Annotated in this window: 56 protein-coding genes (2 of these 56 only partly in view); 30 read left to right on the top strand and 26 right to left on the bottom strand. The window is 62.2% G+C overall.

Features of this window, described 5'->3' with window-relative positions; all coding sequences use genetic code 11:
* The 7 genes from M0D68_RS16235 to M0D68_RS16205 all read left to right on the top strand — a co-directional run.
* Positions 1-1,046, top strand: partial view of an efflux transporter outer membrane subunit gene (locus M0D68_RS16235; RefSeq protein WP_200618266.1) — the 3' portion only. The gene continues 586 nt to the left of window position 1, outside the view; the window shows 1,046 of its 1,632 coding nt (coding positions 587-1,632); the start codon falls outside the window, past its left edge; its stop codon occupies positions 1,044-1,046.
* 390 nt (positions 1,047-1,436) lie between these two features.
* On the top strand, positions 1,437-2,276 hold the full coding sequence (locus M0D68_RS16230) for a MetQ/NlpA family ABC transporter substrate-binding protein (protein ID WP_200618267.1): 840 nt from the start codon (positions 1,437-1,439) through the stop codon (positions 2,274-2,276).
* Positions 2,277-2,318: 42 nt separating this feature from the next.
* Positions 2,319-3,725, top strand: coding sequence for an LLM class flavin-dependent oxidoreductase (locus M0D68_RS16225; protein WP_266224839.1), 1,407 nt, complete (start codon positions 2,319-2,321; stop codon positions 3,723-3,725).
* Positions 3,726-3,738: 13 nt separating this feature from the next.
* Positions 3,739-4,896, top strand: a complete 1,158-nt coding sequence (locus M0D68_RS16220; protein ID WP_266224837.1) for a methionine ABC transporter ATP-binding protein — start codon at positions 3,739-3,741, stop codon at positions 4,894-4,896.
* The gene (locus M0D68_RS16215; RefSeq protein ID WP_093634711.1) at positions 4,889-5,545 is read left to right on the top strand and encodes a methionine ABC transporter permease; all 657 of its coding nucleotides are present in this window, start codon (positions 4,889-4,891) and stop codon (positions 5,543-5,545) included. Before M0D68_RS16220 ends, M0D68_RS16215 begins: the two co-directional genes overlap by 8 nt.
* A 144-nt stretch (positions 5,546-5,689) precedes the next feature.
* Positions 5,690-6,892, top strand: coding sequence for an acyl-CoA dehydrogenase family protein (locus tag M0D68_RS16210; protein WP_200618269.1), 1,203 nt, complete (start codon positions 5,690-5,692; stop codon positions 6,890-6,892).
* Between the two features lie 60 nt (positions 6,893-6,952).
* On the top strand, positions 6,953-8,281 hold the full coding sequence (locus M0D68_RS16205) for an Nramp family divalent metal transporter (RefSeq protein ID WP_266224835.1): 1,329 nt from the start codon (positions 6,953-6,955) through the stop codon (positions 8,279-8,281).
* 173 nt (positions 8,282-8,454) lie between these two features.
* Here M0D68_RS16205 and flhC read toward each other — a convergent pair whose 3' ends face one another.
* From flhC to M0D68_RS16170, 7 genes are all read right to left on the bottom strand, one after another.
* Positions 8,455-9,024, bottom strand: coding sequence for a flagellar transcriptional regulator FlhC (gene flhC, locus M0D68_RS16200; RefSeq protein WP_054039111.1), 570 nt, complete (start codon positions 9,022-9,024; stop codon positions 8,455-8,457).
* A 14-nt stretch (positions 9,025-9,038) separates the two neighbouring features.
* Complete coding sequence (flhD, locus tag M0D68_RS16195) at positions 9,039-9,359, bottom strand: flagellar transcriptional regulator FlhD (RefSeq protein WP_028194930.1); 321 nt, start codon at positions 9,357-9,359, stop codon at positions 9,039-9,041.
* Between the two features lie 520 nt (positions 9,360-9,879).
* Positions 9,880-11,103, bottom strand: a complete 1,224-nt coding sequence (locus M0D68_RS16190) for a YeeE/YedE family protein (protein ID WP_200618271.1) — start codon at positions 11,101-11,103, stop codon at positions 9,880-9,882.
* A gap of 134 nt (positions 11,104-11,237) precedes the next feature.
* On the bottom strand, positions 11,238-11,768 hold the full coding sequence (locus M0D68_RS16185) for a GNAT family N-acetyltransferase (RefSeq protein ID WP_200618272.1): 531 nt from the start codon (positions 11,766-11,768) through the stop codon (positions 11,238-11,240).
* An 85-nt stretch (positions 11,769-11,853) separates the two neighbouring features.
* On the bottom strand, positions 11,854-12,732 hold the full coding sequence (locus tag M0D68_RS16180) for a helix-turn-helix domain-containing protein (protein WP_266224832.1): 879 nt from the start codon (positions 12,730-12,732) through the stop codon (positions 11,854-11,856).
* A 177-nt stretch (positions 12,733-12,909) separates the two neighbouring features.
* On the bottom strand, positions 12,910-13,212 hold the full coding sequence (locus M0D68_RS16175; protein ID WP_054039070.1) for an addiction module antidote protein: 303 nt from the start codon (positions 13,210-13,212) through the stop codon (positions 12,910-12,912).
* Positions 13,209-13,580 (bottom strand): type II toxin-antitoxin system RelE/ParE family toxin, encoded by a 372-nt coding sequence (locus tag M0D68_RS16170; protein ID WP_266224848.1) that lies wholly within the window; start codon positions 13,578-13,580, stop codon positions 13,209-13,211. The genes M0D68_RS16175 and M0D68_RS16170 overlap by 4 nt, the downstream gene beginning before the upstream one ends.
* Before the next feature lie 293 nt (positions 13,581-13,873).
* On the opposite strand from M0D68_RS16170, the gene M0D68_RS16165 reads away from it, so the two are divergent.
* From M0D68_RS16165 to M0D68_RS16140, 6 genes are all read left to right on the top strand, one after another.
* Positions 13,874-14,242, top strand: coding sequence for a nuclear transport factor 2 family protein (locus tag M0D68_RS16165; RefSeq protein ID WP_200618275.1), 369 nt, complete (start codon positions 13,874-13,876; stop codon positions 14,240-14,242).
* Positions 14,243-14,272: 30 nt separating this feature from the next.
* Positions 14,273-14,533, top strand: coding sequence for a hypothetical protein (locus M0D68_RS16160; protein ID WP_266224831.1), 261 nt, complete (start codon positions 14,273-14,275; stop codon positions 14,531-14,533).
* Positions 14,534-14,654: 121 nt separating this feature from the next.
* Entirely contained in the window at positions 14,655-15,119 is a 465-nt protein-coding gene (locus M0D68_RS16155; protein ID WP_054039064.1) for an RbsD/FucU family protein, read from the top strand.
* A gap of 34 nt (positions 15,120-15,153) precedes the next feature.
* Positions 15,154-15,561, top strand: a complete 408-nt coding sequence (locus tag M0D68_RS16150; RefSeq protein ID WP_093634705.1) for a VOC family protein — start codon at positions 15,154-15,156, stop codon at positions 15,559-15,561.
* Positions 15,562-15,771: 210 nt separating this feature from the next.
* On the top strand, positions 15,772-16,203 hold the full coding sequence (locus M0D68_RS16145; RefSeq protein WP_054039062.1) for a DoxX family protein: 432 nt from the start codon (positions 15,772-15,774) through the stop codon (positions 16,201-16,203).
* Between the two features lie 64 nt (positions 16,204-16,267).
* Complete coding sequence (locus tag M0D68_RS16140) at positions 16,268-16,540, top strand: hypothetical protein (RefSeq protein ID WP_093634704.1); 273 nt, start codon at positions 16,268-16,270, stop codon at positions 16,538-16,540.
* A gap of 126 nt (positions 16,541-16,666) precedes the next feature.
* Here M0D68_RS16140 and M0D68_RS16135 read toward each other — a convergent pair whose 3' ends face one another.
* A complete protein-coding gene (locus M0D68_RS16135) occupies positions 16,667-18,148 on the bottom strand; it encodes an MFS transporter (protein ID WP_266224829.1) in 1,482 nt (493 codons plus the stop codon).
* 134 nt (positions 18,149-18,282) lie between these two features.
* Positions 18,283-19,584 (bottom strand): MFS transporter, encoded by a 1,302-nt coding sequence (locus M0D68_RS16130; RefSeq protein ID WP_200651449.1) that lies wholly within the window; start codon positions 19,582-19,584, stop codon positions 18,283-18,285.
* Between the two features lie 408 nt (positions 19,585-19,992).
* Between M0D68_RS16130 and M0D68_RS16125 the strand changes: the two genes are divergently transcribed.
* A complete protein-coding gene (locus M0D68_RS16125; RefSeq protein WP_093645309.1) occupies positions 19,993-20,712 on the top strand; it encodes a response regulator transcription factor in 720 nt (239 codons plus the stop codon).
* 79 nt (positions 20,713-20,791) lie between these two features.
* On the opposite strand, the gene M0D68_RS16120 is transcribed toward M0D68_RS16125, so the two are convergent.
* A complete protein-coding gene (locus tag M0D68_RS16120) occupies positions 20,792-21,697 on the bottom strand; it encodes a dihydrodipicolinate synthase family protein (protein WP_054039054.1) in 906 nt (301 codons plus the stop codon).
* 347 nt (positions 21,698-22,044) lie between these two features.
* Between M0D68_RS16120 and M0D68_RS16115 the strand changes: the two genes are divergently transcribed.
* The 6 genes from M0D68_RS16115 to M0D68_RS16090 all read left to right on the top strand — a co-directional run bounded on the left by M0D68_RS16115 (position 22,045) and on the right by M0D68_RS16090 (position 26,960).
* Complete coding sequence (locus M0D68_RS16115) at positions 22,045-23,001, top strand: 4-hydroxyproline epimerase (protein ID WP_266224846.1); 957 nt, start codon at positions 22,045-22,047, stop codon at positions 22,999-23,001.
* Entirely contained in the window at positions 22,998-24,125 is a 1,128-nt protein-coding gene (locus tag M0D68_RS16110) for an FAD-binding oxidoreductase (protein WP_266224844.1), read from the top strand. The genes M0D68_RS16115 and M0D68_RS16110 overlap by 4 nt, the downstream gene beginning before the upstream one ends.
* Positions 24,118-24,432, top strand: a complete 315-nt coding sequence (locus tag M0D68_RS16105) for a 2Fe-2S iron-sulfur cluster-binding protein (protein WP_093645313.1) — start codon at positions 24,118-24,120, stop codon at positions 24,430-24,432. The genes M0D68_RS16110 and M0D68_RS16105 overlap by 8 nt, the downstream gene beginning before the upstream one ends.
* Complete coding sequence (locus tag M0D68_RS16100; RefSeq protein WP_266224826.1) at positions 24,429-25,709, top strand: FAD-dependent oxidoreductase; 1,281 nt, start codon at positions 24,429-24,431, stop codon at positions 25,707-25,709. The genes M0D68_RS16105 and M0D68_RS16100 overlap by 4 nt, the downstream gene beginning before the upstream one ends.
* A 141-nt stretch (positions 25,710-25,850) precedes the next feature.
* Complete coding sequence (locus M0D68_RS16095) at positions 25,851-26,618, top strand: AraC family transcriptional regulator (protein WP_093645317.1); 768 nt, start codon at positions 25,851-25,853, stop codon at positions 26,616-26,618.
* 12 nt (positions 26,619-26,630) lie between these two features.
* Complete coding sequence (locus tag M0D68_RS16090) at positions 26,631-26,960, top strand: hypothetical protein (RefSeq protein WP_093645319.1); 330 nt, start codon at positions 26,631-26,633, stop codon at positions 26,958-26,960.
* Between the two features lie 19 nt (positions 26,961-26,979).
* Here the strand turns inward: M0D68_RS16090 and M0D68_RS16085 are convergent, their stop codons facing one another.
* The 3 genes from M0D68_RS16085 to M0D68_RS16075 form a co-directional block, all read right to left on the bottom strand.
* Entirely contained in the window at positions 26,980-27,240 is a 261-nt protein-coding gene (locus M0D68_RS16085; RefSeq protein WP_093645322.1) for a hypothetical protein, read from the bottom strand.
* A gap of 156 nt (positions 27,241-27,396) precedes the next feature.
* Positions 27,397-27,729 carry a hypothetical protein gene (locus M0D68_RS16080; RefSeq protein ID WP_093645324.1) on the bottom strand — a complete coding sequence of 111 codons (333 nt, stop codon included), beginning with the start codon at positions 27,727-27,729 and terminating at the stop codon, positions 27,397-27,399.
* A gap of 214 nt (positions 27,730-27,943) precedes the next feature.
* Complete coding sequence (locus M0D68_RS16075; protein ID WP_266224824.1) at positions 27,944-29,827, bottom strand: bifunctional sugar phosphate isomerase/epimerase/4-hydroxyphenylpyruvate dioxygenase family protein; 1,884 nt, start codon at positions 29,825-29,827, stop codon at positions 27,944-27,946.
* A gap of 320 nt (positions 29,828-30,147) precedes the next feature.
* Between M0D68_RS16075 and aroQ the strand changes: the two genes are divergently transcribed.
* From aroQ to M0D68_RS16060, 3 genes are read left to right on the top strand one after another with little or no spacing between them, the layout of a single operon-like run.
* On the top strand, positions 30,148-30,603 hold the full coding sequence (aroQ, locus tag M0D68_RS16070; RefSeq protein ID WP_093645328.1) for a type II 3-dehydroquinate dehydratase: 456 nt from the start codon (positions 30,148-30,150) through the stop codon (positions 30,601-30,603).
* The gene (locus M0D68_RS16065; protein ID WP_211700478.1) at positions 30,600-31,505 is read left to right on the top strand and encodes a shikimate dehydrogenase; all 906 of its coding nucleotides are present in this window, start codon (positions 30,600-30,602) and stop codon (positions 31,503-31,505) included. Before aroQ ends, M0D68_RS16065 begins: the two co-directional genes overlap by 4 nt.
* 46 nt (positions 31,506-31,551) lie before the next feature.
* Complete coding sequence (locus M0D68_RS16060; protein WP_093645333.1) at positions 31,552-32,922, top strand: MFS transporter; 1,371 nt, start codon at positions 31,552-31,554, stop codon at positions 32,920-32,922.
* A 90-nt stretch (positions 32,923-33,012) separates the two neighbouring features.
* On the opposite strand, the gene M0D68_RS16055 is transcribed toward M0D68_RS16060, so the two are convergent.
* The 5 genes from M0D68_RS16055 to M0D68_RS16035 form a co-directional block, all read right to left on the bottom strand.
* Complete coding sequence (locus M0D68_RS16055) at positions 33,013-33,693, bottom strand: TetR family transcriptional regulator (protein ID WP_093645335.1); 681 nt, start codon at positions 33,691-33,693, stop codon at positions 33,013-33,015.
* Between the two features lie 118 nt (positions 33,694-33,811).
* Positions 33,812-35,113 carry an FAD-binding oxidoreductase gene (locus tag M0D68_RS16050; RefSeq protein WP_266224821.1) on the bottom strand — a complete coding sequence of 434 codons (1,302 nt, stop codon included), beginning with the start codon at positions 35,111-35,113 and terminating at the stop codon, positions 33,812-33,814.
* Positions 35,114-35,128: 15 nt separating this feature from the next.
* Positions 35,129-35,923, bottom strand: a complete 795-nt coding sequence (locus M0D68_RS16045; RefSeq protein WP_266224819.1) for an anti-sigma factor — start codon at positions 35,921-35,923, stop codon at positions 35,129-35,131.
* On the bottom strand, positions 35,923-36,492 hold the full coding sequence (locus M0D68_RS16040) for an RNA polymerase sigma factor (RefSeq protein WP_211700481.1): 570 nt from the start codon (positions 36,490-36,492) through the stop codon (positions 35,923-35,925). The genes M0D68_RS16045 and M0D68_RS16040 overlap by 1 nt, the downstream gene beginning before the upstream one ends.
* 194 nt (positions 36,493-36,686) lie before the next feature.
* On the bottom strand, positions 36,687-37,619 hold the full coding sequence (locus M0D68_RS16035) for a dihydrodipicolinate synthase family protein (protein WP_093645343.1): 933 nt from the start codon (positions 37,617-37,619) through the stop codon (positions 36,687-36,689).
* Between the two features lie 172 nt (positions 37,620-37,791).
* Between M0D68_RS16035 and M0D68_RS16030 the strand changes: the two genes are divergently transcribed.
* Positions 37,792-38,763 carry a LysR family transcriptional regulator gene (locus M0D68_RS16030; protein WP_200618288.1) on the top strand — a complete coding sequence of 324 codons (972 nt, stop codon included), beginning with the start codon at positions 37,792-37,794 and terminating at the stop codon, positions 38,761-38,763.
* A 195-nt stretch (positions 38,764-38,958) separates the two neighbouring features.
* Positions 38,959-42,039, top strand: a complete 3,081-nt coding sequence (locus M0D68_RS16025; protein WP_266224817.1) for a transglycosylase domain-containing protein — start codon at positions 38,959-38,961, stop codon at positions 42,037-42,039.
* Positions 42,040-42,049: 10 nt separating this feature from the next.
* Here the strand turns inward: M0D68_RS16025 and M0D68_RS16020 are convergent, their stop codons facing one another.
* The 6 genes from M0D68_RS16020 to M0D68_RS15995 all read right to left on the bottom strand — a co-directional run bounded on the left by M0D68_RS16020 (position 42,050) and on the right by M0D68_RS15995 (position 48,797).
* Positions 42,050-43,276 (bottom strand): ROK family transcriptional regulator, encoded by a 1,227-nt coding sequence (locus M0D68_RS16020; RefSeq protein ID WP_093645348.1) that lies wholly within the window; start codon positions 43,274-43,276, stop codon positions 42,050-42,052.
* Between the two features lie 30 nt (positions 43,277-43,306).
* A complete protein-coding gene (locus M0D68_RS16015; protein WP_093645350.1) occupies positions 43,307-44,104 on the bottom strand; it encodes an ATP-binding cassette domain-containing protein in 798 nt (265 codons plus the stop codon).
* A gap of 19 nt (positions 44,105-44,123) precedes the next feature.
* Positions 44,124-45,110 carry an ABC transporter permease gene (locus M0D68_RS16010; protein WP_093645352.1) on the bottom strand — a complete coding sequence of 329 codons (987 nt, stop codon included), beginning with the start codon at positions 45,108-45,110 and terminating at the stop codon, positions 44,124-44,126.
* A gap of 161 nt (positions 45,111-45,271) precedes the next feature.
* Positions 45,272-46,276, bottom strand: a complete 1,005-nt coding sequence (locus tag M0D68_RS16005; protein WP_054039031.1) for a sugar ABC transporter substrate-binding protein — start codon at positions 46,274-46,276, stop codon at positions 45,272-45,274.
* Positions 46,277-46,746: 470 nt separating this feature from the next.
* On the bottom strand, positions 46,747-47,511 hold the full coding sequence (locus M0D68_RS16000; RefSeq protein ID WP_266224815.1) for a flagellar brake protein: 765 nt from the start codon (positions 47,509-47,511) through the stop codon (positions 46,747-46,749).
* Between the two features lie 251 nt (positions 47,512-47,762).
* Positions 47,763-48,797 carry a LacI family DNA-binding transcriptional regulator gene (locus M0D68_RS15995; protein WP_093645358.1) on the bottom strand — a complete coding sequence of 345 codons (1,035 nt, stop codon included), beginning with the start codon at positions 48,795-48,797 and terminating at the stop codon, positions 47,763-47,765.
* 196 nt (positions 48,798-48,993) lie between these two features.
* On the opposite strand from M0D68_RS15995, the gene M0D68_RS15990 reads away from it, so the two are divergent.
* From M0D68_RS15990 to M0D68_RS15970, 5 genes are all read left to right on the top strand, one after another.
* On the top strand, positions 48,994-50,151 hold the full coding sequence (locus tag M0D68_RS15990) for an ABC transporter ATP-binding protein (protein ID WP_266224813.1): 1,158 nt from the start codon (positions 48,994-48,996) through the stop codon (positions 50,149-50,151).
* Positions 50,152-50,162: 11 nt separating this feature from the next.
* Entirely contained in the window at positions 50,163-52,151 is a 1,989-nt protein-coding gene (locus M0D68_RS15985; RefSeq protein ID WP_266224811.1) for a beta-galactosidase, read from the top strand.
* Positions 52,152-52,225: 74 nt separating this feature from the next.
* Complete coding sequence (locus M0D68_RS15980; RefSeq protein ID WP_093645364.1) at positions 52,226-53,479, top strand: ABC transporter substrate-binding protein; 1,254 nt, start codon at positions 52,226-52,228, stop codon at positions 53,477-53,479.
* Between the two features lie 224 nt (positions 53,480-53,703).
* Positions 53,704-54,696 carry a carbohydrate ABC transporter permease gene (locus M0D68_RS15975; RefSeq protein WP_208620745.1) on the top strand — a complete coding sequence of 331 codons (993 nt, stop codon included), beginning with the start codon at positions 53,704-53,706 and terminating at the stop codon, positions 54,694-54,696.
* Between the two features lie 10 nt (positions 54,697-54,706).
* Complete coding sequence (locus M0D68_RS15970; protein ID WP_054039020.1) at positions 54,707-55,558, top strand: carbohydrate ABC transporter permease; 852 nt, start codon at positions 54,707-54,709, stop codon at positions 55,556-55,558.
* 41 nt (positions 55,559-55,599) lie between these two features.
* Here the strand turns inward: M0D68_RS15970 and M0D68_RS15965 are convergent, their stop codons facing one another.
* Entirely contained in the window at positions 55,600-56,244 is a 645-nt protein-coding gene (locus M0D68_RS15965; protein WP_266224810.1) for an energy transducer TonB, read from the bottom strand.
* Positions 56,245-56,320: 76 nt separating this feature from the next.
* On the bottom strand, positions 56,321-56,501 hold the final stretch of the coding sequence (locus tag M0D68_RS15960) for a biopolymer transporter ExbD (RefSeq protein WP_200618296.1). 218 nt of this gene lie beyond the right edge of the window; the window shows 181 of its 399 coding nt (coding positions 219-399); the start codon falls outside the window, past its right edge; it ends in the stop codon at positions 56,321-56,323.

The following is a 56,501-nucleotide window of genomic DNA, read 5'->3' as shown; positions in this document are numbered from 1 at the left end:
AAGCGTTGTTCCGGTCTGTGCAGTTGTCGCTGCAGGCTGATGTTGCGCAGAACTACTTTCAATTGCGCGAGCTGGACACGGATCAGGATCTGTATCGCCGTACCGTGGCGTTGCGCGAGGACACGCTGAAGCTGGTCGAACGCCGTTTCAAGGAAGGCGATATCGGCGAGCTGGATGTTTCGCGCTCTCGCAACGAACTGGCGAGTGCGCGTGCCGATGCAGTTGGTGTGGCACGTCAGCGCGCGGCCTCCGAGCACAGCCTGGCGATTCTGCTCGGCAAGCCGCCGGCGGATTTCTCGTTCGCGGAGGCACCGCTCGTGCCGGTGACGGTGCGTGTGCCGCCAGGTTTGCCTTCGGCGCTGCTCGAACGTCGGCCGGACATTTCGGCGGCGGAGCGGGCGATGATGGCGGCGAATGCGCGGGTCGGTCTGGCGAAGTCGGCGTTCTTCCCGAAGCTCGATATCACGGGTGCGGCTGGTTTTGAATCGGCGACGCTGGGCGATCTGTTCAAGTGGTCGAGCCGCGCGTTTATTCTCGGGCCATTCGCCGGTACCGCGCTGACGTTGCCTTTGTTCGACGGTGGCCGCCGCAAGGCAAACCTCGCGCAAGCTCGCTCGAAGTACGACGAAGATGTCGCGCAGTATCGTCAACAGGTGCTGGTGGCGTTCCGTGAGGCCGAGGACAACCTTGCCGATCTGCGTTTGCTCGACGATCAGATTCGCGAGCAGAACGATGCAGTCGTGGCCTCGCAACGCGCGGCGCATCTGTCGCGCACACAGTACACGGAAGGCGCGGTCAGCTATCTGGATGTGATCGACGGCGAGCGGCAGGTGCTGACATCGCAACTGCAGGCGAGCCATCTGTCGGGTACGCAGGCGGTGGCGACGGTCAATCTGATTCGCGCGCTGGGCGGCGGCTGGGGTGATGTGAAGCCTGCGGGCGATGAGGCGGTGGGGGCGGTTGCGCCGGCTTCGGGTGCGGTTGGTGCGTCTGCTTCTACGTCTACGTCTGCTTCTGCGTCGGTGGAACAGGTGGCGAAGCGCTAAGGTTTAGGTTTAGTTTTAGTTTGTTGGCTGGTGAAGAACGCCGGGTTGCGCGAAAGCGCGGCCCGGCGTTTTTTCTTTGGTGACGTGGTGTGCCTGCTCCATGGGGCAAGCCCCAAATCATTTTTCCGGCTTTCCTTCCAAAAATCCGTTCGTAGACCGCCGGTTTCCCGCCGTCTATGATGAATCGCACCTCATCTGGAGAGAGGCGATGACCTGTCCGACCTGCCGCTGTCCGCGCTGATCCGCCCGCGCGTTCTATCGCTGCCGCACGCCGGTTAAACCGCGCGCTGCAGATTTCTGTTGTCCGACCGATTTCGGCGCGCCTGCCCGCATGCCGCGGGACCGGCTCGCCTCGAAACACACCACGCCCCCCATCCTAACGAGTTCACCATGCGCATTTCTCTGACCACTGTACGGCGTTTTTTCAAGGCGCGGACGCTGACGTTCCTCGGCGCGTTCGGCCTCGCGCTAACGTTGTCCGCAACGCCCGCGATCGCGGCGGACACGCCCACGCTGAAAATCGGCACTGCCACCAGCCCGCAAATCGAGGCGCTCAAAGTCGCCGCGCGCGAAGCGAAGGAGCAAGGGCTGGACGTGAAGATCATCGAGTTCACTGACTGGAATACGCCGAACGCGGCGCTTGCCAACAAGGATATCGACGTCAACTATTTCCAGCACATCCCGTTTCTCGAGAACGCAAAGAAGCAGGGCGGTTATAACTTCGTCGCAATTGCACCGGGCACGATCATGAAGATCGGCCTGTATTCGAAAAAGATCAAACGCTTCGATGAATTGAAAGACGGCGCCACCGTCGCCATCGCTAACGATCCGGTCAACGGTGGTCGTGGTCTGTTGTTGCTGCAACGCGCCGGTCTCATCAAGCTGACGCCAGGCATCGACTATCGCGCTACGACGCTCGACATCATCGACAACCCGAAGCACCTGAAGATCGTTCAGCTCGAGGCCTCGCAATTGGCCCGCTCGCTCGACGACGTCGATCTCGCCCAAGGCTACCCGAGCTTCATCAAGCTCGCGGGCACCACCGACCCGAATAGCGCATTGTTGTTCGACGGTCTGGAAAACAAGAACTACGCGATCCAGTGGGTCGTGCGTCCGGAAAGCGCAAATGATCCGCGTATCCGCAAGTTCATCTCGATCTATCAGCATTCGCCCGCTGTGCGCGCGGCGCTCGACAAAGCCTTCGGCAGCCTCTACGCCGTCGCCTGGTAAGGCGCGCCGCTAGCAACGTTGCAACCAGCAAGGAGCCGCACGATGGCGAAGAAAAAGATCCTGCTGAACGCGTTCAATATGAATGCGGTCGGTCACATCAATCATGGTCTGTGGACGCATCCGCGCGACCGTTCGGCGCATTACACCGACCTCGACTACTGGACGAGCCTCGCGCAAACGCTCGAGCGCGGCAAGTTCGACGGGATCTTTCTCGCGGATATCGTCGGCGTATACGACGTTTATCAGGGCGGCCCGGAAACCTCGTTGCGTGAATCGGTGCAGATTCCGATCAACGATCCCTCGCTGATCGTGCCTGCCATGGCACACGTGACGAAGCATATCGGCTTCGGCGTCACGTCGAATCTGACTTACGAGCCGCCGTACCTGTTCGCGCGTCGCATGTCGACGCTGGATCACCTGACGAAGGGCCGGGTGGGCTGGAACATCGTCACCGGCTATCTGGACAGCGCCGCGCGCGGCATGGGTCTCGCGCAACAGATCAGCCACGACGACCGCTACGACCGCGCCGACGATTACATGGACGTGGTCTACAAGCTATGGGAGCAAAGCTGGGAAGACGACGCGGTGGTGCGCGATCGCGAGGCGCGTATCTTCTCGCGCCCTGACAAGGTGCATCGTGTGAAACACGACGGTCCGTACTATTCGATCGACGCCATTCATCTGAGCGAGCCGTCGCCGCAACGCACGCCGGTGTTGTATCAGGCGGGTTCGTCGAGCCGGGGCGTTGATTTCGCGGCGCGTCACGCGGAATGCGTATTTGTCGGTGGCCAGAACAAGCAGCTCACGCGTTCCATTGTCGACGACATTCGCGCACGGGCCGTCAGCTTCGGCCGCGCGCCGGACGATATCAAGATCTTTGCAGGCATCACCGTTGTAGTCGGCGAAACAGAACGCGCCGCGCAGGAGAAATTCGAAGAGTACCGGCGCTATGCGAGCGCCGAGGGCGGCATTGCGCATTTCTCCAGTTCGACCGGCATCGACTTCTCGCAGTACGAGCTGGATGAGCCGATTTCGTATGTGAAGACCGAATCGATGCAATCGGCTGTTGAAGCGATTTCGAAGAAGAGCGTGAGCGGCGTATGGACCAAACGCAAGGTGCTCGAACAGATGACGCTCGGCGGCCGCGCGAAGCCCGTAGTCGGGTCGCCGCAGCAGATCGCGGACGAGCTGGTGTCGTGGATAGAAGAGGCCGGCGTCGACGGATTCAATCTGACGCGCACTGTCATGCCCGAATCGTTCGAAGACTTCGTCGATCTGGTAGTGCCGGAATTGCAGAATCGCGGCGTCTACAAGGAAGACTACGATCCGGCGCCGACGCTGCGCGAAAAACTTTTCGGCGGCGGCCGCGCGCGACTGCCTGAGGTGCATGCCGGCGCGCAGCATCGGCGTCGCGTGCAAAGCGGCGCGCGATCCGCTGTGGACGCTTGAGAGGAACGAAGCCATGGCTCATCTTTTCGACACGCCGCAATTCATTGAAGACGCACCGTCTCTCGCCTTGAATCGTGATGCGGCCGATGCCGCGCAAGAAGCCGTGGTATTCGACGACGTGGGCAAGGTGTTCGCTAACACTCGCGGTGTGTCGACTGCGGCCCTGGCGAACATCACGCTGAAGGTGGCGCGAGGTGAAGTGTTCGGCATTATCGGCCGAAGCGGCGCAGGCAAATCGACCCTGCTGCGGCTCGTCAATGGTCTGGAAAAACCGAGTTCCGGCGCCGTGCGTGTGAATGGCGTGAGTGTCGGCGAGCTCGACGAACGCGGGCTGGTCACGCTGCGGCGGCGCATCGGCATGGTGTTCCAGCACTTCAATTTACTTTCCGCGAAGACGGTGCGCGAGAACATTGCGTTGCCGCTAAAAATCGCCGGCGCGCCTAAAGCTGCGATCGACAAAAAGGTCGACGCCTTGCTCGAACTGGTCGGCCTGTCGACCAAGCGCGATGCCTATCCGGCGAGTTTGTCCGGCGGGCAGAAACAGCGCGTTGGAATTGCGCGCGCCCTTGTGACCGACCCGGACATTCTTCTGTGCGACGAGGCGACCTCCGCACTCGATCCTGAAACGACGCAAGCCATTCTCGCGTTGCTGCGCGATATCAATCAGCGGCTCAACCTGACCATCGTGCTGATTACGCACGAAATGCAGGTCATTCGCGAGGTCTGCGATACGGTGGCCGTGATCGAACGCGGTGAGGTGGTGGAGACGGGGCCGGTGTGGCGCGTATTCGGCGACCCACAGCATGATGCGACGCGCGCGTTGCTGCGGACCCTTGTGCATGATCTGCCTGCGGATCTCGCCGCGCGCGTCAAACCGTTGCACGAGATCGAACAAGCGGATGCGCAGATTCTGCTCGACGTGCGCTTCACCGGCAACGATGCGCGTGAGCCTGACCTGGGCGGGTTGACGTCCGCATTGAGCATTGAAGGTGGCCGCGTGAGTTTCGTGCATGGCGGCATCGACCGGATTCAGGGGCATGCGCAGGGGCGTCTGGTAGTGTCGGCGGAGGTGCGCGCGGACGCGGAAGGCACGGTGCAAAAGCAGATCGCGACGCTGCTCGAGCGTGCGCGTCACTATGCCAATCACGTCGAGGTGCTCGGTTATGTCTGATCTCTGGCTCTCGGAACTCGCAGATGCCATTCGCGACACCATCGTCATGGTCGGGGTATCGGCCTTCGTTGCGGCGCTGATCGGCATTCCCCTTGCACTGGTGCTGGTTACCACCACACGCGGCGGCATCTTTGAAAAGCGTGTGGTGAACAGCACACTCGGCGCGCTCGTCAATGCGTTCCGCTCCACGCCGTTCATCATTTTGCTGGTCGCGCTGTTGCCGCTCACGCGTTTGCTGATCGGCACGACGATCGGCGTATGGGCCGCCATCGTGCCGCTCAGCATCGCAGCGATTCCTTTTTTTGCGCGCGTGGCCGAAGTGAGCTTGCGCGAAGTGGACCGCGGTTTGATCGAAGCCGCGCAGGCAATGGGCGCGCAGCGCCGGCATATCATCCGGCATGTGCTGCTGCCTGAAGCGCTGCCGGGCATTCTCGGCGGCTTCACGATCACGGTGGTGGCGATGATCGGTTCCTCGGCCATGGCGGGCGCGGTGGGCGCCGGTGGTCTCGGCGATCTGGCGATCCGCTACGGCTATCAACGTTTCGATACGACCGTGATGGTGACGGTGATCGCATTGCTGATCGTGATTGTGACGGCGGTGCAGTTCGTCGGCGATCGCTTCGTGCGACGGCTTGCGCAACGCGCATGATCTTCGCCTTTCGCCCGCTATTTGCATGACGAATACGCGCTTGCGGCCCACGTTTTCAGCGCTGACGCCACGGTCTATCATCCTATTTGCGACGCTGGGCGCAGCGAGACTCCCGCTCGCCAAACTTCTCCACGTGGACATTGCATGAACGAACCTCGACATCCCGAGGCGCTGCAACCGCTGCAAACCGGCGCTGCGCCTGTGGTGCGCGATCTGACCGGCTTGCTCGATGCGTTGCGCGCCAGCGCGGCTCAGCGCGATCGCGACGGCGGTCACGCCGCGCAGGAAAAACAATGGATCGCCGACGCAGGGCTGCTTACGCTCGCCGTGCCGCGTGAATTCGGCGGTTCCGGCACGCGCTGGCCCGAGATCTACGAGACGATCCGCCAGATCGCGCGAGTCGACAGTGCGCTCGCGCATCTGCTTGGCTTCACGTGCCTGCAGGTGGTCAGCGTCAATGTATGGGGCAACCCGGAACAACGTGCCCGCTATCTGGGCGGCACCGTGGAAGAGCGCTGGTGGTGGGGCAATGCGGTCAATCCGCTCGACACGCGACTCGTTGCAAGCGCAACCGCCGACGGTGGCTATCTTTTAGATGGGCAGAAAGGATTTTGTTCGGGTACGCGCGGCTCGCACATGATGACGGTTTCCGGGCACGATCCGGTCGCCGGCAAAGCGGTGTTCGCGGTGGTGCCAACCGCGCGTGAAGGCATTACCGTTCACGAAGACTGGAATCCGATCGGTCAGCGGCAAACCGATAGCGGCAGCGTCTCCTTTGTGCAAGTCAAGGTTGAACCGCACGAGGTGCTGGAGCGGGCCGACACCTCATACGCGAGCCTCCGCACGCTGATCTCGCAGCAGGTGCTGATCAATCTGTTCGTCGGCATCGCGCAGGGCGCGCTCGAAGAAGCACGCGCCTATGTCACGCAGTACGGCAAGCCGTGGATATCTTCGGGCGTCGAAAAAGCCACCGACGATCCTTACCTGATCCAGCGCTTTGGCGAGATGCGTCTGCAGGCGGTGAGTGCGGAAGCGCTGGCAGTGCGTGCCGCCTACGCGCTCGAAGACGCATGGCAACAAGGCCCGACGCTGGACGCCGAAACCCGTGCACAGGTGGCGCTCGCCACCTCGGAGGCGAAAATCGTCGCGCACCGCGCCGCGCTCGACGTCAGCGAAAAACTGTTCGATGCCTGCGGCGCGCGCGCCACCCACGCGCCACTCGCGCTCGACCGCTTCTGGCGCAACGCTCGCGTGCATACGCTGCACGATCCACTCGACTATCGCGTACGCGACGTCGGCCGTTATGCGTTAAGCGGGACATTGCCGGAAGTTTCTTTGTACACTTGAGGCGGTTCGCGGCGGCCTGCATGAGGCGTCGCGGTTTATCCCCTTCAAGAGACCACCGGCTTGCAGTTCAAATTACCGACCACCGCAACGGCGCCGTTTTGCCCATCCGAGGTGCAAGGCACGGTCGCCGTTACGCAAGGCGCGCCGTTCTGGAAAAAAATCCTGCAATTCGCGGGGCCAGGCCTGCTGATTTCGATCGGCTACATGGACCCCGGCAACTGGGCCACCGATATCGAAGCGGGCTCACGTTACGGCTACAGCCTGCTGTTCGTCGTCATCCTGTCGAGTCTTGCGGCGATGGCGCTGCAATGTCTGAGCATGCGGCTCGGCATCGCCACCGGGCGGGACCTCGCGGAATTGTCGAGACTGCGTTACTCACCAGGTGTCGCGCGCTTTCAGTGGCTGCTTGCCGAACTGTCGATCGTGGCCTGCGATCTGGCCGAAGTGCTCGGCGGCGCGCTGGCTTTCCACCTGCTCTTCAAATGTTCGCTGACCACCGGCGTGTTGCTGACCGCGTTCGATACGCTGATCGTGCTCGGCCTGAAGGGCAAGAATTTTCGCGACCTTGAAGCGATCATGCTTGGGTTGATCGCAACGATCGGCGTCGGTTACATCATCGAGCTGGCGCTGGTGAAGCCGCATTGGCCGTCCGTCGCGCAAGGGCTGATTCCTTCGTGGCAGGCACTCAGCAGCCGCGAGCCGATGTATCTGGCGATCGGTATTCTCGGTGCGACCGTGATGCCCCACAACCTCTATCTGCATTCGTCGATCGTGCAGACCCGCGCGGTTAAACGCGACTCGGCCAGCATCCGCTCGGCGATCGGCATGTCGCGCATCGATACGATCGTCTCGCTGATCATTGCGCTGCTGATCAACATGGCGATCCTGATTCTCGCGGCGGCCGCGTTCCACGCGACCGGCCACAACCAGGTTACCGAAATCGAAGACGCGTACAAGCTGCTGGCGCCGATCGTCGGCACCGGTTTCGCGGCGGTGCTGTTCGCGATCACGCTGCTGGCGTCGGGGCAAAGTTCGACCTTCACCGGCACGGTGGCGGGGCAGGTCATCATGGAAGGCTTCCTGAAACTGAAAATTCCGTGCTGGCAGCGGCGCTTCATCACGCGGGCGCTCGCCTTGATTCCGGCGCTGATCGGCGTGCAGATGATGGGCAACGGCGCAGTCGGCAAACTGTTGGTCGCAAGCCAGGTTGTGTTGAGCCTGCAACTGCCGTTCGCGCTTTATCCGCTGATCCGCATGACCAACGATCGTTCTCTGATGGGCGAATTTGCCAACAGGCTGCCGACGCGGCTCGTCGCCTGGTCGCTGTTCGTGGTGATCAGTGCGGCGAATCTGTGGCTGGTGGTGCAGACGGTGGGACTGGTCGGCTGATGCGGCAAAGGGGGTAGCGGGGTAGCGCCTGGTGCCTGGCGTCGGTTGCTAGATGTGAGGTGTCCTTGTCAGGGCGAGAACCACACAAAAAAAAAGTCCGCGGGATGGCGGACTTTTTCCAAGGTGCTTCGGTTCGAATCAGGCTGGACCGGCCCTCATCGATTCCACTTAACTCAGGCGGCTTGCGCGATCTGCGCTGCTTCGAGCGCTTCCTGACGAGCGGCGGCCGCCTTTTTGGTCTTGCCGGCGCGCGATGGCGGTTGGCATGCGCCACACACCACGTTGTGTTGGAGGTCGTGCTTGTGCGCGACGAACTTGCCGGTGCAACGGCAGCATTTGGTCAGCTGCAGGATGTCGGCGTCGAAGAAACGCACCAGCGTCCATGCCCGCGTGAGATCCAGCACCGGTTCGGAGTCGCTGTGCTGGCAATGTTCCAGATACAGCCGATACCCCTTGGTCAGCGCATCCAGGTGCGAGCAGCGCGCTTCGTTCTTCAGGAACAGGTATGTGTTGTAGAACAACGACGCGTGGATGTTCGCCAGCCACGTCATGTACCAGTCCGCCGAGAAAGGCAGCATGCCCTTGGGCGGCGACACACCTTTGACCTCGCGGTACAGGCGGATCATGCGGTCGCGCGAAAGCGTCAACTCGCTTTCGAGCACCTGCATGCGCGCGCCGAGTTCAATCAGCGCGATGGCACGGAATACTTCTTGTGCGTCTTCCGTCAGGCTACGCTTGAGCATCGCGGTCACCTCGATTAAGCAAACTGCTCAGCAGGCTGGCCTGCAAGCAGGATTGCCGCGTGAGTCGGTGCAACTGCTGCGTGCTTCGTCGTTTGCGTCAACGCCGACAACATCGAGTGGTCGTTGAAGCGGAAGAAGCATAAAAGCTGATCGGAAGCGGCCAGCTTGACGATCTGCGCGAGCGACAGCCCGGCTAGCAAATCAGCCAGTTCCGACGACAGTCCCAGTCGAAACATGCCGACCGGTTTGTCCTCACGCAACATACGTTGCGCGAGCATGATGTAAGACAAGTTGATCTCGCGGATTGAATCCAGCGTCTCGCTGCTACGGTCCATTTTCTGTTTTCCGAAGCCCCGAATTACTAAGTCGGCTTTTTTTGCCGTTATGTCTTTTATGCCTCGCCGGAAACGTTGTCCTCCGGCTACATGTCACCACCTGATACAGATGGCGACTTTTTGATACATCGCGTTACATTTCGTAACAGCTTGGGACGAATTGTATGAAGGGCAAAACAAGAAATCAATCCCTTCTCAAAAAAATATCTCAAAAAGATACATCAAATTTCGGTAAGTCTTTCACGGTCCTGTAATAGACGATGCTTAGCGGGTTTTTTGCGGCCTCGGAATTTCGTCTGATCCATGAAAACCCTTGTGTGGTGGGCTTTACAGTTATTCATCTGAGCAATGCCGTGCAACCGGTCGAGAACCGGAAAATCAGGACGGAATCAGAAAGGAAATAGAAAGCGAGCCCAATTGAAAGTAATAAATACCGTTCATTGGAACTGCAATGGGGACGAATCAGACGTGTAACATGTTGATGCGGCCCCAGTTACAAACGAGGCCGCATTTGTAACTTCTAGCAACCGTTTGCGCGGATCCGTTCGACTTCGAGGCCGAACAGCGGGCGCAGGCGGGTGCCGAGCACGTTGCCGGCGAAGGCGGCGACCAGCCACAGCCAACCGTGCAAGCTGCCTGACACGATGCCGCTGAAATAGGCGCCGATGTTACAACCGTAGGCCAGACGGGCTCCGTAGCCGAGCATCAGGCCGCCGACCACCGCCGCGATCAGCGAGCGGGCCGGCACCTTCCAGACCGGTGCGTAACGGCCGGCCAGTGCGGCGGCCGTCATGGCGCCGAGGATGATGCCAATGTCCATCACCGTGGTGACGTCATGTGTAACAGGAGCGGCCAGTGCGCCGGCGTTGGCGTGAGCGGCCCAATACGGCCAATTGGCCACATCGATGCCCAGTGCGGCAAATATCTTGGCGCCCCACAGCGCAAACGCGGACGTCACACCCCATGGGCGACCGGACAGCGCCAGCGTCGCGAAGTTGAGCAGGACCAGCGCGATTGCACCGACGAACAACGGCCACGGACCGTGCAGCCATGGCGACGCGTGCGGCGGACGCTGCGGCTCGTCGATCAGCTGGCCATGGCGGCGCCGTTCGACCCATACGGTGAGCGCCGCGATCGCAGCGAACATGAGCAGATTCAGCGCGATCGCCCAGCCGAGACCGAGCGTGGTCACCATCGAAAGCGGTTTGAGAGACGGCAGTGCGGTCCAGAACGGCATATGAGCGGTCGCGACAACCGAACCGATGACGAACGCCGCCAGCGTGACGATCATGCGCGTGCTGCCGCCGCCTACGGTGTAGAGCGTGCCGGACGCGCAGCCGCCGCCCAGCTGCATGCCGATGCCGAACATGAAGGCTCCGACCAGCACGGACGTGCCGGCCGGTGCGACGAGGCCGACCACCGGCCGGCCGAACAGCGTACCCGCGGCGAGCGCCGGGAAGAACAGCAACACGCCGAGCGCCAGCATTAGCATCTGGGCGCGCAGACCCGCGCCGCGGCCGTCGGCGATAAAGACTCGCCACGCGGAGGTAAAACCGAACGCCGCGTGATAGAGCGACAAGCCCAGCAAGGTGCCGACGATGTAGAGCGCTGCCTGACGACCGCTAACGGTCTGTGCCAGATAGACGGCGCCCAGCGCGATAAGAAGGAGTGCGGCACCTAGCGGTTTCGGATTGATGTCGAAACGGCGTGGTACACGCGGAAGGGAAGTGGCAAGGTCGGACATGGTGTTTGACTGGCGAGCGGCAAATCGAAGATAGCCCGAGGGCGGCGGATAAGCCGCTTCGGGGTTGGTGCAGCGGAAAGGTGATTGAAAAAGATAGCACGTATCGCGCGTTGAAGCAGGGCACCCGAAAGCCGTTACATGAAGCGCGCCATTAGATCAGCATCGTGAAACACGCCGCCGACGTTCAATGCTTCCACCTCGCAACCGTATTTGCGAAAGCCAAGCGACTCATAGAGTTTGCGTGCCGCTTCGTTGCGGCTACCCACCATCAGCTGGATTTGCCGTAGACCTTCTATCTGCGCCGCTCGCGCCAGCAACTCATTCAGCAAGGCGCGCCCGACTCCGCGGCCCGCCGCTTCCGGCGCGACATACATACCGACGACGGAAGCCTTGTGCCTTTCCTTGTCGCTCTGGTTACGAAGCAATCCCACTACACCGATCAATGGCGTATTAGCCGATTCATAAGCACCGAGCAAAAAATCACCTTCGGCTGCGCGTGTGCCTTCCAACATCGCATCGTGCCGCGCGGCGCCCTTGGCCACCGCGTCCTCGTAGCTTTGACCGAACGACTCCGGATGCGCCTTCAGCCCGCGCAGGCGAAGCTGAAAGTAGGCGTCGCGGTCGGCGAGACCGAGTTGGCGGACCAGTAGGGCGTTGTTGATCAAGTGTGTCTCTCCGTGTGGTTTGAACGATGCTGCAAGCGGGAACAATTCAGCTTTCGATATTGCGCTCCAGGTTTCTGTGGTGCTGCTATGACTTCACAGCTTCAGCCCCTTGGCCTTCGGCGCGCTGGCTCGCGGCAAACTCACGCAGCGCGGCCGCGGTTTCCTGATCGGCGGGAAAGAACGCTTCAATAGCAAGCTCCGACAGTGTGACATCTACCGGTGTGCCGAACACCGTGGTCGTGCTGAAGAACGACAGTACGCCGATCGGCGTGCGCAACCGCAGCGGCACGGCGATCTGACTACCTGCCGTGTCGTCGTGGTCGGCCGCTTCCGCGCCGGGTGGAGCGGGATATGCAGCGAGTTCGTCGCGCAGTGCGCTCAACGTGTCGTCACCGCTCACGTCGATTTGTCGCTGAAGCCGGGACAGCGCATGCGCCCGCCAGGCATGCCAGTTGACGATCGATGCTGCGATGCCTTCCGGATGCAAGCTCAATCGCATCGCATTGACCGGCGGTTTCATAAGCTCAGGGCTTGCGCCTGCAAGCAGCGGCGCAAGCGCATTGTTCGCGGCAACGATGGTCCAGTGACGGTCGATCGCGAGAGCCGGATACGGCTCGTGACCTTTGAGCACCAACTCAACTGCCTCGCGTGCGGCGGCTAACTGCGGGTCCGTCAACGGGCGTTCGCGGAACAGCGGCGCATAACCCGCCGCAATCAGCAGTGCATTGCGCGCGCGCAGTGGCACGTCGAGCCGCTCAGCGAGGTGCATCACCATTTCCCGGCTAGGCACCGCACGGCCTGATTCGACGAAGCTCAGATGCCGCGTTGAAATATCGGCTTCAGCGGCGAGCAGCAACTGACTCATTCTTCGCCGCTGCCGCCATTCGCGCAGCAGATCGCCGACCGTGCGGCTTGCTGTCGGCCCGTTCGACGGGATGGTTTGCGCAAGAGAGAGTGTGTTCATGTTGCCGATGATAGCCAAAGCGCGTTAGCGATCCATTACCTGACAGGTAATGGAATACCCCGGGAATACCCGGGAATGCTAGGCAATACCGTGGAATGTCCGAGAAAGCGTAGGAGCACCCACGAATACGCAGCTCATTCAGGGCGTCACCCCAGGCGGCAACACGCCAGGCGCGAATCAGGCGGGCGCTACGCCTTCCGGCACGGCGTTAAGTTTGACGCCCAGCGCGCGCAGCAATTTGAACACCGTGTCCATGCGCGGTTTGGAGCCGGGCGCGAGGGTTTTATAGAGGCTTTCGCGCCCGAGTCCGGCGTCCGCCGCAACCTTCGCAATGCCGCGTGCTTTTGCGATGTCGGCGATCGCGGCGAGGAGCAGGTCGGCGTCGCCTTCTTCCAGCGCTGCGTTGAGATACTCGGCGATCATCTCTTCGCTATCGAGGTAATGCGATGCGTCGAACCGTGCGGTTTTGACTTTGCTCATGACAGTTCCTTTCTGATGTCTGCCCACATTGATTTGGCATGCCTGATGTCGGCTGGCTGCGTGGATTTATCGCCACCGCAGAGCAGCAGGAACACCATGCGCCCTTCGCGCGCGAAGTAGACCCGATAGCCGGGACCGCAATCGATGCGCATCTCGGACACACCGTCTTCCAGCAGCTTGACGTCGCCGAAATGACCTCGCTCAGCACGCCGGACCCGCACCAGGATTTTGGCTCTCGCCCTCAAGTTTGCGAGGCCGGCAAGCCAGTGGTCGAATTCCTCGGTGCGCTTGACCGTGTACACAGGCGGTGAACCGATTTGTTGATGATTGTATCCCGTTGGATACGGTCTTGCAAGTGTGAAAACCATATTAAAAAAGCGGCCTGTGTCCGCGCCCATTCAGTTCGTCACATGCCGCGAGTCGACGCTGCGCGGCCCCCAATTCCGCCATGAGGTTAGCGGCTGACGAAGTCGGTGACGATTCAGCCAAATGGCCTATCCGGTGGGCAAAACAGCGCGGTTCTTCACGCCGGTGCATGTCGATGCTTACCTCCAACGTAATCGACGCGCTGCGCTCGAGCCGTCAATCTTCACTCCGAGCCCGCCGCATACAACGTGTCTGCCGAGCGTAGTGCTCAGTCATGCCAATCAAGGAGTCTGAGATGAATGCGCATACCGATCTGATCGACCGTTACTTCGACGCATGGAATGAAACCGATGCAGTACGCCGCCGGGAACTGATCGCCGCGACATGGACCACCGATGCCGACTATCGCGATCCACTGCTGGCAGGCGCGGGCCATGACGGCATCGACGCGATGATCCGCGCGGTGCATGAACGCTTCCCGCATCACACGTTTCACCGCACGACGGAAGTCGACGGTTTCGCGAACCGCCTGCGTTTTTCGTGGGCACTCACCACGCCGGCCGGCGAGGCGATCGTCAAGGGATCCGACTTCGGCGTGCTCGACATGCACGGCCGCTTGCAGGCGGTGACCGGTTTCCTCGACCAGGTCCCTGCCGCTACCTGAGCTCGCGCAGTCTTTTTCACGGAGATGATCATGCACGAGTCCGTTGCCGTCACGGCTCCCGGTACTGTCCTCACGGTCACGCGCCTGTCGGGCGCTGTCGACGCGCTCTCCAGCGCGATCGCCGGCTTTGCTCTGCTGGCCGGCACGCGCGCGTTCACCTTCACAGCGTTGCTGGCCTGGCGCGAGCCGGTGCTGGGTGGCGCGGGTCTCGTGCTGCTCGCATTAGTTGGATGGCTGCGGTGGCGGTGTCGCGGAATGCCGCTAGCCGCATCGTGCGGGAAAGCGGATTGACGGCGAGCCGCCGGCAACGGACCGTGCGCCACGGTCTTGCTACAATCGATCGCGACGCGCCACAAGGACAATCCGCTCGAATCCGGGTAGCTGGCGGCCAATCGACCCTCAAGGAGACACCGTGCTGAAGAATCTGGACCCGCTGCTGAATGCCGATGTGCTGCATGCGCTACGCTCGATGGGGCATGGCGACGAACTGGTGGTTTGCGACGCCAACTTTCCGGGCGCGTCCGTTGCGCAGGAGACGGTGTTGGGCAAGCTACTGCGTCTCGATGGCGTGAACGCGCCGCGTGCCATTCGCGCGATTCTGTCGGTGATGCCGCTGGATACCTTCATCGAGCGCCCTGCGTCGCGCATGGAAGTGGTCGGTGAGCCGAATACGATTCCGGCGGTTCAGCGCGAAGTGCAGCTCGAGATCAATGCGGCGGAAGGGCGCGAGGTGCCGTTTGCTTCTGTTGAACGTTTCGCTTTCTATGAGCGGGCGCGCAAAGCCTATTGCGTGATCGCTACCGGCGAAGAGCGCGGTTACGGCTGCTTCGTTTTTACGAAGGGTGTCCTGCTCGCGCCGGATGCGCCGCAGCAGTAGCACCTCATAGCACCTCACGACGGTGACGAAATCCATGAGCTTCTCGATAGACAGTCTCGATCATCTCGTTCTGAATGTCGCTGACGTGGAAGCCAGTGCGGCCTGGTATGCACGCATGCTCGGCATGCGGCGTACCGAGTTCGAGTCGCGCACCGGCACGCGCGTGGCGATGACATACGGCAATCAGAAGATCAACTTGCGTCCCGTGGATGCGGACACGGTCGCGTGGTTCACCGGGCGTGAGCCGGTGCCGGGGAGCGCCGATCTGTGTTTTGTCACCACCGCGAGCCCCGCTGAGGTTAAAGCTCACTGGCTCGCTCAGGGTGTCGAGATAGAAGCCGGCCCGGTTGAACGCGACGGCGCACGCGGCAAGATGACCTCGGTGTATTGCCGCGATCCGGATGGCAATCTGATCGAGGTCGCGACATATCCCCGCGCTTAGGCACGACGTCGATACTGTCCATGGCGTGCACGATCGGGCACGCGCTGTGCGCTCGGACACTGTTTTCCTTCCCTTGAGACGGCGCAGATTGTGCCGTTCATGCCGGCCCACGCTTGGAAAAGGCGGGCAGCGCACCTATTCTCAGATGCAAAGTAGGGAACTGCGGCCGTCTGGCCGGGTCTGCTGCTTATTCATTTACAGGAGCCCCTCATGACGCGTCCCGTCGATTCCGGCGTGATCCTCATCGCGCGTATTGCCCTTGCCGTGCTGTTCTTATGGGGCGGTGTGATGAAACTGCTGGGCTATGCGGGCTTTGTCGGCTATCTGAATGCGAAGGGTGTGCCGCTCGTCCAGGTCGCTGCACCGATCGCAACGGCGGTCGAGGCACTCGGCGGCCTGCTGCTGATCGTCGGCTTCAAGATCCGCCCGCTCGCGCTCATCATGGCCGTCTACACCGTGGCAACCGCAGTGCTGGGCCACGATTTCTGGAATGTTACCGATCCCGCTTTGCAACGCGACATGGTGATCCACTTCTGGAAAAACATCGGTATCGCGGGTGGTTTCCTGCTGCTCTTCGTGACCGGAGCGGGCCGGATCAGTATCGACGGCGCACGCTCGCCACGCGGCGGGCTGAATCTCTGATCACGCAATTGAGGTAGTCTGTGCAGGTCGCTTTTGATTGTGGTTGTAATCAAGGGAGCAAATAATGATTCAAAGCTTTGAGCAAACCATTGGCGGCAAGGTCACGCAGTTGTGTGCAAGTCTCGGCGAAGGGCCTACGCCGCATCGCGTCATCATCAGCCTTGCCGATTCGGCGAAAACGCTGGTGGTTCTGGATGCATCAGGTCTTATCAGCACGATCAAGGCCGAAATCGAGCAGCCGGAAAAGCTGATCGCCGACGCGATCACCAAGGCGCAAAACGAAGGATTGATCGAACGCGCGATCGACACCGGCACGATTCAGGAAGCGCCGCTGTAAATACGTGCGGCGGCAGCGCGAGTTGTATCGCGCCTGCCGGCGCCGTATAAGCGTTGAAAGAAGACTCCTGCGATGCCTAAGCATCGTGGGGTCTTGTTTTGCACTGAGGCTGAACCGGTGCGACGTTCAGTGCGATTTGCCAACCTGCCCACGGCAAGTCCCGTGCGGCCTCAAGGCCGACGCCTGCGGCTCCGGATGAACAAGGCAGCCCGTTACGCCACCAACCACCAGCAAACCGACCGAGATGGCCGTCGCGGCCTGCATCCCCGCGACGATCTGCGTGGCAGCCGCGCCGCTCGCCAACGCGCCGAAGGCGGCCACCCCGACCGCACCGCCTGCTTGCCGGGCGGTATTCAGCACGGCGGACGCAGTGCCGGCGCGCTGCGCTTCGACGGAAGCCAGCACGGCGGTCGTCATCGCCGGGACCGCGAGTCCCATCCCGGACGGAATCAGCAGGAACGGCAGCAGCAGGCCGATGAGCGGCGTAGACGCATCGACGAAATGCAGCAGGCCGTAGCCGAGCCCTGCGGTGATTGCGCCGGCGATCATCGGCACACGTACCCCAAAGCGCCCGACCACCCAGCCGCTCGCCACGTTCGAAAGTAGAAAGCCGCCCGTCAACGGCAGGAACGCGAGGCCCGCCTGCAGCGGGGTATAGCCGCGTACGCGCTGCAAATACAGGCTCAGCACGAACACCATGCCGTAGTACGTCAGATTCACGCAGATGCCGAACAGCACCGCCGCATTGAAGGTGCGCTTGCTGAATAGCGAGAGCGGCAACATCGGTGCCGCGACACGCGATTCCACGACGATAAAGGCGCCGGCAGCGAGCAGAGCGAGTATGAAACCGCCGGCGACCAGCGGATGGCTCAACCCCAGCGGCCGCCATTCGATCACGGCGGCGACGAAGGCGGTGAGCGCGACGATCGCAAGGGCCTGGCCGCTCAGATCGATGCCACGGGGGATTGCTGTGGTCGTAGCCGAAGCCACTCCTTGCGCGATTTTCCGCGCGGACCCAGACCGCGGCACCCAAAGCAAAGTCGCCAGCAAACCGGCTACGCAAATCGGCAGATTGACAAGAAAGATGCTGCGCCAGCCGAATGCCGCGATCAGCACACCACCGACCACCGGTCCGGCCGCGATCGAAATCGCACCCGCGGCGGTCCACAGTCCGACGGCGCGTGCCCGGAGCTTCGGATCGTGGCCGTATGACTGATTGAGTAGCGCCAGCGAGTTCGGTAGCATGGCGGCGGCGCCGATGCCTTGCACGGCGCGTGCGGCGACCAGCATGGTGGCATCGAGCGCGAGTCCGCAGGCGAGCGACGCGAGCGCAAACAGCACGATGCCGGCCGCGTACATGCGCCGTGTGCCGAGCCGGTCGCCGAGCGCGCCCGCCGAAAGCATCAGCACGGCGAACGCGAGCGTGTACGCGTCGACGACCCATTGCAGGCCAGCAACGTCTGCATGCAGGTCTGCGCCGATCTTCGGCAGAGCGATGTTGACGATGGTCACGTCGAGTTGCGTGACGACGAAGCCGATGCTGACGGTCGCAAGGACGCGGCCGAGGGCCGGCGAGACGGGGGTATGGGAAGAGTTCATGAGACACATCGTAGGCCGATGCGGCGCACGATGTTTCGGTCCGGCGTGAAGTGTCGATGTCGCCGGAATTGCCGGAGAGGCTGAGCGTGAAGCCGATGGAAACAACGGCGCACCAGGCGATGCGCCGTTACAAAACAGCTCGATTAGCGCGCTTGCGGCGCGTCTTTGATGAACAGTGTGGTCAATGCTCCGACAATGCAGATCGCGCCGACATACAGCGGCGCGGCCATCGGGTTCGACTTCATCATCAGCGAAACGGCGATCGGTGTGAGGCCGCCGAACACTGCGTAGGCAACGTTATACGAGAACGAGATGCCTGAGAATCGCACGACCGGCGGGAACGCCTTCACCAGCACGAACGGAATCGCGCCGATCACACCGACGAACAGGCCGGCCACCGCGTACAGCGGCACCAGTGCCGACGTATCGACGGCAAGTTGCTGGAACATCACGTAGTACGTCACGGCCAGCGCGAGGCCGCCGATGAAAATCGTGCGCCCCGCACCGATGCGGCCGGCGATTGAGCCCGCCATCACGCAGCCGATCGTCAGACACAGCGTCGCCACGCAGTTCGCCAGCAACGCCGTGGCCGGCGCGATATGAAACTGCTTCTGCAGCAGCGTCGGCGTCATCAGAATCACTACGACGATTGCAGCCGACAGCATCCACGTGAGCAGCATCGACACGATCACGGCGCGGCCGTGGTCGCGCAGCACAGCCTTGAGCGGCACTTCCGCGGCGATCGCCTTGCGTTGCTTGAGCTCGGCGAACACCGGCGTCTCATGCAGCCAGCGGCGCAGGTAAACCGAGAACATGCCGAACACGCCACCCACCAGGAACGGGATGCGCCATGCGTAAGAGGAGATTTCCGCCGGCGCGAAGTTGCGGTTTACCGCCGAGGCGATCAGCGAGCCGAGCAGGATGCCTGCCGTGAGGCCGGCTGTCAGCGTGCCGCACGCATAGCCGATGTGCCGCTGCGGCACGTGCTCGGAAACGAACACCCATGCGCCCGGCACTTCGCCGCCGACCGCAGCGCCCTGCATCACGCGGAACAGCAGCAGCAAGACCGGCGCCATCACGCCGATGCTGGCGTAGGTAGGAAGCAGACCCATCATCAGCGTCGGCACCGACATCAGCAGCACGCTCAGCGTGAACATGCGCTTGCGGCCGAACAGGTCGCCGAAGTGCGCCATGATGATGCCGCCCAGCGGCCGGGCCAGATAACCGGCCGCGAAGATACCGAAGGTCTGCACCTGACGCAGCCAGTCCGGCATCGCGGCGGGGAAGAACAGCTGGCCGATCGCCGGCGCAAAGAATACGAAGATGATGAAGTCGTAAAACTCCAGCGCCCCGCCGAGCGCGGCGAGGCCGAGCGTCTTGTAGTCGCTTCGCCCAAGAGGGCGTGGGGTGACAGCCTGCGCTCCACCCAGATTTGTCGCTTGCATTGCTTGTGTCTTGTCTTGAATTGGAAACCACACGTGGCGCGTGGAAATACGGCGGTCGTCGGGCGAGAAGTGTGGCAAGCGCTGGGTAGAGCACGGGACACCGGCGCGCCGGCCCGGATAGGGCAAGCGCGATGACGACTGGGGCCAGGGCGGCGATTTTACAGGATGAAAGCGGATCGCTTCGGGAAGTGCTTAATTAGATTGGGAAAAGTTCCCGAAAACGGGGTTTTCGAAGGCAGCCAGGACGGCAAGGCCTGTGTGTCGTGCGAGCCGCAGCGGTCGCGTGTAGGAATGCAGCACACAGGTGTCGGAAGGGGGCAATTGACGCGCAAATTAGGAATGCTCCTATGGGATGGTTTGGGCGTCCCTCCGAGAATCGCGTCCGAGCTATCAGTTAAGAGTCATCCCATGCGCATTGCCATCCTTCAGCGTGACCCCGTCACGCGTCAGTCGATCGAAAAGATTCTCATGAGTGCCGGCCATACCTGTATGGTCTACGACGACGGTCTGAGTATGTCGAAAGCGCTCGCCCGTTCCACCGTGGATCTGCTGGTGCTGGACTGGCAAGGCACCCGTCTCTCCGGTGCGGAAGTTCTGAGGTCGGTGCGCGCCGTTGGTGGCGACCGCCTGCCGGTGCTGTTCGCTTCGGCCGAGACGTCGGAGGACAGCGTGGTGCGCGCCTTTGTCAGCGGGGCAGACGACTATGTCGGGCTGCCGTTGCGTCCGGGCGAGTTCCGCGAGCGCGTTGCGGCCTTACTGCGCCGCGCCTATCCGGACCGTTTCAGCGCCGCGAGCTTCGATGTCGGCCCCTATCACTTCGATACGCATCGCCAGCTCGTTATGCTGCGCGGTCAGCCGGTGCCTCTATCGGGTACGCAATACCGGTTGGCGTCGCTGTTCTTTTCCAATATTGGCCGCGTGATGTCGCGCGACCATATCTTCGCGATGGTGTGGGGCCGTGAGTTCCGCGAGTTCACCCGCACGATCGACAGCCATGTGTCGCGCTTGCGTTTGCTGCTTGAGATCGAGCCGCAAAACGACTTCCGGCTGCAACCCGTTTACAAGAGCGGCTATCGGCTGCTGCATTTGCGGCAAGGTGAGGTGGCCGCGGAAAAGCAGGCGGCCTGACAAGCGGGTATCTCACCGGCCGCGCTGCTCTGCGGCCGGGAGCGGCTACCCATCAACTTGCTGCAACTCAAACCGCAACTTAAACCTGCGGCAGCGTCGGACGGTTTTCAATCGACTGGCGGATCAACGCTTCAACGGCTTTGCGCTCATCTCCGGCCAGCGGCAGACGCGGCGGCCGCACCGGCTCCGTACCGAGCCCGACGATCGTCTCGGCCAGCTTGATGTTCTGCACCAGCTTCGACGAAACATCGAGTGCGAGCAGGGGAGCGAACCAGCGATAGATCGCGCGCGCTTCTTCAAGACGGCCCGCCTTCAGCAACTTGTAAATCACCACCGTCTCGCGCGGAAACGCGCACACGAGACCGGCCACCCAGCCATGCGCGCCCATCAGTATCGCTTCCATCGCGAGATTGTCGACCCCGCACAGAATCGCGAAGCGGTCGCCGACCACGTTGATCAGATCGGTCACGCGCCGCACGTCGCCGCATGATTCCTTGATCGCGACGATCTTCTTTTCGTCGGCGATTTCCGCGAACATCTCGGGCGTCATGTCGACGCCATAGGCCAGCGGATTGTTATAGATCATTAGCGGCAGCGCGCTCGCATCGGCGACGCTGCGAAAGTGGTGCAGCGTTTCGCGCCGGTCGGACAGATAGCGCAGCCCAGGCAGCACCATGAATCCGGCCGCGCCATGCCGGCTGCCGGCTTCGGCCTGGCGGCATGCGTCGAGCGTGCTGTTCTCGGCGATCGTCAGCAAAACGGGCACACGGCCGCGCGACGCTTCAACGGCGATGTCGAGCACTTGCAGCTTCTCGTCCAGCGAGAGCGTCGATGCTTCGCCGAGCGATCCGCACACGATGATGCCGTCCACACCCGCGTCGATCTGCGCCTCGATATTCTTGCCGGTCCATTCGCGATCTATGCTGAAATCCGCGTGAAACTTGGTGGTAACTGCGGGCAATACGCCTTCCCAGATATGCGCCACGACTGCTCTCCTGAGTGTGTTGAGTCGAAGCGCAGTGTAAGCAGGGAAAATGCTGCCGTCTTGCGTGATTCACGCGTGGCGGATGACGATTTCAGCATAGCGGCTGTGCCTGTATGCCCAGCAAGGCCAAGCGGACCGGCTATTTCAGCACAGGATGCAAAATACGTCGAAAGCATGTGGACCGGGCCTCTCGTGCGCTCCTGAGCTCGCTTGATAGAGGTTGTTAAGCCGCGGCACCCGCCTGATTTCAATAGCCGACGCGTGCGCGGATGGACAGATAAGATATGCTGAAATCGTCACAATCCACGATTATGCACACCAAGACTTCGGCGCCCGGCATTCCTACCATGTGCATCATGAAAACCCTAGATATCATCGACTCGCACACCGGCGGTGAACCGACCCGCCTGGTGGTGTCGGGTGGCCCGGAGCTTGGCGGCGGCACGCTGGCGCAGCGTCTCGACGTGTTTCGCACGCATTTCGACGACTGGCGCGCAGGCATCGTCACCGAACCGCGCGGCTCGGACGTGGTGGTCGGCGCGCTGCTGTGCGAGCCGGACGATGCCGCGTGCGCGGCCGGCGTGATCTTTTTCAACAACGTGGGCTATCTCGGCATGTGCGGGCACGGTACGATTGGTCTCGTCGTCTCGCTCGCGCACATGGGGCGGATCGGGCCGGGGCTTCATCGGATCGAGACACCGGTCGGCGTCGTCGAAGCGACGCTCAACGAGGACGGCAGCGTGGCCGTGCGCAACGTGCCGGCGTATCGCTATAGGCAAGGCGTGCAGGTGGACGTGCCGGGCTACGGCATGTTGACTGGCGACATCGGCTGGGGCGGCAACTGGTTCTTTCTTGTCGCTGATCACGGGCACTCGCTGGAGGCGGCGCGTATCGCCGAGCTGACCACGTTCAGTACGGCAATCCGTGATGCGCTGATCGCGCAGCGCATCACTGGCGCGGACGGCGCCTTGATCGACCACATCGAACTCTTCGGACCGGGCTCGCGAGACGGCATCGACAGCCGCAGCTTCGTCCTCTGTCCCGGCAACGCGTATGACCGTTCGCCGTGCGGTACCGGCACGAGCGCGAAAATCGCCTGCCTCGCCGCCGACAGCAAGCTGCCCGAAGGCGCGGTGTGGCGGCAGGAGAGCATCATCGGCAGCGTATTCGAGGCGAGCTATCGCCGCGCCGGCGATGGCGTCTCGGTGATTCCGACCATCACCGGCCACGCGCACATCATGGCCGAAGGGCGTTTGTGTTTCGACGAGCGCGACCCGTTCGCATGGGGCATCCGCACGGCATGACAGCGGACGCGTTGATCGTCGGGGCCGGCATTGTCGGCGCGGCTTGCGCGGCGGAGCTGGCCGCGCTGGGCATGCGCGTTGAGGTACTCGACGCGCAGGGCATCGGCGGCGGCGCGACGGCGGCGGGCATGGGGCATATCGTCGTGATGAACGACTCGCCCGCGGAATTCGCGTTGAGCCGCTATTCGCGCGACTTGTGGCTGGCGCTCGCGCCTCAGCTGCGCACGCGCGACGCGTTCGCGCGCTGCGGCACTTTGTGGGTCGCGGCCGACGATGAGGAATGGCAAGCCGCCCGCGCCATGCATGCCGCCTTCGAAGCGCAGGGCGTCACCGCTCAACTGCTCGACGCGGCCGCGTTGCGGGCGTGTGAGCCGGCGCTGGCGGCATCGATGGCGGGCGGCCTGCGGATCGAACACGACAGCATCGTGTATGCGCCGACGGTTTCCGAGTGGCTGCTGACGCAATCGTCAGGAGTCGAGAAGATCCGTGTGCGGCTCGGTACGCGGGTTACCGCAATCAGCGCGCGTGGCGTGACGCTGGCTGACGGCGAGCGCGTCAGCGCGGAGCACGTGATCGTGGCCAATGGTCTGGGTGCTCAGCAACTGCTGCCGTCTCTGCCGTTGCAACCGAAGAAAGGTCATCTGCTGATCACCGACCGTTATCCCGGACTCGTTCGCCATCAGCTGCTCGAGCTGGGCTACATCAAGAGCGCACATCATGCGGCCGGTACCTCGGTGGCGTTCAATGCGCAGCCGCGGCCTACAGGCCAGTTGTTGATCGGCTCGTCGCGCCAGTTCGATACAACCGATCCTGCCGTCGACATGCCGGTGCTCGCGCAGATGCTGCAGCGCGCAGCACGTTATCTGCCGGTCCTGCCGACGCTCAATGGCATTCGTGCGTGGACCGGGTTCCGTGCGGCGTCGCCGGATGGTCTGCCGTTGATCGGTCCGGCCGGTGATTTTGCACCCGGCGTGTGGCTTGCGGTTGGACATGAGGGTCTTGGCGTGACGACTTCGCTGGCAACGGCAAAGTTGCTCGCCACGCAGATCACTGGGAACACTGCACCGATTCCCGTCGAGCCGTACTTGCCGGTCCGTTTTGCGCAACAGGTGGCCCATGGCTGACGCCGATGCAACGTACCTTCACTTGACGATCGACGGTAGAAGCGTCGAGGTCGAAGCCGGCACGATCGTGGCCGCGGCGCTTGCCATGGCGGGCGCGGGCCGTACGCGGACGTCGGTCAGCGGCGAGCCGCGTGCAGCGCTGTGCGGGATGGGTATCTGCCAGGAGTGCCGCGTCACGATCGACGGTCGGGCGCATGTATTGGCATGCCAGACGCTTTGCCGCGATGGGCAGGTGGTTTGCACTGCCGCGGCTGTGGCCAACGCAGTCAACGTGACCAACGCCCCCACCACCACGGCCAACCGATGAAGCAGCATTTCGACATCGTCGTGGTAGGCGCCGGTCCGGCCGGATTGAACGCAGCGCAGGCAGCGGCGCGCGAGGGCGCCACAGTCGCAGTGCTCGACGACAATCCGCGCGCCGGCGGTCAAATCTGGCGGCAAGGTCCCGGCCATCCGCCGCAAGTGCCGCTACAAGGCCTGCTCGCCGTTTTGAAGACGCAAACCAACGTCACCCTTTTGCCATCCACTCGCGTAATCGCGCCTTTGAGTCCGCGAGGTTTGCTGCTCGAGTCGGCTGAGCACGGTGGCGTGTCGATCAGCTACGATCGATTGATTCTCGCGACCGGCGCGCGCGAGCGGCTATTGCCATTCGCCGGCTGGACGTTGCCTGGCGTGACCGGTGCGGGCGCGCTGCAGGCACTCATCAAAGGCGGCATGCCGGTACGCGGCGAACGGATCGTGATTGCAGGCAGCGGTCCCTTGCTGATCGCGGCGCTTGCCACCGCGCGTGCGGCGGGGGGGCGCGTGCTGGCGGTCGTGGAGCAGGCCTCGGCATTTGAGGTCGCCCGCTTCGGAGCCTCATTGCTGGGCGAGCCGGCGAAGTTACGGCAAGCCTTTACCATGACGCGCGGCTTCGCGGGCGTGCGTTACTGGACCGGCAGCATTGTCCGGAAAGCTCATGGCGATGGCCGCGTCGAGCGCGTGACGATCCGGCGCGGCCAGCATGAGTCGACGCTCGACTGCGACCGCATCGCCTGCGGCTATGGACTCGTGCCGAACATCACGCTTGCGCAAGCGCTCGGCTGTGCGATCAACGAAGCGGGAGAAATCGTCGTCGACGGTGAACAGAGGACTTCGGTCGACGGCGTGCTGGCGGCAGGCGAATGCACGGGCGTCGGCGGCGCGGAATTGGCGGGTGTGGAAGGCGAGATTGCCGGGCTGGCCGCGAGCGGCGTCTCGGCAAACCGCACCGCATTGCAAGCGCAACGAGCCCGATGGCAGCGTTTCGCGAGGCGCGTCGAAACGGCCTTTGCCTTGCAGACCGCCGCGCGCACGCCACCCGACGACGCCACGCTGCTCTGCCGTTGCGAAGACGTCAGCCTCGGCGAGGTGCGCGCCTATCCGGATTGGCGCGAGGCCAAGCTGCATACCCGCTGCGGGATGGGTGCATGCCAGGGCCGAATCTGTGGCGCCGCGGCTTCGCTGTATTTAGGCTGGCAAGCTGCAGCGCCGCGCCCGCCGTTCAGTCCTGCGCAAATCGGTACGTTGATGGCAATCAGCGAGGAGCCGTCGTCCGCTGAATGACACAGCCGTCCATTCGTCCGCTGGATATTTTCGGCAACGCGTGGCCCTATAATCGACCGCAAGCGCCACCCCGTGCAGTCGCGCGGATGAACGCACCAACGGCACCCAACGCACAACCGCACCGACCACGGAACCCGCACGATGAACACGCTGGCTCATCCGCTCGAACCGGACGACGCAACGCTGTCCGGCATGCTGTCGCATTTCACGCTACTCGAGCCCGTGTTCGATGCGATGCCGGACGTGGTGTTCTTCGTCAAGGACGCGCATGCCCGCTATGCGCTGGTCAATCGCACGTTGGCTTCGCGCTGTGGCTTCAAGGAAAAGTCCGCGCTGCTCGGCAAGACCGCCGAGGACGTCTTCCCGCACCGTTTCGGTCGCATCTACACCGCCCAGGACAAAGCAATCATCAACGTTGGCAGCCAGATGATCGATCAGCTGGAGCTGCACCTGTATCCCGGCCGTCAGCCGGGATGGTGCCTGACCTGCAAGCAGCCGTTGCGCGATCCGGCGGGGAAGGTGGTCGGCCTTGCCGGCATCTCCCGCGACCTGAAAGCGGACGAAAGCAGTCATCCTGCTTACAGCCGGCTGGCTGAAGTGGTGCAGTCCATTCAGGAAAATTACGTGCAGCCGCTGAATCTGAAACAGCTTGCTGCAATGGCGGATATGTCGGTGGCGCAACTGGAGCGTTACTTTCACAAAGTGTTTCATTTGACGCCGCGCCAGGTGTTGCTGAAAACGCGACTCGACGCCGCCACCGCCTTGCTGGTTTCACACGACAAGGTCACCGATGTGGCCGCACTCTGCGGCTACACCGACCACAGCGCCTTTACGCGTCAATTCAAGGCGACCGTCGGCGTCACGCCGACCGAGTACCGGATGCTGCTGCACGGAACCTCGCGAAGCTGAGCCGCCGCGCACATGGTTCGTCGCAAGCATCATTACTACGTCTATGTCGTCGCACTGGACGACACCGTCTGGAACGAGGCGCGCTTTCGCCGCGCGAATCCGGATTACCGGTTCGACAAGCCGTGCGTGTATGTGGGAATGACGGGATTGGACCCGGATCTGAGATTCGACCGGCACAAGGCCGGCATTCAGGCAAATCGCTATGTGCGCGATTACGGCCTGCGCCTCATGCCCGAATTGTATGAAGTTTACAATCCGATGCCTTACCGCGGCGCACAGGATATGGAAGTGGAATTGGCGATTGGACTACGGGAGGCGGGGTACGGCGTCTGGCAGGCGTAACTAAAATCTACAACGCGCCTTATTTCACACCGAGTCCGCGCAACACTGCATTGCCTTCGGGCGTCAGACGGATATGCGAGGCGCCGGCGTCGCCGGAGACCGTTTCGATCAGGCCGGCTTCGTGAAGCTGCGGAATCTCGGGTTTCGCGGATGCGTCGATCGGCGCGTGCAGCAACAGCAGCAGCGTTGCCAGTTCGTGATGGCTCAGCAAGCGACGCAGAATCGTGGGCTTTTTCGCCGGTGCGGGCGAGTCGTTCGTGTTGTGATCGGGCTGGTTCATGAAGCGCACCTTGTGCGGATTAGTGTCGGATGGATCATGCGGATGAAGTCTTAAACGATTCTTAAGACACCATTGTGATGTAACACCGTGACACTATGATTGCGCCGGAACAAGTTACCGACCGTTACACCTGGCCGATTATTGCGTCTGCTTACCTTACGGCGCGCAAGTTTTGCTCGCCGATTCGATCCACAGATTGTTCACGTGGCGTTTGCCCGCGTAGAAGCGATAAGTCGTCGCGCCGTTGTCGCTACGGACCTTGACGATATTCGAATCGCCGAAATCGAGCATCTGACCTTGCGGAATCGCGGTCGATTTGAACGCGGCGTTGTGGCTGGTCGCCACTTGCGTCAGGCAGGCGACTACGTCGCTGACCGAGCGTTGCGTGGTGGTGTCCGTGACGGGCTCGCCGGCATCCGGATTCTTCTGGAAGTACGCGCAAGCGCTGAGAAGCAGGGGAACTGACAGGACTACGGCAAACTTCTTCATATCTCTCCTGGCGTTTCATTCGGCTGACGGTACGCGCCACACCCGTATGGGGCAGGGTGCGCGCGGCACTGGCCGCGGATCAAACGCCATTATATCGGTGCGGCGCGCCCGCTTGAGCCGATGGAGCATGCGCCGTGCCCGATCTGCGTGAATTCGCGGGTGGAGGGCCGCGAACCGCAAACCACCGTCCACCAGCATTGCCGGCCGCAAACTCCTACTTGCGTCGCTGAGCTTGCGCTGCGAGCCGTACGGCTGCATTGGCCGCGCCATAACCGTCGTAGCCGCCGCGCCGTTCGACAATCTCCAGGAAAAAGCGCTGATCGAGTTGTTCGGTGTAAGCGTGGAAGAACTCGCCACCGCGTTCGTCGCGGTCATACAGGATGTTGTGCGCGCGCAGCGCCTCGAGCGTCTCGTCCGGCAGCGCGTAGCGGGCGGCGAGGTCGTCGTAGTAATTGCGCGGAATGCGCAGCACCGGCAGACCGTCGGCGACGAATTCGGGAACTGCGCTGAAAATGTCGCCGGTGCTGAACGCGACGTGATTCAGGCCCGAGCCGTGGTAGGTATGCAAGGCTTCGGCCACCGCCGTGTGATGGTCCACGGAGGCGTTCAGTACGATTCGCACCGAACCGTCGTGACTGCGCAGCGCGCGGCTGCGCACCAGCCCGTACGGGTCGGGCACCAGCACGCCGGGCTCGGCCTGGAAGCCCAGCGCGGTCCGCAGAAACAGAACCCATGTATCCAGCGAAGGCGCCGGCACCGACAGGCAGACATGGTCGATGCGCGCGAGCGGTCCCACTTCGGTCGGACCATTAATGTCGGTGAGCACGAAATCGGCTTCGAACAGGGTGGGCTGGTCCGGTGTCTCGTCGACGAAATAGTTCAGGCTGCCGTCGGGCGCCTGGACGGCCGGCAACACACGTTCGTTCGGGCCGATCTGGCCCGAGAACGGGGCATAGCCGAACCCGGCGGCGCGCTCGAACGCCTGATTGGCGTCATCCACGCGAAATGCCGACGCGCACAGCGACAAACCATGCTGCTGGAAGAAGGCATTGGCGAATGAATCCGGTTCAGCATTCAGCACAATCGACGCCGCGCCGTGCTGAAACAGCGTCACATCTTTCGAACGATGCTGGCCGGCCTGACGGAAGCGCAGCTTGCCGAGCCAGTCGACGAGATGCGCGCGGGTAGTGTGGTCGACCGCGAACTCGAGAAATTGATAGCCGACGTGCGCGGGCGCAGCGGGCGATCGATAGAGTTCGCCGACCGGCTGCCGGGTGGATTCAAGCAGTGCCCGAGTCTGTTCCTCGAGGAACAGCAATGAACGATGGCCGTCCGCCGCGGTGATGGCGGTTGGCGCGGCGCGAAACCCGTCGTTGAAAATTTCGAGCGAAAGCGGGCCCGTGTAGCCGGTTTTCACGACCTGGGCGGTGAAGCCTGCCAGATCGAAATCGCCTTGGCCCGGGAAGCAGCGGTAGTGGCGGCTCCATTCCAGCACGTCCATGGCGAGCTTCGGCGCATCGGCAATCTGCACGAAGGCGATGCGATCGCCCGGGATATCGGCGATCCCGTCCACCGTATCGTTCAGCGACAGCGTATGAAAGCTGTCGAGCACAAGCCCCAGATTCGGATGATTGACCGCATTGACGAGTTTCCACGCATGGCGGTAGGTCTTGACGTGCTTGCCCCACGCGAGCGCCTCATAGCCGGCGATCACGCCGGCCGCTTCGGCCGCGCGGGCCAGTGCGCCGAGCTGGTCGGTCATCAGCGAATCGTCGCCGATGGTGTCGGGGGAGACGTTGCTGCACACCAGAATCCGGTCCGTACCCAGTTCGTGCATCACGTCGAACTTGCGTTTCGCCCTATCCAGATTGCGTTCGAGGCGTTCCGGGCTTACGCCGTCGAAATCGCGGAACGGCTGAAACAGCATGATCTTCAGCCCGAGATCCTCGGCGATGCGCCGCACGTCGGCGGGTGAGCCGTCGAAATACAGCAGGTCGTTCTCGAAGATTTCGACGCCTTCGAAGCCCGCCGCCTGGATTGCGGTCAGCTTTTCGACGAGGGTCCCGCTGATCGACACGGTGGCAATCGAACGTTGCATGAACGGCTCCTGCAAAAACGATGAAACGACTGGTGGGGCTGCGCGAAGCGGCCGCTGTGCGGCGTCCGCGTGTCTTGCGGTCCGCTATGCTGCAATGCGCAAAATGGTCTAGCTAGTTACCGTCAACCAGCAGGCCGCAGGCCAGAACTACCCATATTAGCGGAATTTCCCGACAGTCTATACAAACTAACTAGATGGTACAAATTCGTATAAACCCCGAATGACGATTGCGGGCAATGCGCGCACACTGCGCTTACGTTGTAGAGCCACGGCGCATGCTGTGGCCCGCTTTATGCCTTACTTTTGCAGGAGTGGTCGTCATGAGTTTTGCTTCAGTGCTGGTCCTCAACGGACCGAATCTCAACCTGCTCGGCACGCGTGAGCCGGCCATCTACGGTTCGGAAACGCTCGACGACGTCGCGCGGCTCTGCCGCGACGCGGGCGAGCGGCTGGATCTGTCGGTCGATTTCTGCCAATCGAATGCGGAACATCAACTCATCGACTGGCTGCATGCGGCGCGCAGCAAGGTTGACGGCATCGTGATCAATCCGGCGGCTTACACGCATACCTCGGTGGCGATTGCCGACGCGCTTTCTGCGATCGAAAAGCCCGTCATCGAAGTGCATATTTCGAACGTGCATCGCCGCGAAGCGTTCCGGCATCACTCGTACGTATCGGCGGTGGCCGAGGCGATCATCGTCGGTTGCGGCACGCAGGGGTATGTGCTCGCTCTGGAGCGGATGGCGGTCATCCTTAAGAATAGGGCGGCCAAATGAACGCACAAGCGAATACCCAGACAAACGCTCAGGCGAGCCCACAATCGTTTCTCGTCGGTCTGATCGGTTCGGGCATCGGCGGATCGCTTAGCCCCGCGATGCATGAGGAAGAGGGCAGCAAACTCGGCCTGCACTATGTATATCGGCGCGTCGATCTGGAGGCGCTGAAGCTGGACATCACGGCGCTCTCCGATTTGCTCGTTTCAGCCGAGCGCATGGGCTACAACGGGCTGAACATCACGTACCCCTGCAAACAGGCCGTGATTCCGCTGCTCGACGAACTCTCCGACGACGCGCGCGCACTCGGCGCGGTCAACACCGTCCTGTTCAAGAACGGCAAACGTATCGGCCACAACACCGATTGGTCCGGTTTTGCGCGCGCGTTTCAACGCGGCCTGCCGGATGTATCGCTGGAACGCGTCGTGCAACTGGGCGCGGGCGGCGCGGGCGCAGCGGTCGCGCATGCCGCGCTGACCATGGGTGCGCAGACGCTCACGCTATTCGACGTGGACGCCGAGCGTGCCGCATCGCTCGCCGCGGAATTGCAGAAGCGTTTCCCCGCCTCCACCGTCAGTGCCGGTAGCTCGCTCGCAGAATCGCTCGCCGCCGCTAACGGCCTGATTCACGCAACGCCCACCGGCATGGCGAAATTGCCGGGCTTGCCGCTGCCGGTTGGATTGCTGCACCGCGATTTATGGGTGGCGGACATCGTCTATTTCCCGATCCGCACCGCGCTGCTGCAGGCGGCCGAAGAACTCGGCTGCCGCACGCTGAGCGGCGGCGGGATGGCGGTGTATCAGGCGGTCGACGCGATGCGTATCTTCACGGGCCTCGAACCCGACGCCGAGCGCGTTTACACGCATTTCCAGTCCTTGTTGCAACGCCAGGCCAGTAGCACATAAGCCATACATATCCGGTACGTAACCCGACCGAGGAGACAGAGACGCCATGCCACAACCCATTCATTCCACGCCCGCCGAGGCAACTCGCCAAACGGCTGCCACGGTAAGCACCGCGCGCCGCTCGAAAGCCCGCTATCAGATTCTTTCGCTGCTGGCGGTCGGCACAATGATCAACTATCTGGACCGCACGGTGCTCGGTATCGCGGCGCCGCAACTGACCAAAGAACTCGGCATCAACGCCGCGCTCATGGGCTTGCTGTTCTCCGTATTCTCGTGGAGCTATGTGGCTTCGCAGATTCCGGGCGGTCTGTTTCTTGACCGCTTCGGCAGCAAGCTCACGTATTTCCTCTCGATGACGTTCTGGTCGCTGTGCACGCTCGCGCAAGGGCTCGTGCATGGTATCGGCGCGTTGTTCGTGTTCCGGCTCGGCCTCGGCGTTTCGGAAGCGCCGTGTTTTCCGACCAATAGCCGCGTGGTGGCCACATGGTTCCCACAGAGCGAACGCGCGATGGCGACCGGCACCTACACGGTCGGCGAATATATCGGCCTCGCGTTTTTCAGCCCGTTTCTGTTCATGTTGATGGGCACGTTCGGCTGGCGTTCGCTGTTTTACGTGGTGGGCGGCGTGGGTCTCGTGTTCGGTGTGATCTGGTGGATGTTCTATCGCGAACCGCACGATCATCCGTCTGTCAATCAGGCGGAGCTTGACTATATCGAAGCAGGCGGCGGTCTGACGCACAGCAAGAAGGACGCCGATGTTTCCGGCGCACCGGCTGCATCGGCGAAGAGCGGCTTCGAATGGCGCACCATCGGACGCCTGCTCAAGCATCGTCAATTGGCCGGCATCTGCCTTGGCCAGTTCGCCGGTAACTCGACGCTCGTGTTCTTCCTCACCTGGTTCCCGACGTATCTCGCCACCGAGCGCCATATGGCGTGGCTGAAGATCGGCTTCTTCGCGATCATGCCGTTCATTGCCGCGTCGATCGGCGTGATGTTCGGCGGCATCTTCTCGGATTGGCTGCTGCGCCGCGGCAAGTCACCGAACGTGGCGCGCAAGCTGCCGATCATCGCCGGTTTGCTGCTCGCCTCGACGATCATTCTCGCCAACTATGTCGAGAGCAACGTGGCAGTGATCGCGATTCTGTCGGTGGCGTTTTTCGCGCAGGGGATGGCGGCGCTGGGCTGGACGCTGGTGTCGGATATTGCGCCGGATGGACTGCTTGGCGTGACGGGCGGCATCTTCAACTTTGCCGCCAATCTGGCGGGCATCGTTACGCCGCTGGTGGTGGGTTTCATCGTCGCGGCAACCGGTTCGTTTGTCGGCGCGCTGGTGTTCATCGGCGCGATCGCTTTGATTGGCGCGCTGTCGTACATCTTTATCGTCGGCGATATCAAGCGGATCGTGCTGGTGGACTGAACAGCACATATCGTTCGAACGGCTTTCATTGAGTAAAAAAAAGCGGGACCTGGCTAACACCAGGTCCCGCTTTTTTGTTTCAGGTTTGCCTTAGTCTTCCTTGCGCACGAAACGCAGCACGGCGTCGACGATCATCGCGCGATGGCGCGCGCGCAGGCGCGGGTGCGACGGATCGCGGCCGAACGCTGTACCGAAGGTATGGCGATTGCCGACACGGTGAAAGCACAGCGAGCTGATCATCAGATGCAGGTCGATCGCATCGACGTCGCTGCGGAACAGTCCCGCTGCGATGCCGCGCGAGAGCAGATCTTCGATCGTATGAATGACGGTGACGTTGCGGCCTTTGAAGCTCTTCACCTGCTCGACGTACTTCGCGCCGTGAATGTTCTCGATCGTAATGAGGCGGACGAAGTCGCGCTGGCGATCGTGATAGTCAAATGTAAACTCGACCAGCGCGCGCATGCCCTCGATTGGATCGAGTTCACTGACGTGCAGATCCTGTTCGAGCGCGCGAATGTCGCCATACACTTTTTCCAGCACGGCCTGATACAACCCTTCCTTGCTGCCGAAGTAGTAGTACAGCATGCGCTTGGTGGTGTTCGTGCGCTCCGCAATCGCGTCGACGCGTGCGCCGGTCAACCCCATCGCGGAGAACTCCTGCGTCGCGACGTCGAGGATATTGCGCTTCGTCTGTTCGGGATCGTACTTGCGTCGGGTGTCGGACGCGATGCCGTTGGTATCAGGCTCGGCGGCCTTGCTTCCCTTTTTCATTGTGTATTCGAGCGGCGATGACGGCGCATTCTAGCACGCTGAAACCAGCCTCCGGAGCGGGTCTCGGGCATAAGCGGCGGCGTATTGAGCCAGCTGTCGGGTCGCTTACTGAGTAGCGTCACAGCGCCGGCCGGGCCGAAGGGCGCCGGGCGGCGAGCGCGTCGCGCGTCTGCATGGCGGTGTAGGTGAGTTGCGCGGCCGCGAGACCGAGCGCGCCGTAAGTGCGCGTCAGGCCGAAAGCCGCGAATGCCTCGGGCACCGGCCGTTCGCCGGAGATGGCCGCCGCCAGCAATTCGCCCGAGACGGTGGTGGGCGCCATGCCGTGGCCGCCGAAGCCGACCGCGTACCAGATGCCGTCCGTATTGCGGCCGATTTGCGGCATCTTGTGCCGCGCGTAGCTCATCAGACCGCCCCAGGCGTGCTCGATCCGCACGTCGTGCAACTGCGGATAGACCTTCAGCAGATCACGCCGCAGGAGCCGCGCGATGTCGTCGGGAGCGCGGTCGCGTACCGAGATGCGGCCACCCCACAGGATGCGTGTGTCGGGCAACGGACGGTAATAGTCGAAGGCGAAGCGGGTGTCGTAGACGGCGGCGCGGGTGTCCATCGCGTCTTTCAGGCGGGCGCCGAGCGGCTCGGTGGCCATCACGTAAGTAGCGATTGGCAGCACCGCGCGTTCGACCTGCGCATAGACGTTGCGCGCATAGCCGCCACCGGCCATCACCACGTGGCGTGCTTCGAGCGCGCCCTGCGGCGTGTGCACCACGAAGCCGGCGCCGTCGCGCTGTAAGCGCACAACGGGCGACTTCTCGTGAATCTGCACGCCCGCGTTGGCCGCTGCGTCCGCGATACCGAGTACATATTTGAGCGGATGAAAGTGGAACGCGTTGCGCTCGAACAGGCCGCCGTGATAACGGTCGGTCTTCAATTGTGAAGCGAGCTCCGCGGGCGCCACGGGTTCCCACTCAACGCCGAACGAATCCCGCATCAAACGCCGCTGCGTGTCGAGCCTTGCAGGTTCGTCGAACCAGTTGGCGAGGATCACACCGGCATCGGTTACATCGCAATCGATGCGGTAGCACTGGATACGTTGCCTCATCAGATCGACGGCGTCGGTTGTCAGCGCATAGAGTTCGCGGGCGCGGGCCGGCCCGAGGGTTTTGAGCAGATCCGCGCAATCGAGGCTGTATCCGCCGAACACGAAACCGCCGTTGCGGCCGGAGGCGCCGAAGCCCACCTGCTCGGCTTCGAGCACGGCGACGTCGGTGACACCCCGCTCGGCGAGTCCCAATGCCGTGGATAAGCCCGCGAGGCCGCCGCCCATGATGCAGACGTTGACGCTGCGCCGGCCGGTTAGCGGCGCGTAAGCGGACGAGTGCCCGGCAGCGCGGGTGACAGTGGCTTCGTAAAAGCTTTGCATAGGGCTAAGGGTAGATCAGGACACCGGCAGCAGCTTGCCGCTGAACACCACCGGACCTGTAGGCGCATTGTGATCGGGCGAGCCGCCCGGCGCTTCGATCGAGACCGCCAGCGCCGCATAGCTCTCCGGCTTCTGCTGACCGGCCGTGACCTTGCCGTTGGCGCTGTCCGGCAGCATGCCGAGCGACACCGGATGGCCGTTGGCCGGGATGCCCCACAACTCCATCGCCCGGCCGGCCGGCAGGTCGACCTTGCCGAGCAGATGCAGCGTCATGGTGGAGCGCGCTTCGTCCCACGCGACCAGCATGACCGGATGCGCGTCTTTGTCGTTCAGCACCGCGACATGCGAGACGGCCGCTTCCGGCTGTTGCGCGACGGTCGGCGCAGTCGACGGCGTCACGCCCGACGGCAACAGCGAGCGCACGGCAACCACTGCCGCGATTATGGCGAACCCCGTCACGCCGATCGCCCAGCCGCGCCAGAACGCGAGGTTTTCGAAGATGCTGCCGGACGGACGCGCGGGTTTTTCGACCACGGTCCGCGGTCGTGCCGCCTCACGCGCAGCCTCACGCGCCGACGTCAGGCCGAGCCGCCGCTCGATAGCATCCCAGATAGCAGCCGGCGGCATACGCGGCTCGGCGAGTTCGGCTAGCGGCGAGATTCTCCGCTGCCATTCTTCGACAGCCTGACGAATCACCGTATCGTGATCCGCGTAGCGTTGGAAGCGTCGTCGGGCGCCGCCGCGCAGTGTGCCGAGCGCGTACTCGGCGGCCAGCATATCGACCAGTTGAGGATAGCGATGGAGATTCATCACTCACCTCCCAGGCAGGTCTTCAGCTTGGCAAGGCCGCGCCGGATCCAGGATTTGATGGTGCCAAGCGGCACCGTCAGCGCTTCAGCGATCTCGCTATGGCTCTGGTCACGCAGGTAGGCGAGAGCCACCGCCTGACGCTGCGCCGGTTCCAGCTGCTGCATGCAGCCGGCCAGCAGACGTGCCTGCAGGCTGACCGCGCTCAGTGCTTCGGGATCCGGATCGCCGGTTGCCACAAGATCGTCCAACGCATCGCTCCATTCGGTTTCCTGCTTGTTGATCCGCCGCAGGTGATCGAGAGCACGGTTCCGGACGATTGCCGACATCCACGTCATGGGGGCGGAGAGTGCCCGCCGATAGTCGCCCGCAAAGCGCCAGATGTTGACGAAGCTGTCCTGCAATACTTCCTCGGCCCACTCGTGCCTGCTCAATATACGGAGCGCAAGACCAAACAGTTTCGGAGCGACGAGATCATATAGCTCGCGTAGTGCCGAAGCATCCTCTTTGGCAATGCGTTCGAGCAACTCGGCGAGGGTTTCCGGCGTCAGTTCTCGAGGGTCGGCGGTCATGGAAAGTGGTGTGGTGAGCTTGCGGGCCTATGTTACTCAATTTCCTTCCGACCTTATATGTAGTTTTTCCCCCGTGTGCTGCATCCACTAGGCGTATGGCCGCGTATGTGGATGCAGGACCTCGGGGTTTGCGTCCGAGGGTTGCGCGTGGGCGCTTTTTTTTGCTTTGGACTGCTCCAGGTTGAGAGTTGAGCTTAGCTGCCCCAGCGCAATACCAGCGGATCGAGTCTTCGTGCGACTTTCAGCAAGCCTGCGCGTGTGGCCGGATGCATCGGCGGCAGCGGATGGCGCACTGCGTCCGAGCGAATCACGCCGCCTTCTTTCATCAAGGCCTTGCATGATGCGAGGCCGCCCTGGCGGTTTTCATAGTTGATGAGCGGCAGCCATTCCTGATAGTGGGCGGCGGCCGCTTCGGTGTCGCCCGCGGCATAGGCGTCGACGATCAGGCGGATGCCGTCCGCGTAGCCGCCGCCGGTCATCGAACCGGTTGCGCCCGCATCGAGATCGGCCATTAGCGTGATCGCTTCTTCGCCATCCCATGGACCTACCACGGCGTCGCCACCCAGTTCGATCAGCTCGCGCAGCTTGTTCGCCGCTTGCGGCACTTCGATCTTGAAGTACGACACGTTCTGCAGTTCACGCGCCATGCGGGCAAGAAACGGTGCGGATAACGCCGTGCCGCTGACCGGCGCGTCCTGGATCATGATCGGAATTCCGATTGCATCGGACACGGTGCGATAGAACTCATAGATACCGCGCTCGCCGATGCGGATCGTCGCGCCGTGATACGGCGGCATGATCATCACCATCGCGGCGCCCGCTGCCTGCGCGCTGCGGCTGCGTTCAGCACACTGGTACGAGCTGAAATGCGTGGTCGTGACGATCACCGGCACGCGGCCCGCAACGTGTTCGAGCACCACGTGCATCAGCGTATTGCGCTCGTCGTCGGACAGCGCGAACTGTTCGGAGAAGTTCGCCAGAATGCACAGGCCGTTGGAGCCCGCGTCGATCATGAAATCGATGCAGCGTTTCTGGCCTTCCAGGTCGAGACCGCCGGCCTCGTCGAAGATGGTCGGCGCGACGGGGAACACGCCGCGCATGGGAGCAGGGTTGTGGGTATGGGTCATGGTGATGTGCGTTGTGCCAAGGTGAGGTGACGACGTGATGAGGCGTGGGTGTTTGAATGTCTCCGTCGCTGACTATACGGCGGGGTGCGTGGCGGGTATATTGAATTGTTTCCATCTTGTGATCGCTTTTGCGACTCACCTTGCGATTCACCCCGCGGCTGCCCGGCAATTCATGAAAGACACCCTGAACGTCCTCCTGTCGAGACTGCGCATGAAGCAGCTGCAATTGCTGATCGCGCTCGACGATCATAAGTCGCTGCACAAAGCCGCCGGCGCGATGTCGATGACGCAATCGGCTGCCAGCAAGGCGTTGCAGGAGTTGGAGTCGATGCTCGAGGCGCCGCTTTTCGAGCGCTCGAAGAGCGGCATGATTCCGAACCAGCTCGGCCACTGCGTGATCCGCTACGCACGGCTCGTGGCGACGGACCTTACCGCGCTCTGCCAGGACGTCGCCGAGATACGCTCGGGGTGCGGCGGGCGGCTCGCGATCGGCGCGATCATGGGCGCGATTCCGGAGTGCGTCGTGCCGGCGCTGAACGATCTGCATGCCGGCCAGCCGGGCCTGTCGATCGAAGTGATGGAGGACACCAGCGCACGCATGCTGCTGCAACTCGACGAAGGCCGGCTCGATCTGGTGATCGGCCGTGCGGCGGTTGCCGCCGATCCGTCGAAATATCACTACCGTCCGCTTGGGGACGAGCCGTTATCCGTGGTGGTGGGTTACGGCCATCCGCCATTGCCAAGGAAAGAAGTGAAACTACGTGACCTTGCCGGCCATCGCTGGGTCATGTATCCGTCACATATGCCCTTGCATGCGTTGCTCGAACGGGAGATGGATCTGGCAGGACTTGAGATGCCAGACAACCCGATCTCGACTGCTTCCACTTTCGTGACAGTCGCATTACTGCAAAGTAGCGCCGATCTGGTTTCGTTGTTGCCAACCGCGATCGCGGAGTTGTTCGTGCGGCAGAAAATGTTGCGCTTCGTGCCGGTCAAACTAAAGTCGCCTTCACAAACCTTCGGGATTGTGACGCGCAAAGGCGGCGTGCTGTCGCCGCCGGCTGAGCAATTCATCGAGTTACTGCGGGGACGGACGATGGGGCAGGGGGAAGAGAGAGCGACGTCGGCGCAAAAAAACGCCTGAATCTGCTTTCTTCTGACGCTCGAAAGACCCCCAATATCGCATGGCGATCGGCGCTGCGCCATGCCCGGCGAAAAGGTGTTGCTGCGGCGACACTTTGGGGTAAATCCGAACCGATTGCATGCTCGCGTTCCGCGCTACACTTGATCGAAGGTGTGCCAGAATCAAGAGAATGGCGCACGCTCGGGGAGAGCAGCCATGAATCGGCCACTGATTCGGTTACCGCTTCGCGCGACAGGCACGGCGCCCGTCAGGAAGTGGCTTAAATGGGGGCTGGCAGTGGGCTTCGTGCTCGCGCTGGCTTTGGCGGCCCGCTTTGTCCAGGTCGAGATCGAAACGTCTCGACTGCAGGCGCGCTATCTCTCCGAACTCACGCGCGACGTGGGTTTCTCCGCCGAGAGCGGTCCAAGTCATTCCATCCGCTTCCCTCAAGCAGACAAAGGCCCCTACGACAGCCGCCTCGGCTACGCGTTGCTGCCGTCGTTCCAGAAGCGCCTGCTCGAACGCGGGTTTGAAATCAGCACACAGTCGCGTGATTCCGAGCGAATGCTGTCGCTGGCCGATAGCGGTCTATTTATTCCCTACGCCGAAAAAGACCAGGCGGGGTTGCAACTCTTCGACGGTACCGGCGCGCCGCTCTTTGGTGCACAGTATCCGGGCCGCGTTTATGACAGCTTCGATTCGATCCCGCCGCTGATCGTCAATTCGCTACTGTTTATCGAAGACCGCTATCTGCTCGATCCGGATCAGCCGAACCGCAATCCGGCGATCGATTGGGGGCGCTTTAGCCACGCGCTCGTCGACCAGGGCGCGCGCGTGTTCAACCGGCATCAGTCGACGCCCGGCGGCAGCACGCTCGCTACGCAGATCGAGAAGTTCCGCCACTCGGCGGGCGGGCGCACGGCAACGCCGCCGGAGAAATTGCGGCAAATCGCATCCGCCTCGGTCCGAGCCTATCTGAATGGTCCGCAGACCATGCCCGCGCGCCAGCAGATCGTCGTCCACTATCTCAACTCGGTGCCGCTTGCCGCGCAGCCGGGTATTGGTGAGATCAATGGCATCGGCGACGGTCTGGCCGCCTGGTACAGTCGCGATTTCAACGACATCAACCGCATTCTCAAAGCGCCGTCGACAGAAGAGAATCTCGCTGAGCAGGGCGTGGCGTTTCGCCAGGTGCTCTCGCTGATGATCGCGCAACGTGCGCCGTCGTATTTCCTGCATCACGGCTATGCCGAACTTGAACGTCTGACGGATAGTTATCTGCGCTTGCTGGCGAGCGGTGGTGTTATTTCGAACCCGCTGCGCGATGCCGCGTTGTCCGCGCAAGTGGATCTGCGCCGCGCACCGGAAAAAACGCACAACGCCGACTCGTTCGTGTCGCGCAAGGCTGTGACGTCGATGCGTTCGCACCTGTTGGCGGCGCTCGGCATTCCGAGTTTCTATGAACTCGACCGGCTGGACATGCAGGCAACGGGCACGCTCAACAACGCCGTGCAGCAGGCCGTGAGTGAACGTCTTGCCGCCGCCGCGACGCGCGACGGTGCAAAAGCCGCCGGGCTCGTCGGCTATGAAATGCTGCGCGCCTCCGACGATCCATCGAGAATCGCCTATAGCTTTACGCTGTTCGAACGGCGTGACGGCGCGAACCTGGTGCGGGTGCAAACCGATAGCGTGAACCAGCCATTCGACATCAATTCTGGTGCGCGACTGAATCTCGGTTCGACCGCGAAAATGCGTACCGTGGTGACGTATTTGCAGATCGTCTCGGAGCTGCATGCGCGTTATGCCCCGCTGAGCACAGCGGAGCTGAAAGCCGTGAAGTACGATCCGAACGATCAGCTCACGCGCTGGGCGCTGGACTATCTTGCGCATACCTCGAACCGCTCGCTGCAAGCCATGCTCGACGCGGCGGTGGAACGCAAATACTCGGCAAGTCCAGGCGAAACGTTTTACACGGGCGGTGGCGCGCAGACTTTCAACAACTTCGAATCGGACGACAACAGCCGCATTCTCACCGTGCACCGTGCATTCCAGCATTCGGTGAATCTGGTGTTCGTGCGGCTGATGCGCGATATCGTCCACTACGAGATGGTACAAACCACCGGACCGTCGGCGCAATGGCTGGGCGATCCTGCGATCCGCAAGATGTATCTCACGCGTTTCGCCGATCAGGAAAGCCGCGTGTATATGAATCGTTTCTACACGAAATACCACGGCAAGGCGCCCGAGCAGCAGTTGGCCTTGCTGCTGCTAGGTGTGCGCAAATCGCCGCCCAAAGTAGCGACGGTGTTGCGCAGTGTCGCGCCGGATGAATCGAATGCGTGGTTCAACGCGAAGATGCGTGCGGCGCTGAAGAACACGCCGGCTGCCTCCATCCTGGACGACGAGGACCTCGCGAACCTGTACGACAAATATGCAATCGACCGCTTCAATCTGAACGATCGCGGCTACATTTCGAGCGTGCATCCGTTGGAACTGTGGACGCTCAACTATCTGCGCGCCCATCCCGACGCGACGCTCGACCAGATACAGAATGCGAGCCGCGACGTGCGTCTGTCGACCTATTCGTGGCTCTTCAAGACCCGTTATCACGCTACTCAGGATCGCCGCATCAAGCGGATGGTCGAACTGCGCGCCTACGATGCGATCGGTAAATCGTGGCAGGCGCTCGGCTATCCGTTCGCGACGCTCACGCCGTCGTATGCGGCGGCGATCGGCGCATCCGGTGACCGGCCGGCTGCGCTCGCGCAACTGATAGGCGTGATTGCCAACAACGGCAACAAGGTGCCGACCGAAAGTCTCACGCAACTCGACTTCGCGAAAAACACGCCGTACGAAACGCATTTCCAGCGCGCGGCAGTGGCGCCGCAGCAGCAGTTGTCGCCGGAGATCGCCGGGGTGGTCAGAGGGCTGTTGCGTGATGTCGTATTAGGCGGTACGGCTAAGCGTCTCGCGCAGGGCATGACGTTCCCCGATGGTCAAACACTCGAAATTTACGGCAAGACCGGCACCGGCGATCAGCGCTTCAATGTGTGGGCCAAAGGCGCACGCCTGATCGAGTCGCGCAAGGTGAACCGCAGCGCAACCTTCGTGTTTGTGATGGGAGACCGTTTCTACGGCACGCTGACCGCCTGGGTGCATGAGCCGTATGCGGCGCATTACGAGTTCACGAGTGCGCTCTCGGTGCAGTTGCTGAAGTCGCTGGCGCCGGTGCTGCAGCCCTTGCTGCAAAATCCGCCGGCTAAAACGGCTGCGATAGCGAAAGTGGCCGCGCAATGAGCAAGGGCGCCTAATAGCCGGCGTCCGTCGCCGGCTTAAGGAAAAGCTCGTGCACCGGCGCGAAATGCGCGTACAGCGGCAGAATTGCGCCGCCCATCGCTCGCGCGTCGGCGCCGATGGTGCCTTCCAGTAGTTGCGGACGTACCATACCTTCCCATTCAAAACGATCGAGTACGCGCTCGGTTCGGCGGATGATTTCGCGAACCAGTTGCCGGTCGAGTTCGCCGTCGATCACCACCGCTTCCAGGTCGAGCAAGGCTGCCGCATTGGTCAATGCATTGGCGATCGCAGGACACGCCGTGTCGAGCCATTGTTCGGTCTGCCGCCACAGTTCGGGCGACAACGCGCGATGATCGTGCGCGGCGGCGGGCGGCACGCCTGCATCGCTCAATAGCCGTTCCAGAACGAAACCCGATGCTGCATGTAGCAGTTGCCGCGCCGGTTTGCGCGCGCTGCCGTCCCGCAGCGGTATCGAGCCGACCGCACCAGCATTGTCGTGTGGCCCGGCATGCAAACGGCCGTCGATCACCAGGCCGCCGCCGATAAACGTACCGACGAACAGATAGAGAAAATTGTGAATTCCGCGGCCCTGGCCCATCACGAGTTCGGCCGCGCAGGCGGCAGTGGTGTCTTTAGCGAACTCGACGGGCAAGCCCGTCATCGTCGCGATGCGACTACGCAAGTCGATCTCGTGCCACGCTTCCAGCGCGTCCTGCGGCGCGCCGAGAAAGTCGCGCCAGCCGCCGAGCCACAACGGCGCCGCCACGCCCACGCCAACCACTTTGTTCGCCTTTGCGCCGAGCGTCTGATTCACACGCGCCAGTTTGCTTTCGAGCGCGGGAAATAGTGTGCGCGGATCGGGATAGGCATAGTCGAATACATCGCGGCACACCACGTGGCCCGCGAAATCCATCGCCAGCACGTCGAGGCTGCGTCTGCCCACCTTGATGCCGATGGTGTACGCGCCATCCGCACGCAGTGCGATCGGCACCGACGGTTGACCGATGCGGCCGCGCACGCGCGCCTGCTTTTCGAGCAGGCCGTCGTCGATCAGACGGTCGACGATCATCGAGACGGTCTGCATCGACAGACGCGTGAGACGGCCCACATCGGCTTTCGGCAGCGGCCCATGCAACCGGATCGCCTGCAGGACGATCCGTTCGTTGAACTGCCGCATGCCGACCTGGTTCGAGCCGACCGTGCGTTTGAGAGGCGAACGTGTACCGGTGGTGTCCATCGTCGTGTGCCCCTCAGCGGGATGCGTGCATCATGCAATCGCCTTGACGTCCGCCTGCTTCGCGCCCGTCATGATCGCCACGGCCTCCGACATGTGGATGTCTTTGGTATTGACCACCGCGGCACGCCTGCCGAGCCGCTGGATATGAATACGATCCGCGACTTCGAACACATGCGGCATGTTGTGGCTGATCAGGATCACCGGCAGGCCGCGATCACGCACGCGGCGGATCAATTCGAGCACCATGTTGCCTTCCTTGACGCCGAGTGCGGCGGTGGGCTCGTCGAGAATCACCACGTGCCGCGCGAACGCCGCGCTGCGCGCGACAGCCACGCCCTGACGCTGTCCGCCGGACAAGGTTTCGACCGCCTGGCGCATCGAGCGGATGCCGATCTGCAGATCCTTCATGTGCGCGGTGGCTTCGTCGAGCATGCGGCGCTTGTCGATCATCTTGAAGATCGAACCGCGCCAGCCCGGTTTGACGAGCTCACGGGCGAGAAACAGGTTTTCGGCGATGCTCATGGCGGGCGCCACCGCGAGTTCCTGGTACACGGTTTCGATGCCTTGAGCGCGCGCATCCAGCGGGCTGCGGAATTTGACCGGCTTGCCGTCGAGCAGGATTTCGCCTTCATCGGGGATGGTGGCGCCGGACAGCGCCTTGATCAACGACGATTTGCCCGCGCCGTTGTCGCCGATCACGGCGAGGATCTCGCCGGGCAGCACTTCGAAATCGCAGCCGTCGAGCGCGGTGACGTTGCCGTAGCGTTTGATGAGTCCGCGCGCCTGCAGAACGGGCATCACGGCAGAAGCGGAAGTAGGTGTCGACATGACAGGTTCCTTTGGGCGTTCAACCGCGACGATGGGAAAGTTTGTCCGCGGCAACCGCGAGAATCACCAGCATGCCGGTGATCAACACCTGGTAGACCGAAGAGACACCGATTAGCGTCAGGCCATTACGAAACACGCCGACGATCAGCGCGCCGAGCAGCGTTCCGCTAATCGAGCCACGTCCGCCGAATAGACTCGTACCACCCAGCACCACCGCCGTAATACTGTCGAGGTTCTCGGTTTGCCCCGCCTGCGGATCGCCGACCCCGGTGCGCGAGACAGACAACAGCGCGGCGATGCCATAAATCGCACCGGCCAGCGTATACACGGTGAGCAGGATCTTTTGCGACGAGAGGCCCATCAGGCGCGCGGCTTCGGGGTTATTGCCGAGCGCGTACAGATGCCGGCCGGGCACGGTGTCACGCAAGACGAACCACGTCGCGCCATACATCAGCAACGTCAGCACCGTGCCGTAGGTGACATCCGCGGGGCCGAGTTTGAACGTGTTGCCGAGGAACATGATCGCGTCCGGCAGGTTCGAGACGCTCTCCGCGTTCGAATAGATCTGCGTGAGCGCGAATGCGATGTTCAGCGTACCGAGCGTGACGATGAAGGCGGGCAGTTTGATCCGCGTGATCAGCACGCCGTTGAGCGCGCCGAACAACGCGCTCGCGGCGATGCCGCACAGAATCGCGAGAACGGGCGGCACGCCGAGCGTGACCGCGAATTTGGTCATGATGATCGAGCCGAACGCCATCACCATCCCGCACGACAGATCGATCCCGCCTGTCAGCACGATCAGCGTCTGGCCGATGGCGATGACGGCGACCACCATCGTCTGCTGCAGGATCAGCGAGAGGTTCTGGAACGACAGGAAGCGGTTGCTCTGCGAAATGAAGAAGCCGCAGGCCAGCAGCAGGGCGATCAGCGGTCCGATTTCAGCGAGCGACGGCAAACGGTCGGTGAAGGTGCGCGGGTGGCCGGCAGGCGCGGAAGGTGTCGACATGATAGGTGTCCTCGATGCATGAACGTGGCGGGCAGGCCACGTGGCAAATACGGAGACCGGCCATCTGGTGGGCCGCCGATCCGCGGTGTACCCCGCGGCCGTCGGTTCAGTGGCTGGCAATCCGTGAGCGGCCCGCGAAGTGGGCCGCCATTCAGTGCGCGTTACTTGTTGCCCCAGCAGTTGTCGAGGCCGTACTTTGTATCCTTGCTGTCGACGCCGGACATCGGCTTGTCGGTGATCAGCGTCACGCCCGTGTCCTGATAGCCGGAGACTTTCTTGCCGGTCTTCGCATACTCGACACCCGCCGTCACGCCGAGCGAGGCCATCTTCAGCGGATACTGCTGCGAGGTCGCGGCAATCGCACCGGCCTTCACATTGCGGACACCTTCGCAGCCGCCGTCGATGGAAACGATCATCACGCTCTTGTCCTTGCCCGCTGCCTTGAGCGCGCGATACGCACCCGCTGCAGCCGGTTCGTTGATCGTGTAGACCACGTTGATATCCGGCGATTTCTGCAGGCAATTTTCCATCGCCGTCTGGCCCTTCGACTGATCACCGCGCGTGTCCTGGCTGCAGACGATCGACGGATCGCCTTCCTTCACGCCGAAGCCTTCCAGGAAGCCGTTGTGGCGCAGCACGCCGACCGAGACGCCGGGCGCGAGATCGAGCGTGGCGATCTTCGCGGGCTTGCCGTTCATGGCGGCTTTCGCGTACTTGCCGATCAGCACGCCGGCTTTGAAGTTGTCGGTGGCGAAGAGGGCGTCCGTGGCGTCTTGCGGATCGGTCGGCGTGTCGAGCGCGACCACCATCACACCGGCGGCGCGCGCTTTCTTGATGCTCGGCACGATCGCCTTGGTGTCGCTCGGCGTGATCAGAATCGCTTTCGCGCCGGCCGTCATCATGTTTTCGATGGCGGTGACCTGGCTCGCGTTGTCGCCGTCGAACTTGCCGGCGGCGGTGAGCAGTTTGGCGCCGTCTTTCGATGCCGCTGCTTCAGCGCCCTGTTTCATCTTCACGAAGAACGGGTTGGTGTCGGTCTTGGTGATGAGGCCGACGACAGGCTGGTCGGCCGCCTGGCTCGCGCTCGCACACCACACGGCCGATGCCGCGACGCACATCGACACGATTTTCCTGGCGACAGGATGCCTGCGGGAATTCAGATTCATGGGACGCTCCTCCGGTTATTGGTCACGACGTTGTGAACTGCGGGTGATTGCACACGCGAACGCTGCGCGCTTGCCGCCTGCTTGCGATCTGGTTTCGAACCTGATGCGATTCCGTGGCTGTCCGAAATCGATCGCTTAAATCACTTTAGTTGATTTAGTAGAGCAGGCGGAGGGAAGAGAGTCAAGGAAACGCACGAGGAGGAGGTCGACGCGGCAAAGCCGTCGCCAAGGCTACGGGCCTTACGTGACGTGGCTTTGCGGGAGTGATGCGATGCAAGATCAAGCGCCGGTACTTCGGGAAAGTCCTGGCTCGATTGAAAGCTGATTGAAATACTAATTGATGCGTTGCGACGGTTTTGACTGTCGTCGCGAAGGTATTAAGTGGCGGCTAAAAGCAGCGATTCTCAGCGGCGAAGAACGGCAAACCTGATCCACGCCGTGAGAATCGTAGCAAGCGTACCCGCAGGAACTCACCCTCGGGGCGCGAGCCTTTGACGCTTCGTTTCGAGTTGCGTGACGACACGCTGCAGGATCCGTTCAGCCGGCCCCGGCGTCGTCACGAACTTGCAGCCGATCACGAAGCGGAGATCGCCCTTCGGCGTAGTCAATTGCCGCGGCGCGACGATTTCCAGATCGAGGAGAAGCGTGCCGAAGCTACCGAGTTGCAGCGTGACGTCGCGCAATACGGTGCCGCTTTCAAGCGAGCCGAAACGCGTATCGGCAGTGTTCAACGCCACGCCACCCAATGAAAGATCCTGCAGTTCGAGCCTGAACGAACCGCCGTCCACATACGGCCCGCTAGCGATATACGGATCCAGCACGGGCGTTTGCACGCGGAAGAATTCGCGGCGCTGAACGTAATACAGGAGCGAAGGGAAAGCGGCCTTGAAAGCCGGGCGTCCTTCGAACATGATCGGGTCTGCGTTAAGCGTCGTGAACTCCGTGCGAATGCCGCCCGGCAAACTGCGAAAGATCAACTGGCGGGCAGACGGCAGCGCGTAATTGTCCAGCTGCGTACTGCCGGCGTCGAAGATAAAGCGCGCATTGCGCGAATCGACCTCGAGTATCTGCGTCACGATCTGGCGGCCGTTGAATTCCACCGTCACGAAGTCCTGTCCGGCCATCAGCTTGCGAAGACAAACTGCGATTTGCAAGGGATGGCGCTGCGCGAAGGTCGAGTCTGCGTCGGTGGTCTGTTCGGCGAGATCGGCGTCCAGCAGAAGAGCGGCATTCATTTGAGTATCCATGCTTGTTATGGCCTTGGCCTGGCCGGTTGGGGAGCGCGGGCGGCATGTAAGTCATGCCGGCGCTCAGCCTTTTCCTGCTTTATTGCAGGGACCGTGCCAACTGCATGGATGGACTGATTGAAACGGTGTTTTTGCCGTGGAACCGCTTGATACGGGCGTTTGCGGACGGCGGCCCGGGAGGTGGGGACGACCGTAGCCAGGGTTCGCTACGTAACGTCCCCGATGTTGTTACGGCCACGTTACCTCGGGCGCGGCACCCCAGTCGACGCGCGCACAACCAGTTTCGGCGCCGAGGAAATCCGCATCGGCACGCTTGCCGCTGGTTGATGACCTGCTTGCCCATACGACGATTCGATCAACTCGCGCAGCAGCGACACCGCCAGGTCGGCGACTTCGACAGTCGGCACGGCGACTGTGGTCAACGCGGGCCGCGATTCGCGCGCCAGTTGAATATCGGTAATGCCGATCACGGACAGATCACCCGGCACGTTCAGGCCAAGATCGGCGGCGGCGTGCATCGCGCCGAGCGCCGGCAGATCGTTGGTCGCGAAGATCGCGGTGAGTTTCGGATCGGCTTCCAGCAGCGCCCGCGCCGCGGCGTAGCCGCCTTGTATCGTATCGGGCGCATGCTTGACCTTTCCTTTCGGCGCGCCGGCCGAATGCAGCGCATCGACAAAACCTTCGTAACGGGCGGCGTGAATACCTGAAGCCTTGCTGCCGACAATCGCGCCGATCCGCCGATGCCCGAGCGTCAGCAGATGCGTGCCGGCCAATTCGCCTGCCAGACGAAAATCGACCGCGACACATGGCAGCCCCGGCGGCTCATTGGGCCGTTCCCACATGCACAGGACAACGGGCGTGCCGCGTGATTCGGTCGTATGAAGGTCTGCAAAGTCCAGGTTCGCATTGGTGACGAGCACACCTTCGGAAAGCGTCCCCGCGATCTGGTCGAGATAGGCTCGCCCGGTCAGTGGATCTTCGTTCGTATTGCAGATGATCACGAAGTGGCCGCTGCTGCGCGCCGCGTGTTCGACCGCGAGCGCGAACTCCGGATAGAACGGATTGGCAATGCTCGACACCATCAACGCCAGCGTCGGCGCGCGGCCCTCGGCGAGCGCGCGGGCGGCCAGATGCGGGCGGTAGCCGAGCGCGTCGACGGCGTCCAGCACCCGCTGCCGGGTGCTCGCGCCGACCCGGCCGCGATTGCGCAGCACGTTCGACACCGTGGCAGGGGTGACGCCGGCGTGACGCGCAACTTCGCTAAGGGTTGTCATAATGCTTATTCAATATTTGGGATGGGTGTCCGACATTTGCATCACAGCCCAAGGCGCGGCACCATTTGCCGCACAGACAAAACGATATCGGAGACAGGTAAGGCCCCAGCGATCGGTAGCGATCGATTTTTTTCGGCCCTGCTGATTAAGCGCTTAATCTCCGACGTCGAGCCGATTAAATCACGGAGTCGATGCGATGGCGAGCATTTCGTTGAGAGGCGTGCAGAAGGCGTATGGCGACGGCGCGCTAGTGATCCGCGATGTCGATCTGGAAATAGGCGAGAACGAGTTCTGCGTGTTTCTCGGTCCGTCCGGCTGCGGTAAATCCACCTTGCTGCGGATGATCGCCGGCCTCGAAGACGTGACCGACGGCGACCTGTCGATCGCCGGCCGCCTCGTCAACGACGTCCCGGCGGCGCAACGCGGTGTGGCGATGGTGTTCCAGAGCTATGCGCTGTTTCCGCATATGACCGTGTTCGAGAACATGGCCTTCGGCCTCAAGCTCGCTAAAACCCCCAGGGACGAAATCGACCGCAAGGTGCGGGAAGCCGCGCGCATCCTGCAACTTGAGGCGCTGCTCGAGCGCCGGCCCAAAGCACTGTCCGGCGGCCAGCGGCAACGTGTGGCGATTGGCCGGGCCATCGTGCGCGAGCCGGGCGTGTTTCTGTTCGACGAGCCGCTCTCCAATCTCGACGCGACGCTGCGCGGCCAGACCCGCATCGAAATCGCGCGACTGCATAAGCAGTTCGCCAAAGCCAGCGTGGTGTATGTCACGCACGACCAGATCGAAGCGATGACGCTCGCCGACAAGATCGTGCTGCTGCATGCGGGTAAGGACACCGAGCGCTACGGCAGCATCGCGCAGATCGGCGCGCCGCTCGAGTTGTATCACCGGCCAAAGAGCCGCTTCGTCGCCGGTTTCATCGGTTCGCCGCGGATGAATTTTTTGCCGGGGCGGGTGGCGTCGATTGATCCGCAAGGCGTGGTTGTTACGCTCGATCACACTGATGAAAACGTGCGCGTGCCCGTCAGCGGCGATGGACTCAAGGCGGCGCAACCGGTCACGCTCGGCGTGCGTCCGGAACACCTCGAATTCATCGACGCGACAGCTTCTGGCAACCCACAGGACGCCGTTCTGAGCCGCACCGTATCCCTCGTCGAACAGCTCGGCGAGCACAGCTATGTCCACCTCGATCAGCCCGGCGGCGCCACGCTGATCGCCAAGGCGCCCGGCGACACACGCCTCGCGCCGGGCGACCGCGCCAGCTTGCGCGTCCCCAGCCGCGCCTGCCATTTGTTTACCGAAGACGGCTTTGCCGCCGCTTCGCTCGAATCCGTCGAACACTACGCATAGAGGACATTCGGATGCGCCTTGGAGTCTGTTATTACCCGGAACACTGGCCGGAGTCGATGTGGGAAGACGACGCTCGCCGGATGAAAGCACTCGGCATCGAGCAGGTGCGTATCGCCGAATTTGCGTGGAGCCGGATGGAGCCAACGCCTGGCGAGTACGACTGGGGCTGGCTCGATCGCGCGGTCGATGTACTCGGCGCGGCCGGTTTGCAAGTTGTCATGTGCACCCCCACCGCGACGCCGCCCAAGTGGCTGATCGACCGTCATCCGGACATTCTGCCGATCGGTGCCGATGGTCGTCCGCGCGCCTTCGGCTCACGCCGTCATTACGATTTCTCATCGCCTTCGTATTTCACCGCGTCGCAGCGAATCTGTACGGCAGTTGCGGAGCGTTACGGCAAGCACCCGGCCGTTGCCTACTGGCAGACCGATAACGAATTCGGCTGCCATCACACGGTGGTCAGCTATTCGCCGGCGGCAGTGGGGCGCTTTCGCGAGTGGCTCAAGACGCGCTATCAAACGATCGATGCGCTGAACCGTGCTTGGGGCACGGTGTTCTGGAGCATGGAGTACCGCAGCTTCGACGAGATCGACGCGCCGGTGGCGACCGTCACCGAAGCGCATCCGTCGCACCGGCTCGATTACCGGCGCTTCGCCTCCGACGAAGTGGCGCGCTACAACCGCATGCAGGTCGAGATTATCCGTGCGCATTCGCCGGGGCGGCCGGTCGCGCACAACTTCATGCAGCTCTTTACCGAGTTCGATCATTACAAGGTGTCGGCCGATCTCGACATTGCCGCATGGGACAGCTATCCGCTCGGCGCGCTCGAAGAGCAGTGGTTTGCACCGGACGTGAAAGCGCGCTGGTTGCGCAGCGGGCATCCCGACTTCGCGTCATTCAATCATGACGTGTACCGCGGTATGTCGAAGCTGCCGTTCTGGGTGATGGAGCAGCAGCCGGGCCCGGTGAACTGGGCGCAGTGGAATCCGGCACCGCTGCCCGGCATGGTGCGGCTGTGGAGCTGGGAGGCGTTTGCGCACGGTGCGGGTTGCGTGTCGTATTTCCGCTGGCGCCAGGCGCCGTTTGCGCAGGAGCAGATGCACGCTGGTTTGAATACGCCCGACAACCGGCTCGATGTGGGCGGCAACGAAGCGGCGCAGGTTGCCGACGAAATTCGCGCGGTGCTCGCCGCGAACGCCGACGCCAACGCAGCGATCCGCTCGAAGGTTGCGCTCGTCTACGACTACGAAGCGAAGTGGCTCTTCGAGATTCATCCGCAGGGCGCGGACTTTCACTATCCGCGTTTCGCATTCGAGTATTACTCGGCGCTGCGCGCGCTCGGACTGGATGTCGATATCGTGCCGGTCGATGCAGCCCTCGACGGCTATCGTTTGATCGTCGTGCCGCCGCTGCCGGTTGTGCCTGCGGATTTCGCCGCCCGGCTGGCGAGCTCGGGTGCGCAGGTCGTGCTGGGTCCTCGCACCGGTTCGAAGACGGCGGACGTGCAGATTCCGGCGAACCTGCCGCCGGGTGCGCTCGCTTCTGTGTTGCCGCTGCGTGTGTGGCGTGTCGAATCGATGCGGCCGAATGTGACCGAAGCTGTGGTGCTCGTGGATAACCAGAACTCGAGCGCGGTGGACGGCGTGGCGCGCCACTGGCGTGATTTCATCGACAGCGATACAGCGGATTCGCTCGACGTGCGTGCCCGTTTCGCTGACGGTCATTCTGCTTATGTGAAAAGCGGCGCGTTTCATTACTTCGCGAGCCTGTTTGACGATGCGCTGACGGTCCGCCTTCTGAAGCAGATCGCTGAAGAAGCGGGCGTCGAAACGACATCGCTCGGCGACACCGTGCGCTTTAGCCGTCGCGGCGCGCTGACCTACGTGTTGAACTACGGCGACCAGACGCACACGCTGGCCAATGTCGCCGACGACGCTTTCGTGATCGGCTCACGCGATATCGAACCGCAGGGTGTGGCCGTCTATCGATCGGGCAAATGATCTCATGTGCTGAACGAAGGATTCCATGCAGTAACAACAACGACGCAAAATCAAGGCTTAAAGGAGACAGCAACATGGCACTGAAACCTCGCAAGATTCTGCTGGCACTTGCGCTGGCCGCGGCCGCCGCAGGCGTGTCCGTCGTCAGCACGGCGCAGGCCGGCACGCTCGCGGTCAACATCGCATTCAAGGGCGCAAGTCAACGCGCCGTCTGGCAGTCGATCATCGACGACTTCAAGAAAACGCATCCGGGTACGGACGTGAAGGTGTCGTTCGTCGATGAAGAAGCCTACAAAGTTCAGTTGCCCGGTTGGCTCTCCACCGTCGCGCCCGATATCGTGAACTGGCATGACGGCGAGCGGATGGCGTATTACGCGCAGCGCGGCCTGTTCGAGGATTTGAGCGGCGACTGGGCGAAGAACGGCTGGAACGACATGTATGCTTCGACGAAGGAAGCGTCGTCGTATAAGGGTAAGCAGTACGCGGCACCGACCGTCTATTACTCGTGGGGCATGTTCTATCGCAAGGACCTGTTCCAGAAGGTCGGCATTACCGGCGAACCGAAAACGTGGGACCAGTTTCTCGACGACTGCAAGAAGCTGAAAGCGGCAGGCATTACGCCGATTGCCGTGGCGGGACGTGATTCATGGACGCTCGCCGGCTGGTTCGATTATCTCGACCTGCGCCTGAACGGCAACGCGTTCCATCAGAAACTGATGGCGGGCGATATCGCGTACACCGATCCGCGAGTGAAGAAGGTCTACACGACGTGGAAGCAACTGATCGACGCCGGCTATTTCATCGACAATTCGCTTTCCTACGATCTGGATGCGGTGCAGCCGTTCCTGTTCCAGGGCAAGGCCGCGATGATGCTGATGGGCACCTTTATCACGGGTGGCTTCCCGCCGAACGTCAAGCCGGAAATGGGCTACTTCCAGTTCCCGATCATCGACGCGAACGTGCCGACCGCCGAAGACGGTCCGGTTGAATCGCTGCATATTCCGTCGAAGGCGAAGAACAAGGCGGATGCGCATGCGTTCCTTGCATTCGTCCAGACACCGGAAAATGGCGCGAAGCTGGCGGCCGGGCTCGGCTCGCTGTCGGCGAACAGCAAATCGCCGGAACCTGAGGATCCGATTTCGAAGATCGGCTTCCAGATTCTCGCGAATACGAAGGGCGGCATTGCGCAGTTCTACGATCGCGACATGACGAAGGAAATGGCCGATGAAGGGATGAAGGGGATGCAGCAATTCATCTCCGATCCTTCGAAGCTCGACGAGGTGCTCGCGCAACTCGAGCAGACGCGTAAGCGGATCTATAAGAAGTGAGCGGTAGCGGCTCGGTCGTAGGTTCTGGCTTGGGCCGCTACTTGTTGCATCAGATTGGCAACTATGTTGCATGGGACCAGAGTACGGCACTAAAGCGCCCACGCTGGTCGACAGCTTTGCATGGGACCAGAGTAACGCGCCAAAGCGCGAACCTTGGTCGACAGCTTTGCATGGGACCAGAGTAACGCGCTAAAGCGCGAACTCTGGTCGACAGGAGATTGATTGTGTCGCATTCCGTCACCCGTCACACCGTCGGCGGCCCTGCCGAACCGGGCGGTCCTGGCTTGCCCGGTTCGGGCGTGCCGGCCTCGGGCGGTGCATTGCGCGGCGGGCCGCCTGGCGCGGCGCGCCGGCGCCGTCCGTCGCCGACCGCGCGTCGGCAGCGGCGAGCCGCTTTCCTGTTTCTCGCGCCGGCCTGCGTGATGGTGGCGATCTACGTCGTGTGGCCGATCATTTCGACCATGCGCCTGAGTTTTTTCAACTGGGATGGGATGACTGACCCATCCTTCGTCGGCCTCGCAAACTACATCGAGTTGTTCCATACGCCGACGTTCTACACGGCGCTGAAGAACAACCTCATCTGGCTGCTGCTGTTCCTGCTTGCGCCGCCGATGGGGCTCGCCGTCGCGCTCTATCTGAACCAGGCCGTGGCCGGCATCCGCATCGTCAAATCGCTGTTCTTCGCGCCGTTCGTGCTGTCGGGCGTGGTGGTTGGCCTGATCTTTTCGTGGTTCTACGACCCGACCTTCGGCTTGCTTGCAGTGATTCTCGGGCACGGCGTGCCGGTACTCGGCGACCCGCGGTACGCGACCCTCGGGATCGTGTTCGCCGCGCTGTGGCCGCAAACCGCGTATTGCATGATTCTTTATCTAACCGGTCTGACGTCGCTGAACGCCGAGCAGATCGAGGCGGCGCGCATGGAAGGCGCGCGCGGCTGGTCGATGTTGTGGCACGTGATCCTGCCGCAATTGCGGCCGACCACGTTTATGGCAATCGTCGTCACGGTGATCGGCGCGTTGCGCAGCTTCGATCTGATTTCGGTGATGACAAGCGGCGGACCGTTCGAAAGTTCGACCGTGCTCGCGTACTACATGTACGACCAGGCGATCAAGTACTACCGCATCGGCTACTCCGCGGCGGTGGCAGTTGTGCTGTTCGCCATCATGCTGGTGTACATCGTCTATCACCTGCGCCGCATGCTGCGCACCGAGCAATAAGGAGCCGATCATGTTTCCAATCCCGATCGACAAATGGAAGCCGGTGACGCGCCGCGCGTACAAACTGACCTTGCCGCTCGCGCTGCTGATCTGGTTGCTGCCGATGATCGCGGTGCTCGTGACGTCGGTGCGCTCGACGGAAGAATTGAGCGAAGGCAACTATTGGGGCTGGCCAAAGCACTTCGCGATGTTCGATAACTATCGCGAGGCATTGACGACTTCGCCGATGCTGCATTACTTCTGGAACAGCGTGCTGATTACAGTGCCGGCTGTGGTGGGTTCGATTGCGCTTGCGGCGATGGCGGGATTCGCGCTGGCTATTTATCGGTTTCGCGGAAATTCGACCTTGTTTGCGACCTTTGTTGCGGGCAATTTCGTGCCGGTGCAGGTGTTGATGATTCCGGTGCGGGATCTGTCCTTGCAGCTCGGTCTGTTCAATACGGTGAGCGCACTGATTCTGTTCCATGTGTCGTTTCAGACTGGATTTTGTGCGCTGTTTCTGCGGAACTTCATCAAGCAGTTGCCGTTTGAACTGGTCGAGGCGGCGCGGATCGAGGGCGCCAATGAGTGGACTGTGTTCTTCAAGATCGTATTGCCGTTGATTCGTCCCGCGCTGGCGGCGCTGGCGATTCTCGTGTTCACGTTCGTGTGGAATGACTACTTCTGGGCGCTGTGTCTGACGCAAGGTGACGATGCTGCGCCGATTACCGTAGGTGTCGCGGCGTTGAAAGGGCAGTGGACCACGGCGTGGAATCTGGTTTCGGCGGGGTCGATTCTTGCCGCGTTGCCGTCGGTCGCGATGTTCTTTGCAATGCAGAAGCATTTCGTGGCGGGGCTGACGTTTGGGGCGACGAAGGGGTGAAGTTGGCGTTGGTAGAAACTCAACGCACAATCTTCTTCGGGCTAGCTCACATTGAAATGTACGCGGATGTCCTGTCGGCTTTCGACCGGATGTCCCGCTTGCATCGCCGGAAAGAACCGCCATTTACGGAGCGTTTCGAGCAGGATTTGATTGAGGCGCGGATTGGAGGTCGGCTTGATGAGTTCGACATCGACCGAGCCGTCAACGTGAATGGCGAAACGAGCGATCGCGACGGTTTGATACGCCTGGTCACGTAAATCATCAGGGAGTTCCGGCAACGGTTGAGCAATGGCGCGCGCGGTTGCGTCGCCGGACGACGTGGCCGATGGCGTGGCGTTTGCTCTTTCTTCGGAAGAGGGACCGGCAGCACGAGCGGGCGGTTCGGCTGCTGGCTTTGGCTCTTGAGCCGTTGGCGCCGACTGCGCGGGCGTAGCGCTCTGTGTCGATCGCACATCCGGCTTCGATGGGACAGGTGGTGTCGTGCGTGCTTGTGCTGGCACGTGAGGGCGCGGATCGGCCGGATGTTGTGGCTTTGCCGGTGCGATCGGAGCCGCAGAAGGATTCGCAACCGGAGCCTTCGGCGGATCGAGTTCTACCACCCGCATCTCGAGTGGCTTATCAGGCACACGTACAGACGGCGACGTACCCAACCAACTCCCCAACTGAAACAGAAAACCGATCCACACGACTAGCGCGACCAGGATCGCTAGCGCAATCCGCATCCGCGGAGAATCGTCCACAGTGGCCGTGAGGCGCATCCGGCTACTCACGACGCACGGCGATCAAAAACCGCTCAGCGCCCGCGCGGCGCGCGGCCAGCATCGCCTGAACGACCACGCCGTGGCCCGCTGCATCGTCAGCGGCGATCACAACATTGCCGTCCGCTTGCAGCAGGCGTTTTACCGTCGGTTCGACCTGATCGAGATGAACGGACTGATGGTTC

This window comes from Paraburkholderia sp. SEWSISQ10-3 4 (genome assembly GCF_030464785.1).
In the GTDB taxonomy this organism is placed as follows: domain Bacteria; phylum Pseudomonadota; class Gammaproteobacteria; order Burkholderiales; family Burkholderiaceae; genus Paraburkholderia; species Paraburkholderia aspalathi.
Note: the sequence above shows the minus strand (reverse complement) of the source record. Positions and strands in the feature narration are given on the sequence as shown.

Coding starts and splice junctions, on each gene's coding strand:
- M0D68_RS16000 (WP_266224815.1), bottom strand. CDS start 47,511: ATGAATGCCGCTCTTCTGCTGGACGCCGATCTCGCCGAACAGACCACC.
- M0D68_RS16110 (WP_266224844.1), top strand. CDS start 22,998: ATGACAGCGGACGCGTTGATCGTCGGGGCCGGCATTGTCGGCGCGGCT.
- M0D68_RS15995 (WP_093645358.1), bottom strand. CDS start 48,797: ATGACAACCCTTAGCGAAGTTGCGCGTCACGCCGGCGTCACCCCTGCC.
- M0D68_RS16050 (WP_266224821.1), bottom strand. CDS start 35,113: ATGCAAAGCTTTTACGAAGCCACTGTCACCCGCGCTGCCGGGCACTCG.
- M0D68_RS16105 (WP_093645313.1), top strand. CDS start 24,118: ATGGCTGACGCCGATGCAACGTACCTTCACTTGACGATCGACGGTAGA.
- M0D68_RS16135 (WP_266224829.1), bottom strand. CDS start 18,148: ATGTGTCTCATGAACTCTTCCCATACCCCCGTCTCGCCGGCCCTCGGC.
- M0D68_RS16145 (WP_054039062.1), top strand. CDS start 15,772: ATGACGCGTCCCGTCGATTCCGGCGTGATCCTCATCGCGCGTATTGCC.
- M0D68_RS16130 (WP_200651449.1), bottom strand. CDS start 19,584: ATGCAAGCGACAAATCTGGGTGGAGCGCAGGCTGTCACCCCACGCCCT.
- M0D68_RS16215 (WP_093634711.1), top strand. CDS start 4,889: ATGTCTGATCTCTGGCTCTCGGAACTCGCAGATGCCATTCGCGACACC.
- M0D68_RS15990 (WP_266224813.1), top strand. CDS start 48,994: ATGGCGAGCATTTCGTTGAGAGGCGTGCAGAAGGCGTATGGCGACGGC.
- flhD (WP_028194930.1), bottom strand. CDS start 9,359: ATGGACCGTAGCAGCGAGACGCTGGATTCAATCCGCGAGATCAACTTG.
- M0D68_RS16040 (WP_211700481.1), bottom strand. CDS start 36,492: ATGACCGCCGACCCTCGAGAACTGACGCCGGAAACCCTCGCCGAGTTG.
- flhC (WP_054039111.1), bottom strand. CDS start 9,024: ATGCTCAAGCGTAGCCTGACGGAAGACGCACAAGAAGTATTCCGTGCC.
- M0D68_RS15970 (WP_054039020.1), top strand. CDS start 54,707: ATGTTTCCAATCCCGATCGACAAATGGAAGCCGGTGACGCGCCGCGCG.
- M0D68_RS16150 (WP_093634705.1), top strand. CDS start 15,154: ATGAGCTTCTCGATAGACAGTCTCGATCATCTCGTTCTGAATGTCGCT.
- M0D68_RS16225 (WP_266224839.1), top strand. CDS start 2,319: ATGGCGAAGAAAAAGATCCTGCTGAACGCGTTCAATATGAATGCGGTC.
- M0D68_RS16080 (WP_093645324.1), bottom strand. CDS start 27,729: ATGAAGAAGTTTGCCGTAGTCCTGTCAGTTCCCCTGCTTCTCAGCGCT.
- M0D68_RS16170 (WP_266224848.1), bottom strand. CDS start 13,580: ATGGTTTTCACACTTGCAAGACCGTATCCAACGGGATACAATCATCAA.
- M0D68_RS16035 (WP_093645343.1), bottom strand. CDS start 37,619: ATGACCCATACCCACAACCCTGCTCCCATGCGCGGCGTGTTCCCCGTC.
- aroQ (WP_093645328.1), top strand. CDS start 30,148: ATGAGTTTTGCTTCAGTGCTGGTCCTCAACGGACCGAATCTCAACCTG.
- M0D68_RS16055 (WP_093645335.1), bottom strand. CDS start 33,693: ATGAAAAAGGGAAGCAAGGCCGCCGAGCCTGATACCAACGGCATCGCG.
- M0D68_RS16180 (WP_266224832.1), bottom strand. CDS start 12,732: ATGAACACACTCTCTCTTGCGCAAACCATCCCGTCGAACGGGCCGACA.
- M0D68_RS16160 (WP_266224831.1), top strand. CDS start 14,273: ATGCACGAGTCCGTTGCCGTCACGGCTCCCGGTACTGTCCTCACGGTC.
- M0D68_RS16210 (WP_200618269.1), top strand. CDS start 5,690: ATGAACGAACCTCGACATCCCGAGGCGCTGCAACCGCTGCAAACCGGC.
- M0D68_RS16095 (WP_093645317.1), top strand. CDS start 25,851: ATGAACACGCTGGCTCATCCGCTCGAACCGGACGACGCAACGCTGTCC.
- M0D68_RS16075 (WP_266224824.1), bottom strand. CDS start 29,827: ATGCAACGTTCGATTGCCACCGTGTCGATCAGCGGGACCCTCGTCGAA.
- M0D68_RS16085 (WP_093645322.1), bottom strand. CDS start 27,240: ATGAACCAGCCCGATCACAACACGAACGACTCGCCCGCACCGGCGAAA.
- M0D68_RS16140 (WP_093634704.1), top strand. CDS start 16,268: ATGATTCAAAGCTTTGAGCAAACCATTGGCGGCAAGGTCACGCAGTTG.
- M0D68_RS16060 (WP_093645333.1), top strand. CDS start 31,552: ATGCCACAACCCATTCATTCCACGCCCGCCGAGGCAACTCGCCAAACG.
- M0D68_RS16115 (WP_266224846.1), top strand. CDS start 22,045: ATGTGCATCATGAAAACCCTAGATATCATCGACTCGCACACCGGCGGT.
- M0D68_RS16030 (WP_200618288.1), top strand. CDS start 37,792: ATGAAAGACACCCTGAACGTCCTCCTGTCGAGACTGCGCATGAAGCAG.
- M0D68_RS16230 (WP_200618267.1), top strand. CDS start 1,437: ATGCGCATTTCTCTGACCACTGTACGGCGTTTTTTCAAGGCGCGGACG.
- M0D68_RS16220 (WP_266224837.1), top strand. CDS start 3,739: ATGGCTCATCTTTTCGACACGCCGCAATTCATTGAAGACGCACCGTCT.
- M0D68_RS16020 (WP_093645348.1), bottom strand. CDS start 43,276: ATGGACACCACCGGTACACGTTCGCCTCTCAAACGCACGGTCGGCTCG.
- M0D68_RS16045 (WP_266224819.1), bottom strand. CDS start 35,923: ATGAATCTCCATCGCTATCCTCAACTGGTCGATATGCTGGCCGCCGAG.
- M0D68_RS16025 (WP_266224817.1), top strand. CDS start 38,959: ATGAATCGGCCACTGATTCGGTTACCGCTTCGCGCGACAGGCACGGCG.
- M0D68_RS16100 (WP_266224826.1), top strand. CDS start 24,429: ATGAAGCAGCATTTCGACATCGTCGTGGTAGGCGCCGGTCCGGCCGGA.
- M0D68_RS16165 (WP_200618275.1), top strand. CDS start 13,874: ATGAATGCGCATACCGATCTGATCGACCGTTACTTCGACGCATGGAAT.
- M0D68_RS15980 (WP_093645364.1), top strand. CDS start 52,226: ATGGCACTGAAACCTCGCAAGATTCTGCTGGCACTTGCGCTGGCCGCG.
- M0D68_RS16175 (WP_054039070.1), bottom strand. CDS start 13,212: ATGAGCAAAGTCAAAACCGCACGGTTCGACGCATCGCATTACCTCGAT.
- M0D68_RS16190 (WP_200618271.1), bottom strand. CDS start 11,103: ATGTCCGACCTTGCCACTTCCCTTCCGCGTGTACCACGCCGTTTCGAC.
- M0D68_RS16065 (WP_211700478.1), top strand. CDS start 30,600: ATGAACGCACAAGCGAATACCCAGACAAACGCTCAGGCGAGCCCACAA.
- M0D68_RS16125 (WP_093645309.1), top strand. CDS start 19,993: ATGCGCATTGCCATCCTTCAGCGTGACCCCGTCACGCGTCAGTCGATC.
- M0D68_RS16005 (WP_054039031.1), bottom strand. CDS start 46,276: ATGAATCTGAATTCCCGCAGGCATCCTGTCGCCAGGAAAATCGTGTCG.
- M0D68_RS16010 (WP_093645352.1), bottom strand. CDS start 45,110: ATGTCGACACCTTCCGCGCCTGCCGGCCACCCGCGCACCTTCACCGAC.
- M0D68_RS16090 (WP_093645319.1), top strand. CDS start 26,631: ATGGTTCGTCGCAAGCATCATTACTACGTCTATGTCGTCGCACTGGAC.
- M0D68_RS16015 (WP_093645350.1), bottom strand. CDS start 44,104: ATGTCGACACCTACTTCCGCTTCTGCCGTGATGCCCGTTCTGCAGGCG.
- M0D68_RS15985 (WP_266224811.1), top strand. CDS start 50,163: ATGCGCCTTGGAGTCTGTTATTACCCGGAACACTGGCCGGAGTCGATG.